At 38.2% G+C, this 48,535-nt stretch carries 45 protein-coding genes, 1 tRNA gene and 1 pseudogene; 23 read left to right on the top strand and 24 right to left on the bottom strand.

Annotated features, from left to right (window positions below; translation table 11 throughout):
- Positions 1-22 precede the first annotated feature (22 nt).
- Positions 23-99, bottom strand: a tRNA-Val gene (locus OOA_RS07145).
- Positions 100-257: 158 nt separating this feature from the next.
- Positions 258-1,631 (bottom strand): MATE family efflux transporter, encoded by a 1,374-nt coding sequence (locus OOA_RS07140; protein WP_008911472.1) that lies wholly within the window; start codon positions 1,629-1,631, stop codon positions 258-260.
- A gap of 282 nt (positions 1,632-1,913) precedes the next feature.
- Between OOA_RS07140 and OOA_RS07135 the strand changes: the two genes are divergently transcribed.
- Positions 1,914-2,570 carry a riboflavin synthase gene (locus OOA_RS07135; RefSeq protein ID WP_008911471.1) on the top strand — a complete coding sequence of 219 codons (657 nt, stop codon included), beginning with the start codon at positions 1,914-1,916 and terminating at the stop codon, positions 2,568-2,570.
- A gap of 170 nt (positions 2,571-2,740) precedes the next feature.
- Here OOA_RS07135 and OOA_RS07130 read toward each other — a convergent pair whose 3' ends face one another.
- From OOA_RS07130 to punC, 4 genes are all read right to left on the bottom strand, one after another.
- On the bottom strand, positions 2,741-3,013 hold the full coding sequence (locus tag OOA_RS07130) for a putative quinol monooxygenase (protein WP_008911470.1): 273 nt from the start codon (positions 3,011-3,013) through the stop codon (positions 2,741-2,743).
- A 29-nt stretch (positions 3,014-3,042) separates the two neighbouring features.
- A complete protein-coding gene (locus OOA_RS07125; protein WP_008911469.1) occupies positions 3,043-3,795 on the bottom strand; it encodes a helix-turn-helix transcriptional regulator in 753 nt (250 codons plus the stop codon).
- A 453-nt stretch (positions 3,796-4,248) separates the two neighbouring features.
- On the bottom strand, positions 4,249-5,391 hold the full coding sequence (gene cfa, locus OOA_RS07120; protein WP_008911468.1) for a cyclopropane fatty acyl phospholipid synthase: 1,143 nt from the start codon (positions 5,389-5,391) through the stop codon (positions 4,249-4,251).
- Positions 5,392-5,755: 364 nt separating this feature from the next.
- Complete coding sequence (gene punC / locus OOA_RS07115; RefSeq protein WP_008911467.1) at positions 5,756-6,979, bottom strand: purine nucleoside transporter PunC; 1,224 nt, start codon at positions 6,977-6,979, stop codon at positions 5,756-5,758.
- A 123-nt stretch (positions 6,980-7,102) separates the two neighbouring features.
- On the opposite strand from punC, the gene punR reads away from it, so the two are divergent.
- Entirely contained in the window at positions 7,103-8,008 is a 906-nt protein-coding gene (punR, locus tag OOA_RS07110; RefSeq protein WP_008911466.1) for a DNA-binding transcriptional activator PunR, read from the top strand.
- 1 nt (position 8,009) lies between these two features.
- Here punR and purR read toward each other — a convergent pair whose 3' ends face one another.
- Positions 8,010-9,035 (bottom strand): HTH-type transcriptional repressor PurR, encoded by a 1,026-nt coding sequence (gene purR / locus OOA_RS07105; protein WP_008911465.1) that lies wholly within the window; start codon positions 9,033-9,035, stop codon positions 8,010-8,012.
- A 1,117-nt stretch (positions 9,036-10,152) separates the two neighbouring features.
- On the opposite strand from purR, the gene OOA_RS07100 reads away from it, so the two are divergent.
- Positions 10,153-10,500 carry a Grx4 family monothiol glutaredoxin gene (locus OOA_RS07100; protein ID WP_008911464.1) on the top strand — a complete coding sequence of 116 codons (348 nt, stop codon included), beginning with the start codon at positions 10,153-10,155 and terminating at the stop codon, positions 10,498-10,500.
- Between the two features lie 113 nt (positions 10,501-10,613).
- On the opposite strand, the gene rnt is transcribed toward OOA_RS07100, so the two are convergent.
- Together rnt and gloA are read right to left on the bottom strand one after the other, a co-directional pair.
- The gene (gene rnt, locus OOA_RS07095; protein WP_008911463.1) at positions 10,614-11,255 is read right to left on the bottom strand and encodes a ribonuclease T; all 642 of its coding nucleotides are present in this window, start codon (positions 11,253-11,255) and stop codon (positions 10,614-10,616) included.
- A gap of 247 nt (positions 11,256-11,502) precedes the next feature.
- On the bottom strand, positions 11,503-11,910 hold the full coding sequence (gene gloA / locus OOA_RS07090) for a lactoylglutathione lyase (protein WP_008911462.1): 408 nt from the start codon (positions 11,908-11,910) through the stop codon (positions 11,503-11,505).
- Between the two features lie 172 nt (positions 11,911-12,082).
- On the opposite strand from gloA, the gene OOA_RS07085 reads away from it, so the two are divergent.
- A complete protein-coding gene (locus OOA_RS07085) occupies positions 12,083-12,322 on the top strand; it encodes a DUF1289 domain-containing protein (protein WP_008911461.1) in 240 nt (79 codons plus the stop codon).
- Positions 12,323-12,977: 655 nt separating this feature from the next.
- Positions 12,978-13,412 carry a transcriptional regulator SlyA gene (slyA, locus tag OOA_RS07080; protein ID WP_008911460.1) on the top strand — a complete coding sequence of 145 codons (435 nt, stop codon included), beginning with the start codon at positions 12,978-12,980 and terminating at the stop codon, positions 13,410-13,412.
- A gap of 484 nt (positions 13,413-13,896) precedes the next feature.
- Here slyA and OOA_RS07075 read toward each other — a convergent pair whose 3' ends face one another.
- A complete protein-coding gene (locus tag OOA_RS07075; protein ID WP_008911459.1) occupies positions 13,897-14,364 on the bottom strand; it encodes an outer membrane lipoprotein in 468 nt (155 codons plus the stop codon).
- A gap of 535 nt (positions 14,365-14,899) precedes the next feature.
- On the opposite strand from OOA_RS07075, the gene anmK reads away from it, so the two are divergent.
- From anmK to pdxY, 4 genes are all read left to right on the top strand, one after another.
- Complete coding sequence (gene anmK, locus OOA_RS07070; RefSeq protein WP_201764588.1) at positions 14,900-16,045, top strand: anhydro-N-acetylmuramic acid kinase; 1,146 nt, start codon at positions 14,900-14,902, stop codon at positions 16,043-16,045.
- 7 nt (positions 16,046-16,052) lie between these two features.
- Positions 16,053-16,706 carry a pyridoxamine 5'-phosphate oxidase gene (pdxH, locus tag OOA_RS07065; protein ID WP_040691192.1) on the top strand — a complete coding sequence of 218 codons (654 nt, stop codon included), beginning with the start codon at positions 16,053-16,055 and terminating at the stop codon, positions 16,704-16,706.
- A gap of 158 nt (positions 16,707-16,864) precedes the next feature.
- Positions 16,865-18,139, top strand: a complete 1,275-nt coding sequence (gene tyrS, locus OOA_RS07060) for a tyrosine--tRNA ligase (protein WP_008911456.1) — start codon at positions 16,865-16,867, stop codon at positions 18,137-18,139.
- Between the two features lie 111 nt (positions 18,140-18,250).
- A complete protein-coding gene (gene pdxY, locus OOA_RS07055; RefSeq protein WP_008911455.1) occupies positions 18,251-19,114 on the top strand; it encodes a pyridoxal kinase PdxY in 864 nt (287 codons plus the stop codon).
- Positions 19,115-19,384: 270 nt separating this feature from the next.
- On the opposite strand, the gene OOA_RS07050 is transcribed toward pdxY, so the two are convergent.
- The 3 genes from OOA_RS07050 to gstA all read right to left on the bottom strand — a co-directional run bounded on the left by OOA_RS07050 (position 19,385) and on the right by gstA (position 21,911).
- Positions 19,385-19,897: a lipocalin family protein gene (locus tag OOA_RS07050; protein WP_008911454.1), complete on the bottom strand. Its 513-nt coding sequence runs from the start codon at positions 19,895-19,897 to the stop codon at positions 19,385-19,387.
- A gap of 40 nt (positions 19,898-19,937) precedes the next feature.
- Complete coding sequence (locus OOA_RS07045) at positions 19,938-20,927, bottom strand: YbgA family protein (RefSeq protein ID WP_008911453.1); 990 nt, start codon at positions 20,925-20,927, stop codon at positions 19,938-19,940.
- A gap of 378 nt (positions 20,928-21,305) precedes the next feature.
- Positions 21,306-21,911 (bottom strand): glutathione transferase GstA, encoded by a 606-nt coding sequence (gstA, locus tag OOA_RS07040; RefSeq protein WP_008911452.1) that lies wholly within the window; start codon positions 21,909-21,911, stop codon positions 21,306-21,308.
- Between the two features lie 459 nt (positions 21,912-22,370).
- On the opposite strand from gstA, the gene OOA_RS07035 reads away from it, so the two are divergent.
- Positions 22,371-23,183, top strand: coding sequence for an IS982 family transposase (locus OOA_RS07035; protein ID WP_008911451.1), 813 nt, complete (start codon positions 22,371-22,373; stop codon positions 23,181-23,183).
- 144 nt (positions 23,184-23,327) lie between these two features.
- Entirely contained in the window at positions 23,328-24,194 is an 867-nt protein-coding gene (locus tag OOA_RS07030) for a DUF817 domain-containing protein (RefSeq protein WP_008911450.1), read from the top strand.
- Positions 24,195-24,264: 70 nt separating this feature from the next.
- Here the strand turns inward: OOA_RS07030 and fabI are convergent, their stop codons facing one another.
- From fabI to pspF, 7 genes are all read right to left on the bottom strand, one after another.
- Positions 24,265-25,053, bottom strand: a complete 789-nt coding sequence (gene fabI / locus OOA_RS07025) for an enoyl-ACP reductase FabI (RefSeq protein WP_008911449.1) — start codon at positions 25,051-25,053, stop codon at positions 24,265-24,267.
- A gap of 150 nt (positions 25,054-25,203) precedes the next feature.
- A complete protein-coding gene (gene sapF / locus OOA_RS07020) occupies positions 25,204-26,007 on the bottom strand; it encodes a putrescine export ABC transporter ATP-binding protein SapF (RefSeq protein ID WP_008911448.1) in 804 nt (267 codons plus the stop codon).
- Positions 26,007-27,002 carry a putrescine export ABC transporter ATP-binding protein SapD gene (gene sapD / locus OOA_RS07015; protein WP_008911447.1) on the bottom strand — a complete coding sequence of 332 codons (996 nt, stop codon included), beginning with the start codon at positions 27,000-27,002 and terminating at the stop codon, positions 26,007-26,009. The genes sapF and sapD overlap by 1 nt, the downstream gene beginning before the upstream one ends.
- The gene (gene sapC / locus OOA_RS07010) at positions 27,002-27,892 is read right to left on the bottom strand and encodes a putrescine export ABC transporter permease SapC (RefSeq protein ID WP_008911446.1); all 891 of its coding nucleotides are present in this window, start codon (positions 27,890-27,892) and stop codon (positions 27,002-27,004) included. The genes sapD and sapC overlap by 1 nt, the downstream gene beginning before the upstream one ends.
- A complete protein-coding gene (sapB, locus tag OOA_RS07005) occupies positions 27,879-28,844 on the bottom strand; it encodes a putrescine export ABC transporter permease SapB (RefSeq protein ID WP_008911445.1) in 966 nt (321 codons plus the stop codon). Before sapB ends, sapC begins: the two co-directional genes overlap by 14 nt.
- Positions 28,841-30,526 carry an ABC transporter substrate-binding protein SapA gene (gene sapA / locus OOA_RS07000; RefSeq protein WP_008911444.1) on the bottom strand — a complete coding sequence of 562 codons (1,686 nt, stop codon included), beginning with the start codon at positions 30,524-30,526 and terminating at the stop codon, positions 28,841-28,843. The genes sapB and sapA overlap by 4 nt, the downstream gene beginning before the upstream one ends.
- Positions 30,527-31,025: 499 nt before the next feature.
- Complete coding sequence (pspF, locus tag OOA_RS06995) at positions 31,026-32,021, bottom strand: phage shock protein operon transcriptional activator (protein WP_008911443.1); 996 nt, start codon at positions 32,019-32,021, stop codon at positions 31,026-31,028.
- A 252-nt stretch (positions 32,022-32,273) separates the two neighbouring features.
- On the opposite strand from pspF, the gene pspA reads away from it, so the two are divergent.
- From pspA to OOA_RS06955, 8 genes are all read left to right on the top strand, one after another.
- Entirely contained in the window at positions 32,274-32,945 is a 672-nt protein-coding gene (pspA, locus tag OOA_RS06990; RefSeq protein ID WP_008911442.1) for a phage shock protein PspA, read from the top strand.
- 88 nt (positions 32,946-33,033) lie between these two features.
- Entirely contained in the window at positions 33,034-33,264 is a 231-nt protein-coding gene (pspB, locus tag OOA_RS06985) for an envelope stress response membrane protein PspB (RefSeq protein WP_008911441.1), read from the top strand.
- Positions 33,264-33,620: an envelope stress response membrane protein PspC gene (pspC, locus tag OOA_RS06980; RefSeq protein ID WP_008911440.1), complete on the top strand. Its 357-nt coding sequence runs from the start codon at positions 33,264-33,266 to the stop codon at positions 33,618-33,620. The genes pspB and pspC overlap by 1 nt, the downstream gene beginning before the upstream one ends.
- Positions 33,621-33,728: 108 nt before the next feature.
- A complete protein-coding gene (locus OOA_RS06975; RefSeq protein WP_008911439.1) occupies positions 33,729-33,911 on the top strand; it encodes a hypothetical protein in 183 nt (60 codons plus the stop codon).
- Between the two features lie 129 nt (positions 33,912-34,040).
- Entirely contained in the window at positions 34,041-35,438 is a 1,398-nt protein-coding gene (locus OOA_RS06970; protein ID WP_008911438.1) for a YcjX family GTP-binding protein, read from the top strand.
- Positions 35,435-36,493, top strand: a complete 1,059-nt coding sequence (locus tag OOA_RS06965) for a YcjF family protein (RefSeq protein WP_008911437.1) — start codon at positions 35,435-35,437, stop codon at positions 36,491-36,493. Before OOA_RS06970 ends, OOA_RS06965 begins: the two co-directional genes overlap by 4 nt.
- Before the next feature lie 238 nt (positions 36,494-36,731).
- Positions 36,732-38,291: a transcriptional regulator TyrR gene (gene tyrR, locus OOA_RS06960; RefSeq protein ID WP_008911436.1), complete on the top strand. Its 1,560-nt coding sequence runs from the start codon at positions 36,732-36,734 to the stop codon at positions 38,289-38,291.
- A 437-nt stretch (positions 38,292-38,728) separates the two neighbouring features.
- Positions 38,729-39,103 carry a hypothetical protein gene (locus tag OOA_RS06955; RefSeq protein WP_008911435.1) on the top strand — a complete coding sequence of 125 codons (375 nt, stop codon included), beginning with the start codon at positions 38,729-38,731 and terminating at the stop codon, positions 39,101-39,103.
- Positions 39,104-39,153: 50 nt separating this feature from the next.
- Here OOA_RS06955 and tpx read toward each other — a convergent pair whose 3' ends face one another.
- Positions 39,154-39,657: a thiol peroxidase gene (gene tpx, locus OOA_RS06950; protein WP_008911434.1), complete on the bottom strand. Its 504-nt coding sequence runs from the start codon at positions 39,655-39,657 to the stop codon at positions 39,154-39,156.
- 614 nt (positions 39,658-40,271) lie between these two features.
- Between tpx and OOA_RS06945 the strand changes: the two genes are divergently transcribed.
- Positions 40,272-41,894, top strand: coding sequence for a peptide ABC transporter substrate-binding protein (locus OOA_RS06945; RefSeq protein WP_008911433.1), 1,623 nt, complete (start codon positions 40,272-40,274; stop codon positions 41,892-41,894).
- 480 nt (positions 41,895-42,374) lie between these two features.
- Positions 42,375-43,358 (top strand): zinc transporter ZntB, encoded by a 984-nt coding sequence (gene zntB, locus OOA_RS06940; RefSeq protein WP_008911432.1) that lies wholly within the window; start codon positions 42,375-42,377, stop codon positions 43,356-43,358.
- Positions 43,359-43,917: 559 nt separating this feature from the next.
- Here zntB and ttcA read toward each other — a convergent pair.
- The 3 genes and pseudogenes from ttcA to OOA_RS06925 form a co-directional block, all read right to left on the bottom strand.
- Positions 43,918-44,832, bottom strand: a complete 915-nt coding sequence (gene ttcA, locus OOA_RS06935) for a tRNA 2-thiocytidine(32) synthetase TtcA (RefSeq protein ID WP_008911431.1) — start codon at positions 44,830-44,832, stop codon at positions 43,918-43,920.
- Positions 44,833-45,300: 468 nt separating this feature from the next.
- A complete protein-coding gene (locus OOA_RS06930) occupies positions 45,301-45,510 on the bottom strand; it encodes a hypothetical protein (RefSeq protein ID WP_008911430.1) in 210 nt (69 codons plus the stop codon).
- 138 nt (positions 45,511-45,648) lie between these two features.
- Positions 45,649-46,289: pseudogene (locus OOA_RS06925) on the bottom strand (HD domain-containing protein).
- 80 nt (positions 46,290-46,369) lie between these two features.
- Between OOA_RS06925 and OOA_RS06920 the strand changes: the two are divergent.
- Positions 46,370-47,365 carry a GlxA family transcriptional regulator gene (locus tag OOA_RS06920; RefSeq protein WP_008911428.1) on the top strand — a complete coding sequence of 332 codons (996 nt, stop codon included), beginning with the start codon at positions 46,370-46,372 and terminating at the stop codon, positions 47,363-47,365.
- A gap of 117 nt (positions 47,366-47,482) precedes the next feature.
- Positions 47,483-48,220, top strand: coding sequence for an SDR family oxidoreductase (locus OOA_RS06915; protein WP_008911427.1), 738 nt, complete (start codon positions 47,483-47,485; stop codon positions 48,218-48,220).
- Positions 48,221-48,535 lie beyond the last annotated feature (315 nt).

Below are 48,535 nucleotides of genomic sequence, written 5' to 3'. Positions count from 1 at the left end.
ATAATTTCGTTAACGTTTTAAATGGTGCGTCCGAGTAGACTCGAACTACCGACCCCCACCATGTCAAGGTGGTGCTCTAACCAACTGAGCTACGGACGCGTTTTAAAACGGTCTGGCTAACAACGGGGCGAATATTAACTTTCTGTTGCCGTTCTGGCAAGGGGAAAAATGTATTTTCGTGCGAGTTTGCTCGTATTTAAAGCGACTTGAACAAAGATACATTCCCCAAGAGAATAAATTGCCTATATTATCGTCAGTTATCGTGTTGATCGTAATAACACAACGCTATCAGGTTGCTTATGGATCCACCAGATACGAGCAGCCATTCCAATTGCGGCTGCACTGAGGCCAATAATAAAACCAATCCAAAATCCTTTAGGTCCCATTGCAGGGAATAGGATATCAGTTAAGGCGAGGATATAGCCAGCAGGTAATCCTAAAAGCCAATAAGCAACGAAGGTGATAAAGAAGATAGAGCGTGTATCTTTATAACCCCGTAGAATTCCAGCACCAATAACTTGCACAGAATCTGAAAGCTGATAAATTGCAGCAAATAACATTAAGCTTGATGCAAGCACAACCACTTCAGGGTTCTTGTTATACATCAAAGCGATAGGCTCGCGGAAAGTTGCGGTGAGGATCGCGGTAAAGCTAGCAATCAATAATCCGACCACTAAACTGGTATAAGATGAGACTTTGGCTGCTTCAGTTGATTGTTGCCCAAGGTTATAACCTACGCGAATAGTTGCTGCAATTCCTAATGATAACGGGAACATAAACATCACAGAGCTAAAGTTAAGTGCAACTTGGTGACCTGCAACGGCCACAACACCTAATGGCGCAACTAGCAATGCGACAATTGCAAACAACGTAACTTCAAAGAACAATGCCAAGCCAATAGGTGCACCCAAAACAAAAATACGCTTCATAATAAGAGGGTTAGGGGGAGCAAACCGCTTAGTTGCGCTAATATCACGTTGTGATGCAGCTTTTCTTACGTACCAGCGCATCATTAGGCACATTACCCAGTAAACCGATGCTGTAGCAACACCACAACCGACACCACCCAACGCAGGCGCACCGAAATGACCATAAATAAAGATGTAGTTAATCGGGATATTCACCATTAGCCCAAGGAAACCAATGACCATACCCGGCTTGGTTTTGGATAAGCCTTCACATTGCCCTCGATAGACCTGGTAGAATAAATAACCTGGCGCCCCCCACATAATTGCATGCAAGAAACGAACTGATTTATCAGCTAATTCTTCATTAATATGCGGCATATTACTAATGATCAACTTGCTATTATAAAGCAAGAAAATAACGCCAAGTGAGAGGAAGAACGCTAACCAAAGTCCCTGTTGAATTTGATTACCAATTAAATTTCGGCGACCAGAACCGTTCATTTGAGCAACAATTGGCGTTAATGCCATTAGAAGTCCTTGGCCAAAAAGAATAGCTGGCAGCCAGATTGAAAAACCGACTGCAACTGCTGACATTTCAGTTTCACTGACACTTCCTGCCATTACTGTATCCACAAAACCCATCGCAGTTTGTGAAAATTGAGCAAGAATAATCGGGATCCCGAGAGCTAGCAAGCTACGCGCTTCTGTAAAATATTTCTGCACGCATACACCTTTAAAGTTATAAAAACTGAATAAAATAATAATGGAAAGAAATGTTAATGATTTTTGATAAATCAAATAGTTAATGCTAATTTTTTATTTTAACTCTTTTAGTAACTTTAGCCAATGACCCTTAGATATGAATGACAAATAAAATCAATTATCGATAACTATAGTTACCGCAAATAAATTAGTTGGCGAGAAAATGAAACCACTCAAATTAGATAGATCTCTGAAAAATGTCAGGTAAACTGAGCCTATCAATCCACCGCGCTGAGAGTCATTATGTTTACAGGCATCGTTCAGGGGACTGCCCCAATTATTGAGGTTACGGAAAGAGCTAACTTTCGTACCCATGTGATGAAATTTACACCGGAGCTACTCGTTGGTTTAGAAACAGGTGCTTCCGTGGCACATAATGGTTGCTGTTTAACGGTAACAGAAATAGATGGTGACAAAGTCAGTTTTGATTTAATTAAAGAAACTCTGAGGTTAACTAACCTCGGTGAGCTTCAAGTTGGTGATGTCGTCAATATTGAAAGAGCTGCGAAGTATGGTGATGAAATTGGTGGGCATGTTGTTTCTGGGCATATTATAACTACCGCTGAAATCAGCAAGATATTCACGTCAGAAGATAATCATCAAGTGTGGTTATCCATCTATGATAAATCCTTAATGAAGTATATTTTACATAAAGGATTTGTTGCAATTGATGGCATTAGTCTAACGGTGGGGGATGTGATTAATAATCGTTTTTGTGTTCATTTAATCCCGGAAACGTTATCAAGAACAACTCTAGGTAAAAAAAGCCTAGGACACAAAGTTAATATTGAAATTGACCCACAAACTCAAGCAATAGTCGATACAGTAGAGCGAGTATTGCTACAAAAAGAGCAGGAGAAAAAATCACATAAAGCAGCGGTGCAGGGCGAAGAAAATTAGAACCCAAGGTTAGCATTAATATTTTGACATGAAGTGATATAGGATGCAGATAATAAATCTGCATCTAAACAGCCTAGCACTGTGAATGCTACAACATCAAGAAAAGAGTAATATCTATTTCTGAAAGCTAATATGCTTATTATGTCTTGAATTCGTGAGCGTTATGAAACTTAGCTCTCACTGAAGTTTATCGAAATAGTCGCATTGTCACGTTCAATGGCGTCTACTAATTGTTTAAAATGCTCTGTTTTTTTATGCATTTCTAGAGCGTCACTACTTTCCCATTCCTCAAAAACGATGTACCCATCTTCTTTAGTGAAAAGGTCATATTTAATGCATCCTTGCTCACGTCGACTTAGCTTAGCTAAATTTTTGATAATATCTTTAGTTAAAAATCCGTTTTTATTTTCCGTCGTGATTTGTGCATACACAATAATACTCATTCCATTCTCCTTATGCATATTACGAACTATCATAAAGAGTGCTTGGCTTTTGTATTGTAAAAAAACGAATAAGTTGATTTAACAAAAGCAGAGGGAGTCATCGTAAAATAACGTTTAAAATCGCGATTGAAATGAGACTGATCGTAATAGCCTGTTTCGAGCCAACTATAGGTATCCTGTTCTTTCAGCATGGTTTTGAGTAAATACTCTAACCGGCAATTAATCTGATACCTTTTTGGGGTAATACCGTATTCTTTTAAAAATTCTTTTTGTATAAAACGTGCGCTATATCCCGTTTCTTCGACGATATCGTTAATTTTTTTAGTTGGGTTGCGATAAAGGATAGACAGTATCTCATCAATTAACTGAGGTTGTTTTAATGCTTTTGTCGCTATAAAGCAATCAAGCAAACCTTTAAAAGAAGAGTTAGACAAGCTTTCATACCAAGGATCTTGCCATATATCTGAAAGAGAGGTTGGCTTATCGGTATAAGTTAAGGTTCTCTCTGGAAGCAAAAAACGCACAGCATCATGCCTAACTCGTAGTACCATCAGCTTTTCGTTATTAGGCTCAGCGGTAAATGTATGAACGCGAGGGATAACCAATAGGTATTTACTTATCTGCTGGTGATGCTCAGTAGACAGGGACAGCTCTTTGGATGAAACCCAAATTTCCGCACCGGTACCAGGGAAAATTTTAATCGGTGATGTCCATTTCTTGATAATCAAAACTGAACTAATAAAGCTATTTAATTCAGCCGGCGGATAGTACTGTTTGAGCATGAGTTACACACGTTAAGTTATTTGGCTCGCTAATGATAACATTTTAGTCGAAAGACTAACAAAAATAATACTAATGTACTATTTAATACTATTTTGATATCTAACTTGATTAAAGTAAGGCAATTTCTATTGGGTTGATCTATGAGTAACAATTGTACTGATGAGTTAATAACCTCAACTCTTCATGAGCTTAGGAAATTAATCGGTTCATGAAATATCTAAATATCATTAAATTTTCAAAGTTGAAAGTCGGAGGGCGCATTTAAAATTAATGAGTGACATTAATTTTAATATCTTTTCGGGGCATTATATAAAATAAAATGTCCTCATTAAGTTAGGTATCTAACTCAATAGAAGACATTTCAGATACACAGTTTTATGGCTCAAAAATTAAGAAATATGCTTTAGCGATAGTCCCTGTAAATTGGCTGGCAACGCCCAATTGTTTTACGATTATCGTGGCACTCGGATCCCTCGATTGACGCCATTTGGGCTCCATAGTATCTGCCATAACTGAATATCTCTTGCACGAAAAGCACCTGCGCATGAGTTCAAATAATAACTAAACATACGTTTAAAGCGAGGTGTGTAATTTTCGCTGAGTTCAGGCCAATTATCTAAGAAGCGCTCATACCATGCCATTAATGTCGTATCATAATCAGCGCCGAAGTTATGCCAGTCTTCCATAATGAATTTTCCCTCACTAGCTTCGCCGATATTTTGAATTGAGGGTAACACTCCATTAGGAAAAATATATTTACCGATCCATGAGTCGACATTGACTTTATTTGTATTCGAGCCAATGCTATGTAGCAAGAATAAGCCATCTTCTTTGATATTCCTGCGTGCTACGTCAAAATAAGTCGCGTAATTTTTAGGACCTACATGTTCAAACATGCCGACAGAAACTATGCGATCAAATTTATCATCTAATTCACGGTAGTCTTGCAAAATGATATTAACATCTAGGCTCTTGCAACGTTCTTGGGCAAATCTTTGTTGTTCTTTAGAGATTGTAACCCCTGTCACTGATGCTCCATAATGCTTAGCAGCGTATGCACTAAATCCACCCCATCCGCAGCCTATATCTAATAAACGCATGCCCGGCTCAATATGTAATTTTCGACAAATCAAATCTAGTTTATTAATTTGTGCTTGTTCAAGCGTTGTCGCTTCATGCCAATAACCACATGAATATTGCATGTAAGGGTCTAGCATTAGAGTAAAAAGGTCATTGCCCAAATCATAATGTTCCTCTCCAACGATCCAAGAACGTTTTTGAGTTTGCAAATTACGCAGACGCGCAATAGCAATTTTCATTATATCAGTGAAATTATTCGGTAATTTTGTATCGAGCTTGGCAAGCAGTACTTTATGGAAGAACATATCTAAACGTTCACAGTCCCACCAGCCGTCCATATAACTTTCTCCAAGGCCAAGGGAACCTTTTTGCAAAACTCTCTTAAAGAAGTCTTGATTGTGCACCTGAATATCAAACGGCCGGGAGCCATTAATTTCTATTCCTGCCTGATTTAATAAAGATTCTGCAATTCTTTGCCAATTTGAAATTTTGTTTTCATCTACACACGTGCTCATATGCTCTCCAACTTGAGATGAAGGTTTTTGAGATAGTCTTTTTTAGCCTAGTGTAAGTGCCGCAACAGTGAAGAATAGCTTCACAAAAAATAGGAACGCGCCAATATCGGCACATGCCACATTAAAGTAACCAGATAGCAATCAAACAAAAGATTACTTTTGAACAAGTATAATTGGAGTATAGAAGTGATATTTTTATTTAACAATAGCGAAAAATGTCACTTTGGGAAGAAATTCGATGAATTGTAGTCAAGACGTATAATTGAAGTATCAGATAAAGAGCTAATGATTTTAGAATGTTACACTAATGAGTTGTTTGAGTGAAAATCAGCCACTACTGAGTAGTGGCTGATAGTAGGTTTAGTTATTCAGTCTGATATTCTTGCTCTTCACTATTCAATTTAGTTGAAAGTTTTGTATATTGCATGAAATATCCAATAATCATTGGGATAGAGGTCACGGCCATCACACCCGTTGTTGCTAATAATGGTTCAAATGGTAATGCTGAAACTAATAAACTGGCGAGAAAACATAACCCAAGTTGTAATGAATTCTGCAATGCTGCGGCTTTACCACTAGCTTGTGGAAATGTGCTGAGCGCTTTTGAAACAGCAATTGGGTAAGAGGCTCCATTCATTGCTGCCATAAAACAAAATGGTATTAAGATCATTGTCAGCGTAGGTGTGGTATAAATCGCCATCAAAAACAGAATGGACATGCTAACTGCATAACCAATTAATAATAAAGGAAATAAAACTTCAGCACGCATTTTTATTAATATAAAACGGCAGCCATAGCCCCCAACAATAAATGCAAGAGTTTGTGGAATATAACTTAAGCCAATATCTGCTGGATTAAAACCCATGTTACGGAGAATAAAAGGTGACCCAGTTAACCAAGCAAAGAAGCCTGCACTACAAGCTGCATAAATTAAAACGTTACCACTAAAAACGCGTGAACTTAGTAATTTAAGGAATGAAACAGATTCTTTAGCTGTTAGATCGCCATTAAAATTGTTTACGGTGATTTTTTTCAATAACAGTGTCGGAAGTAACAATACGATACCAACAGCCATTAGAATGACAAAAATAATTTCCCAATCATAATGTTCTAACACCCATGCACCAAGTAACGGAGCTAAAGCAGGAGAAAGAGCAACTAGAGGCATGATCGAAGCAAACACTTTTTGTGCTCTTTCAGCATCATAGCGGTCGATGACTAATGCCTGCCAGAGAACTGCTGCACTACAGACACCAACAGCTTGTAAAAAGCGCAAAATGAGTAGCTGTGTTGCATCAGTAACCCAAAGTATGCCTAAGCAGCTAAGGATGAATATGGATAAACCTACAATCAATATTGGCTTGCGACCAAGTTTATCTGATAGTGGACCCCATAAAAGTTGAGCGAAAGCAAATCCAGCTAAAAAGATACTAAGTGAAGCACTGATTGCCCCTTCAGAGGTATTTAATGCGGTTTGCATAGGCCCAAAAGCAGGCAGGTACATGTCGATGGCTAGAAACCCTAACATGCTCAAACCAGCTAGGTAGAGCATAAAGCCTGGGGAATTTTTCGTCGCAGTATTTGTCATAGTGGCTTACTTATTTAGAATTTACAAAAATGTTAACAGATACCCTATTGTATAGGCTGTTTTTTTACTATGTGAAACGGTAATATTTGGATCTTGCTATCAAATTTTTTGAAAGGAAAAATTATGTGGTCAGCTCATGCACTCGAAGTCATTGATGCAGTGGCAAGAACGGGTAGTTTTAGTGGTGCAGCAGAGGAGTTACATCGTGTTCCTTCTGCAATTAGCTATACTGTCAAGCAAGTAGAAGGATGGTTAGCCGTGCCAATATTTGAACGACGTCACCGAGATGTTATTTTAACCGAAGCTGGCGAAATCTTTGTTAAGCAGGGTCGGTCTGTTATCAAAAAAATGATACAGACACGTCACCAGTGCCAACAAGCAGCAAATGGTTGGCGAGGTCAATTCAGTATTGCGGTCGATTGCATTGTGAAACCTCAACGAACACAGCAGCTCATTCTTGATTTTTATCGACATTTTCCAGATATTGAATTGTATATTCATCCAGAAGTCTTTAACGGTGTCTGGGATGCGCTTGCGGATGGACGAGTTGATGTCGCAATCGGTGCTACCCGTGCATCACCTATTGGTGAGCGTTATAGTTTTCGCGATATGGGATTTATGTCATGGCTATGTGTTGCAAGTCCAAATCACCCTTTAGCTCAGCTAGATGAAAGATTAACGGATGATCAAATGCGTGCTTATCCAAGTTTATGTCTGGAAGATACGTCGAAGAACTTACCTAAGCGAGATACATGGGCGTTGGATAATCAACGTCGATTAGTTGTACCATTTTGGGAAAATGGTATAGCGTGTTTGGTGAATGAACTCTGCGTTGGTATGGTACCTGAACATCGTGCAGCACCTTTGTGCAAGGAAGATAAACTCGTACAACTTCAATTGGCTCAACCTTTTCCTCCGAGCCCTTGTTGTCTTACATGGGTAGAAAAAAATACTTCACCAGCGTTGAGTTGGTTGCTTGATTATCTTGGAGATAGTGAAACACTCAACGCTGAATGGTTAGCGCCTTAAGTTAGCGACGATAATCGATGAATGGCCCATCAGCGACTGAGCGCCGTTCAACTAAACGTGGATGTACTTCAATTGTTTGTGCATCTTCACGCTTGTTAACAATTCGGTCAAGTAGCATAGTGAATGCCATCTGGCCTAAGCGTTCTTTAGGCTGATGAATCGTTGTTAAAGCCGGTGTGAAGTAACGTGCATTACGAACATTATCATAACCAATGATCGAAATATCTTGGGGAACACGCAGGCCCATTTCATCGGCGGCACAAATAGCGCCCATGGCCATAATATCTCCACCACAGAATACAGCTGTAGGCTTTTGTTTATTATTCAAAATTTGCATCATGGCTTTATAGCCAGACTCAGGTTCAAAATCGCCTTGAACAATCCATTCTTTGGGTAATGTGATTTTTGCTTCTTCCATGGCTTTTTGAAAGCCAGTCAATCGGCCAATCCCTGTATTTCGTTCTAGTGACCCCGGAATGATACCGATATCTCGATGGCCGCGATCAATTAAGTAACGGCCTGCAAGGTAACCACCATGGAAGGAGTTATCAATAATGCTATCGGTAAAATCACCACGTGAAGTTCCCCAATCCATAACAACCATTGGAATATTACGGTAGTCTTCTAACATACTAATCAATTTTTCTGGGTATTCAGAGCACATGACTAGCAGACCATCAACCCGTTTTTGGGCAAGCATCTGTAAATAAGCTTGTTGTTTACCTATGTTATTATGAGAATTACATAAAATTAGTGTATAGCCTTTCTCATAACAGCTATTTTCTACGGACTCAATGACTTCGGCAAAATAAGGCGCTTCACTTGATGTCGCTAGTAAACCAATCGATTTGGTATGATTGACTTTCAAACTACGTGCAACTGCACTTGGTGAATAATTGAGTTCTTTTATCGCAGCCCAAACAGCAGCCTTAGTATCATCGGCTACGAAGCGCGTTTTGTTAATTACATGGGATACGGTTGTGGTTGAAACGCCAGCGCGCTTTGCCACATCTTTAATCGTTGCCATGGGGGAAAAAAACTCCTGACCAATAACCGGTCTTGTTATGAATTCTTGTTAAAAATTACCAACATATTGAGGCATTGAGCCTTAGCTGGCAATAATTTAGCGATTTGTTATGAATTTTGTCTGATCTAGCGCAAAAACAAAAGAAATAATTGATGTTATAACCTGTGATATAGGCACTGGTTTTTGTTGATTGTCATGTCATACTGATATAACTATATACAAATTATGGTTATTTTGCTGGCAAATTGTTCTTTCTTGTATGGGTGAGAAACTTATGGATACAGATTTAAAATTTGGATTATTAGCTGCGTGTGGTTCTTTAGCTTTAATCGTTACTCTAGTTGTACATATTTTTTAATTTTATTTGTTTAATTTAAGATAAAGAAGATGAGGGTGAGCAGAAGCTCGCTCTTATCATTAATGTGGTTTTTCTTCAGCAAATTAAATCAGCTCCCTTTGCCTCGTTAGTAAACCAAGCTCTATGATAAATGCATGCTATCGACCGAAAGATTTAATTTTATTTTTAAAGATCACATTACTCTTATAATAAGTCGTTGAGTAAATTAGTTTGAATAACTAAACTTAACCGAAATATATATGAAATCTAATATCTCCTGTTAGGTTCTTGTCAAATTAGCAACTAATGTGTCATTACTTCGTATTTACTTGCCAAGAGTAAACGCACATAGTCGTTTGTTTTTAGTGTTACCCACTACCAGCTGTTGTCTGGCGATTCAAACCCGATTTACCAAGATATCGATCAGCCCTAGAAATCGCAGGGAGCTGTAAAACATGCAAATACAATTTTCCAGCTGTACTATTATGCTATGCAATTTGAGAGTTGTTTTGTGCGCGAGCGATGATGTCTAAACTGTAACGTAAAAATAGAAAAATGAAGTCAGTAGATTCATTTGACTTGAATCATAAATTAGTCACAATAGTAACAAATCAAAAGGAGGGGGTTGCCCCCTCTTTTTTCATTCGAAATCACCACCTAACTTATTAATGTATTTAGAGTGGAATGTAGTATTATGTAGTATATTTTTTGGGCTAAATTATATCTAACCAATTGATATATAATAAATATGCTAATCATATTAATGTTAAGGAAGTAAAAATGACGACAATTGAAAGAATCGAACGCCAAATTAAAGAAAACCCAATTCTGCTCTATATGAAAGGTTCTCCAAAGCTTCCAAGCTGTGGCTTTTCTGCTCAGGCAGTACAGGCTCTATCTGGTTGCGGTGAACGCTTCGCTTATGTCGATATTCTGCAAAATCCTGATATCCGTGCCGAGTTACCAAAATATGCTAACTGGCCAACATTCCCACAGCTATGGGTTGACGGGGAATTGGTTGGCGGATGCGATATCATCATGGAAATGTATCAACGTGGTGAACTGCAATCGCTAATTAAAGAAACAGCAGACAAGCATCGTCCAGCTGATGAGACTAATGCGGAGTAGGTTAGTTTCGTAATAAATTCTTATTAAAAAGACCCCCAGTAATTGGTTGTCCAACTACTGGGGGTCGATTTATTTTTAGACTAATATGTTATTTAGATCAAAAATACTAACGATTATTCTTGTTCAGCTAATGGCCAACCACCTAATTTTTTCCACTTATTAACCAGCTCACAAAAAAGAAGAGCTGTGCGGTTAGTATCATATAGGGCGCCATGTGCTTGCTTCCCATCGAATGGAATTCCAGCTGAAGCACAGGCTTTGGCTAAAATCGTTTGCCCGAAAACAAGTCCGCTTAAAGCTGCAGTATCAAAAGTAGCAAAAGGATGAAAGGGGTTTCTTTTTAAGCCAGATCGTTCCGCAGCATTCATAACGAAGCTATGATCGAATGTCGCATTATGTGCAACAATAATAGCACGATTGCAATCGGTCTTTTTCATACCTTTACGCACCATTTTAAAAATAGCATGAAGTGCTTCATATTCACTAACTGCACCACGTAAAGGATTTGTTGGGTCAATGCCCGTAAAAGCTAAGGCAGTGGGTTCTAAATTTGCGCCTTCGAACGGCTCAACATGAAAATGGAGAGTTTCATCAGAAGATAACCAACCATCTTTATCCATCTTCAGCGTGATGGCAGCAATCTCAAGTAGGCCATCTGTTTTGGCGTTAAATCCGCCTGTTTCAACATCAATGACAACAGGGTAATAGCCCCTGAAGCGGTTAACCAGAGAGTTAGGATTATTTTTATCAGACATTAGACTTTCATATTAAAGTTGCTGGTTGGTATCTATTATGCCAAAACCAGTAAAATTTTGTAGGTAAACGCAATGTATTATTTAGGCAATCTGAAAATTGCCTAAATAATAAAATAATATACCCGCTATACTTCGAGTTGTATGTTTGTAGGCGTTATCTTAGTTGCCTGAATTACATAGTGATCACATTCCGACGATATCTGCTTTGCCACCACACTCATCTCGAATTATATTGGATATGGCTCGATTAATGACCTAAGCCTTTGCTCGCACTTTTGTTTTCAATCAACTCAATTTTGTAGCCATCAGGATCTTCGACAAAAGCGATAACAGTTGTTCCACCTTTAACTGGACCTGCTTCACGAGTGACATTACCTCCTGCATTACGGATATCATCACAAGTTTGAGCGACATTGTCGACACCCAGAGCAATATGTCCATAAGCGGTACCTAACTCGTAACTATCTACTCCCCAGTTATAGGTCAGCTCAATAACTGCACCTTCACTTTCGTCACTGTAACCTACGAATGCTAATGAATATTTATACTCTGGGTTTTCGCTAGTACGCAAAAGACGCATTCCCAATATTTTAGTATAAAAGTCAATCGAACGCTGCATGTCTGTTACTCGTAACATGGTATGTAGTAAGCGCATATAAACTCCCTTAAAAGTAACTGAGTGAAACTGAATCGTTTTAACGTTATTAATATAACGCGCTTAATGCATTTAACACAATGAAAGAGGTTTATTTTTTAGGCAAATGATAGATATAATTATGTTAGTGGAGTATATCATCAATTCCAGATCCTAGTTAGAGGGCATGAATATGATAGAACAGCTTGAGTTTTTTGAAATTCAAAGCCCATGTCGTGCAATTTGTCAAACGAATGAGCAAGGTTACTGCCGCGGATGTTTTCGTTCTCGTGACGAGCGCTTTGAATGGCTAAAATATACGGACGCACAAAAGCGCAATGTTTTACGGTTATGCCGCCAGCGTTATATTAGAGCAACGATAGTAAGGGATGTAGAAGACGACATTTCCTCAACTCAGCAAGAACTCTTTTAAATAATCATCATACGTCAAAATACCCAGTTGTTGATGTTGTTTAACTAAATAGTATCATTACATTATTATTCTAGTGACCTACAGAATTTTCAAAATATTTTAGTATAAATGAATAATAGCTTAGTTTTTTGTTTTATTGATAAGTTATCTAATTTACATATAATAAAATCATAAATTAGTTAAAGTCAAATTATTTTGCTATAGTCAATCCTATTATTTGATTTTGGTATTAATTTTCCGTTGGAATTATTGATTCAATAAAGATAACATGACTAAAAAGAATATAATTTTAAGAATAACTATATTTTATTGTTTTTAAAGGGTTAATCTGGCATTGGATTTTTAATTGTTAATTGTAATTACTATAAGGGTTAAAATAGATAGATTCGAGAGGAGAGTGAGGCTATTCTTATTAACAAGATAATTAATCGTTTATCTTAGTGAATAAAGTCAATTTTAATATATAAATTGCATCTGTATTACTTGTGATTGAAATCACAAATAAAATGATTGGCGATGACTAGAAATAGGTATTTATTATGGTTTATTTTAATAATTAGTTGTCACAGCAAGAGGAAGTGAATATATAATTTACAAAATAATTTAAAGTTTGTTTATTTATTGGGCAAGATAATTTTATAATAAGGAGGGAACATTGGAGTCACAAATAGGAACCGATTTATCACGAGTTGTGCGGATGTGGAGGTCATTGATTGATCATCGTCTGAAACCACTTAAGTTAACTCAAACACATTGGATAACGTTACATAATATAAGTCAATTACCGCCGGAGCAGTCTCAGATTCAGCTTGCAAAGGCTATTGGTATTGAACAGCCATCGTTAGTAAGAACACTAGATCAGTTAGAAGAAAAAAAACTGATCTCACGTCATACTTGTGTAAATGATAGGCGAGCTAAAAGAATAAAGCTGACTGATGAATCTGAGCCTTTTATCAAAACTGTTGATGCAGTTATTGATAATACTCGCCAAGAAATATTGGAAAATATAACACAAGATGAACTTAGCCAACTTTCATTGATACTATTAAAATTAGAGAAAAACATTTTTCGTTTGCAAGGAGATTTATAATTAATTTATCAATAATCTTAGTTTATTATTCAAACTTTAATTATTTATATAACAAATGATTTTTTCTGATTGTTATGGATGAATCAATTAAGTTGAAATTCAATTATCAACTGAGTTTATTATTAGTGTTAAATTTACTTAAGTTTAACTGGTTTATTAGTGATAATAGTTAATCATAATATTATAGCTTTGAAATCAAATGAAAACATGACATCATTAAATTAACTGTTTTTTAATAAGTGGAAAAAATACAGTTCGAAATAATAATCAAAATAGGGCAATGGTTGATATTCGCCTAGTTTCCCACGGATTTTCAATTATTCATTAATATTGAAGTTAGTATAAAGTTTGTAAAATAGATGGAAATATTTGAGTCATATGAGGTATTGATAAATAAATTGATATAATTCATAACTGGCATTATTTAGCCTAAATTAAAAAAGATATGTTCACCGGGGATACCACCGGTGAACATACTCTAATACTATCGTGGGGAAACAGTTACTGTGCCACCACTATTCGCAATCATTACGCGCTGACCTGAACGGAAAGCACTTGGATCTTGTTTTTGAACGACGACAATATTTTTGCCGCTATCAAGACGAATTTCTAGTTGTACACCTTGGCTCTTATTCAGCGCACTTTGAGCTTCTTGCCCCGCCAAACCACCGGCAATAGCACCAGCAGCCGTTGCAAGAGTTTTACCAGTACCACCGCCGACAGTGTTACCTAGTAGACCCCCTAATACTGCACCACCGATTGCACCGATAACATTTTCATCGTTACCAGCTTGGATAGTAACAGGGCGAGCATTCAGTATAGTACCGTAAGTAACGGTTTGTACTTGTTTCGCATCGCTAGCTGAAATAGTATCACCAGAAAGTGTACTGGTATTGACACAGCCAGATAATAAAACGACTGCTACAACACCGACAAAAACTTTCTTAAGCATAATTACTCCTCTGAGACTTGCAGTCTGTGGCACTAACATAGCATTGGATAATTGTTTTAACCATAATCACAAAATGATTTTTAAACTATGCACAGTTTAAAACGGGTATTAGACTACTGATTCTGATTTAAACATAGCGTAAACACTAGGTAAAATATCTCAAAGTAAGAAATATTCCATATAGTAAAGCACACTTTGTTAAACTCTAACCTTAAGTAAATTTACGAGATAATCATCAATTGATACAGATCGCACAAAAGTATTTTTTGATTTCCGAATCCCTTCTTAATTTTAAATAACCTAACGTGGTAATTATACTATAAATTATAATTACCACGTTAGGTTTTGATTCGTGTCAAAAATGTTGTTTGTCTATATTTTAGACTGAAAATTCTATTGTTTTGAGATCTATTTTTATTTCCTGCGAGTTAGCCCGAGAAATCATAATACGAAGTTGACAAAATTCGAGATGAAAGCACAATCTTCTGATGCTCAAAATCACAAAATCGTTATGTAATCTGAAGGAACAATAATGATGATAAAGTCGGGTCGTTATATAGGGGTTATGTCAGGAACCAGTTTAGACGGAGTCGATGTTGTTCTCGCTGCGATTAGCAATAAATTTGTTGCTGAGCAATTTAGTATTAGTGTTGCTTTTCCTAATGAATTAAAAAAAAGGATTCTCAATATTTGCCAAGGGCAAGAAACCACATTGTCCGAAATTGGTAAAATTGATCGTGAATTAGGAACGCTTTACGCACAAGCAATTAATCGATTGCTTGCTGATACTGGTATACCAGTGAAAGATATCATTGCGATTGGTTGTCATGGGCAGACTGTTTGGCATGAACCTGATGGTGAACAACCGTTTACGATTCAACTTGGTGACAACAACCGAGTTGCAGCATTGACAGGAATTACAACTGTTGGTGATTTCAGGCGCAGAGATATGGCTTATGGAGGACAAGGCGCACCACTTGTACCTGCATTTCATTTAGCAGTTCTTGGGCACGCTACTGAAAAAAGAATTATATTAAACATCGGTGGAATCGCAAATATAACAGCTTTACTTCCTGGCGCTTATGTTAAAGGTTATGACACTGGGCCAGGGAATATGTTGATGGATACATGGATATGGCGACATAAACAATGTGCTTATGATGAAGATGGTAATTGGGCGAGCACAGGCACAGTAAATCAGGCATTGTTAAAAGCGATGTTATGCGATCCTTATTTTAGGCGTTCAGCGCCAAAAAGCACAGGTCGTGAATATTTTAATATGCAATGGTTAGACAGGTACTTGTCTGACTTTAAAAATCTTCCCGCACAAGATATTCAAGCAACATTATGTGAATTAACGGCAGCTTCGATAGTAGAACAAATCTTGCTTTGTGGCGGTTGTGAACGTTTAATTGTTTGTGGTGGTGGTGCAAGAAATATATTTCTGATGCAACGATTGGCTGCTTTACTTCCTGGAACAGAAGTCGGGTCTAGTGATAAATATGGTTTAAGTGGTGATGATATGGAAGCACTTGCTTTCGCATGGCTTGCTGCACGTACAATAGCTAATTTATCCGGTAATCTTGCATCTGTAACTGGCGCGACTCGTGAGACTGTGCTTGGTGCCATTTATCCTGCGAATACTGATGAAAATAATTGCGTTAAGGCGTTAAGGGAATAGGAAAATGATGAACGACGCACAAAAAGTAGATTTAGCGGCTCTACGCCGTGAATATACGAAGGGTGGTTTAAGGCGTACTGACTTAACGTCTGATCCATTACAGTTATTTGAGTTATGGATGAAGCAAGCTTGCGAAGCAAATTTAAGTGACCCGACGGCAATGTGTGTGGCAACAGTGGATGAAACTGGTCAACCCTATCAACGAATCGTATTGTTAAAACATTTCGATGAAAAAGGTTTGATTTTTTACACTAATATGGGTAGTCGTAAGGCTCAGCATTTGGGGCAAAATAATAAAATTAGCCTGCATTTCCCATGGTATCCATTAGAACGTCAAGTTAATTTCCTTGGTGTCGCTGAACGATTAAATCCTATTGAAGTGATAAAATATTTTCACAGTCGCCCAAAAGATAGTCAAATTGCGGCATGGGCATCTCAACAATCATCTAAAATATCAGCTCGCAGTATTTTGGAAGGTAAATTCTTGGAGTTAAAACAAAAATTCCAAAACGGAGAGGTTCCACTACCAAGTTTCTGGGGTGGTTTTCGTGTGGTATTTAATAGTGTGGAATTTTGGCAAGGGGGCGCGAATCGATTACATGACCGGTTCCTCTACCAACGGGAAGAAAATGGTTGGAAAATTGATAGATTAGCACCGTAATAATGTATTTTTTAGCTGGCACTTAAAAGCTATGGGCTTTATGCTATAGCTTCGTTTACGAAAACTGACAAGCTACACTTACACGGTTTGAGTCAAGATTTAAACCGTGGGGTATTTAATTAAAATAGATAGACAAAATTCAACCGATGGAGTCATTGATGTCTAGCAATAACCTGATTAAACAATTGCAAGAGCGGGGCCTCGTTGCCCAGGTAACGGACGAGGATGCGTTAGCAGAGAGACTGGCGCAGGGCCCAATCTCTCTCTATTGTGGCTTCGACCCTACCGCCGATAGCTTGCATTTGGGCCATCTGGTTCCCTTGCTGTGTTTAAAACGATTCCAACTAGCCGGGCATAAGCCCGTGGCGTTGGTCGGTGGCGCAACGGGTCTAATTGGTGACCCGAGTTTTAAAGCCTCTGAGCGTAAATTAAATACCGCAGAGACCGTCCAAGAGTGGGTAGATAAAATCCGTAACCAAGTTTCTCCTTTCTTAAGTTTTGATTGTGGCAATAATAGCGCAGCACTTGCCAATAACTATGATTGGTTTGGAAAAATGGATGTGCTAACTTTCTTACGTGATATTGGTAAGCATTTTTCTGTTAACCAGATGATCAATAAAGAAGCAGTCAAACAGCGTCTGAATCGTGATGATGTTGGTATCTCTTTTACTGAATTTGCTTACAACCTACTGCAAGGCTACGACTTTGCGAATCTGAATAAAGAGTATGGTGTTGCATTACAAATTGGTGGTTCAGACCAATGGGGTAACATTACATCAGGTATTGACCTTACTCGTCGTTTACATCAAAACCAAGTTTTTGGTCTGACAGTTCCTCTAATCACTAAATCAGATGGAACTAAATTTGGTAAAACAGAAGGTGGTGCTGTATGGCTTGATCCTAAGAAAACCAGCCCATATAAATTCTATCAATTCTGGATCAATACTGCGGATGCGGATGTCTATCGCTTCTTAAAATTCTTTACTTTCATGGAATTAAGTGAGATTGATGCACTTGAAGAAGAAGATAAAAATAGTGGTAAAGCGCCACGTGCCCAATATGTATTAGCAGAAAATGTCACTCGATTAGTCCATGGCGATGTAGGTTTGGCTGCAGCGCGCCGTATAACTGAGAGTTTATTTTCAGGAGCTGTGGGTGATTTAACAGCAGAAGATTTCGAGCAATTGGCACAAGATGGCATGCCATCTATCACACTTGAAGATGGTGCTGATTTGCAACAAGCACTCGTTGATTCAGAATTAACGCCTTCTCGTGGTCAAGCTAGAACAGCGATTAGCTCCAATGCTGTCTCAGTTAATGGCCAAAAACAAACTGAGCCAATGTATATATTTAATGATGCAGACCGCTTATTTGGTCGTTTCACCTTGATTCGTCGTGGTAAGAAAAACGACTGTTTGATCAACTGGAAATAGCTCTGACTAACTATTGTTAGAATAGCCCGAGATTTTCTCGGGCTATTCATCTATCACAATGGATAATCACTAGTTTTTCTTCATTCGATATAACGATTCCTTGGGTTCTCCATGAAAAGTGTTCTTTCAATACAATCCCATGTTGTTTTCGGCCATGCAGGAAACAGCGCTGCGGCATTCCCTATGTGTCGGATGGGGGTCGATGTTTGGCCGCTTAATACGGTTCAATTTTCAAATCACACACAATATCCTCAATGGACTGGTACTGTTTTTTCAGGACAGCATTTGACGGATATTGTTAGCGGCTTAGCCAAAATTAATAAACTTCAAATTTGTGATGCTGTATTGAGTGGTTATATTGGCTCTGCTGAACAAGGCAATGATATTCTTGCAATTGTTAAGCAAGTTAAAGCTGCAAACCCTCAAGCACTCTATTTTTGCGATCCGGTGATGGGGCATCCTGAAAAAGGCTGTATTGTCGCTCCAGGCGTTGCTGAATTTTTTTGTCAACAGGCTTTGCAAACAAGTGATGTGATCGCGCCTAACTTACTCGAATTGGAGACTTTATCGGGTAAAACAATCTTAACGGTCGAGCAAGCCGTACAAGCAGCGCGTCAATTGTGTTGTAAAGGCCCTAAAATTGTATTAGTGAAGCATTTGAGTCGAGCTGGCTTCAGAGCTGATCGTTTTGAAATGATCTTAGTCACCGAAGATCATAGCTGGCATATTAGTCGCCCGTTGGTGGATTTTGGTGTAAAACAACCTGTCGGTGTTGGTGATTTAACCAGTGGTTTAATGTTGGTGCACCTATTAAAAGGCGAAAGCTTACCAAAAGCGTTAGAGCATGTTGCAGCTGCTGTATACGAAGTAATGATACAAACCAAAGAGATGGGCGAGTATGAGCTTCAGTTGGTCGCTGCACAGGACAAAATGGTTAATCCAGAACATAAATTCTATGCAACAGAGTTAGATTAAGTATTTTATAAGTTAGTACCTCCCTTCATATCTTCGAAGGGGGATACTGAAAATATAGGTTAAGTGTTAAAAATTAATATACTTTTTATATCTTAGGTTACATAGCCTTGGAGTATAGTCAGTTATCTTAATTAAGTTGTTTATCTATCATTCCCAGTGTTTAATCATCCAAATAGCATCATCTAGCGACAATAAACGCGAATTATTTTATCAAAAAAATGATAAAGGTAAGTTGAGAATATTACATATTAGTTTATTTGTTATGATTTTTTATTGTAATATCATTATTTTACTTCGTTCAAATCCATATTGTGTCGCAAACTGAATGTATTCCTCTAATAATTCAGATGGCATCGTTGGTGTTCTAGATAAAACCCACAAATAATCTTTATTCGGACCAACAACAAGTGAATACTGATAATTATTATCTAACTTAATAATATTGTATCCACCATAAAAAGGACCAAAAAATGAGACCTTTAGCGCACCTTTTTCGGGTGACTCAACAAAATAGGCTTTACCTATACTTTCTTTCCAACGTCCTTGATTTTCCTCCCAACCACGATTAACCACCTTAACTCCACCATCGTCACGGAGTGAGTAATCTGCGGTGACTTGTACTAATCCCTTCTCAAAACGATTATCAATCCGAGCAATTTCATGCCATTGACCTAGATAACGTGATAACTCAAATCCTGTAATAGGGTGAATATCATTTGGAGGTTTTACGCTGCATCCAGACAGTATAAAGGAAGTAAATAACGCAAAAAATGAACGCATCATACAATTCTGACTCTCATCTAGTAATAAATAATATAACTAACTATAGTCCATATCGTAATCTTAGTGCATAGGGATAGGGCTGGAAATAGCGTTGTTGTTGTAAATAATCGTTAGGATATTCTGATAGATAGTGATTAAGCAGTGTGATAGGTGCTAAAAGAGGTTGCATGCCCTGACGATAATCTAGAATTAATAGGCTCAATGCCTGACGCTGTTTGGATGTTAAATTATGTTTAAAGTATCCCTGAATATGCATCAAAACATTGGTATGGCTACGTCGAGTTGCCTGATGCTGTAATAAGGACATAAACTGATTACGATACTCCAGTATAAACGATGACATTGATGTCCATTCTTTAATAGTGGCAACAAAACGGCCCAGCTCGCGATAAAGAGGCTGTGAATGGGCTAACAACAGTAATTTATAGCGAGAATGGAAATCAATCAGTGCTTGTCGTGTCGGATTATTTTCTTTTAGCGTATTTAATTCATTTAACGCAAATACTCGCGTTATAAAATTTTCTCTAATATAGGGATCGTTTAGCCGGCCATCTTCCTCAATGGGAAGCCATGGCATATGTTTTTGTAATTGTGCAGTGAAAATCCCAGTTCCTGCTTTTCGATTACCATTACCTACTGCATCGTAAACACGCACTCGCTCTAGTCCGCAACTAGGTGACTTCGCACAAACAATGTAGCCACTAAAAGGCCAATTTTGGCTTAAATAATCAGTTGAGAAGGAACTCATTTTTTCTGTTAAATTACCGTCACGTCCATCGCTGAAGCGTAAATCAATTTCGCCTTCATTTGATTTGACTAATCTTAAAGCGGGTCGAGGTGTCGGTAAGTTAATGGCCATTTCAGGGCAAACGGATTGATATTCGAAATAATTAGAAAGTTCATCAACAGCAAGTTGAAAGCGTTTATGCCCACCATCAAATCTAACGTTTTTACCGAGTAAGCATGTGCTGATACCTACTAATGCTTTTTTACTTAGCTCTGTGGCAGGGGATGTTTTAATATTAGACATTAGTCACTCTCTATGCTCAGGCTATTGTTATTTTAGGAATCGCTTTGCTTACCACTTAAATATACGTTGATCTATTTCGGATATCTAGTTGATTGACTTCATCATATCAAAACACAAAGAGTTATCTATAAGTAGAGTTAGCTAGGAATTTTAGACAAAATAATCATATGTCACATCAATCACCAATATATCGAGAATTCACGATTTTGATGATTCAGACATACTTTAGTAAATTATTTATTATTAGGAGCGGTAACTCGTAACTTAGTGGAGTTGCTATTATTTAATGAATTTGTTTAGTAAGAGAGGGTATAGTTAGAGGTTTTTCAGTTTCGAATAAAAATATAGCGCCCCAAATGGCAGAGCGCTAAACTACAATTAAATTAGACCTTCCGCTGTTAGAGCTTCTTGAACTTTAGGGCGTTTGGCAATTTTTGCGCAATACTCGCTCAAATGATTGAGATGAGTAATATCGACACCAACCAACTTAGCCCAGTTAGTGACGGTGAATAGATAAGCATCTGCAACGGTAAAGTTATCACCCGCAAAAAAATCTTTTTTTGCCAGTACATCATCGACATATTGGAATTTTTTCACAAGCGTTGCTTTGACCAATGTTTTATATTCTTCAGGGGCACCTGGAGAGAATAGAGGGCCAAAACTCTTATGTAATTCTGTAGAGATAAAATTAAGAGCTTCTAGTTGATGATAGCGTTTCATCGTACCTGCTGGTGCGATTAAGTTTCGATCAATTTTTTGATCTGCAAGATATTGAACAATGACTGCTCCTTCAGTCAATAGTTCACCACTATCTAAAACCAAGGTAGGAACTTGACCTTTAGGGTTGATTGCTAAAAAATCCTTGCCATTTTCTGTTTTTTTGTCTTTTAAATTAACGCGTTCAATGCTGAAATCCAGCCCTGTTTCGCGCAAAATAATATGTGGAGAAAGCGAGCAAGCACCGGGAGCATAATACAATTTCATCATAAAACTCCTAAATAATTATGTGGCAATCAGTAGATTGATATCTATATCAGTATAACACGGTTAATTTTAAACTATTTGCATTAGGTGTCAGTTTTGTTTGAACCCATAAATATTCCCTCATATTTCAAAAAGTAGTGTTTGTGTATACTTTAAGATTGATACCTAATCTTTGTATCAATCATTCCTGTTAAAATCCTCGCTTTGCATTGTCCTACACAAAAAATGTCTAGTTAAAAATTTATACCGAGAATTTTTCAAGCGATATGTGTGTTGATAGCTCGCCACAGTAATGCTAGTTAACCTGAACACAGGATAAGAGAAATAAAAAAGAAAGGAACTAAACGTGGGTTCCGTGATCAGAGCTTTCGACCAAAAAAGAGACTTCTCACAAAGGAACTCACTAGGCTCAATTTAGTTGACTTATTCTGTCATGTCGATGATCGTTGCAAACATTTTATGCCTCAATGGCAAAAATACTTGATTGAAAGTGGTGAACGCCAGCGTTTACGTCAAGGTCGCATGAGTTCAAGTGAAATAATGACTATTATCATCGCCTTTTATTTATCTTATCAGCGTAATTTTAAACATTTTTACATTGGATTCATTGGGATATACCACAAAAAAGATTTTCCAAATTTACTGAGTTATCCCCGTTTTCTTGAAGTCATGCCTACGATTTTAGTTCCATTGAGCTCTTTTTTTACACACGTAAAAGGCCAGCCAACGGGCATTGAATTTATTGATTCAACGAGCCTAAAAGTATGTCATAAATTGCGGATACCTAGGCATAAAATTTTTAAAGGTACAGCAGCGAGAGGAAAAGGGACAATGGGTTGGTTTTATGGATTTAAATTGCATTTAATCGTGAACCATCTGGGTGAAATTGTCGCGGCTAAGCTAACGCCCGCAAATATTGATGATAGAACGCTAGTTCGAGACTGTTCAAAAGGACTTTTCAATAAATCGTATGCAGATAAAGGCTATATTAGTAGAGCATTGACCGAAAATTTAAAGCTGGATGGAATAACATTAATTCAAGGTCAGCGTAGAAATATGATGCCAAAATTGTTAGCGGCTTGGGATAGGGAAATGTTATCTAAACGATTTATTATCAAAACAATTAATGACCAGTTAAAAAATATCACCCAAATTGAGCATTCGCGTCATAGAAGTTTACACGGCTTTATGCTGAATTTACTGGGTGATTTAGTCGCTTATTGCCTGAAACCAAATAAGTTATCACTGAAGCTATCAAATACCGAAAAATAGGACTTCGAGTTATGGCTTAAACCGATCTCAGGTTAGTTACGTAATTATCTATGCATCCATCCCATGGGCTTTTTTATCGAAATCGCGTTGTTTGAATTTGAAGTTTAATTCAATTTATTTAGCGATATAACAAAGGTTGATTGAATGAAAAGAGCGTGTCGAAAAATCAATATTCTTCATAAATTCGACAATTTATTGCTGGCTCACAGGCAAAATAATAGTAAAGGATTTAAACGTTTTATTTTAGAGTTTTTATTTTTCGGATTGATTAATGCGCGCTCATGCTTATTCGCAGGATTCTTTTTTTTAGCACTATTTATTGTTCCGGTAAAAGGAATATTAAATCTACCTCGTTACGATGTGTTACTAGTTTTTGCGGTAGGATTTCAAATATTATTGGTTTGGTCAAAACTAGAAACGCGGGATGAACTAAAAGCAATCTGCGTATTCCATTTAGTGGGGTTTGTAATGGAATTGTTTAAAACATCAGCATCGATTGCATCATGGCAATATCCAGATGAAGCTTATACCAAACTATGGGGGGTTCCTTTATTCACGGGGTTTATGTATGCCGCCGTTGGTAGTTATATCATTCAATCATGGCGTTTTTTCAATGTTCGTATTGAGCATTATCCGCCGTATTGGATGGCAACACTGGTCGCTTTAGCTATTTATATTAATTTTTTTAGTCATCACTATATTGATGATTATCGCTGGTATTTAACGGCTTTTATTTTTGGATTATACGCACGCAGTACCGTGTTTTTTACACCATTAGATAAAGAGCGAAGAATGCCCTTGTTACTTGCTTTTATGTTAATTGGTTTTTTTATTTGGCTCGCGGAAAATTTCGGTACCTTTTTTGGTGTTTGGCAATATCCAGATCAAATTGGTGCATGGTCAGCGGTTCATGCGGGGAAATGGGGGGCATGGTCTTTATTGGTGATTGTAACGTTTACTATTGTCGTTCATCTCAAACATATTAAAACAAATGTTACGATAGCGCGTTAGCAACCGATATGTCGGCTTATCAACGAAAAACGCCACCCGAAGATGGCGTTTTTGATGAAGTAAATAAAACTTATTTCAGTTCTAATTCATTCATTGCTGCGATACTGAAACCACCATCAACATGAACTACTTCACCAGTGATACCAGCTGCAAGATTTGAGCATAGGAATGCAGAAGTATTACCCACATCTTCGATAGTGACTGTGCGGCGAATTGGCGTTACAGCTTCACAGTGAGCGAGCATTTTGCGGAAATCTTTGATACCAGATGCCGCTAGCGTACGGATAGGGCCTGCAGAAACAGCATTCACACGAATACCTTGAGGACCCATTGCGTTAGCCATGTAGCGAACGTTAGCTTCTAAAGATGCTTTAGCTAGGCCCATAACGTTATAGTTAGGAATAGCGCGCTCTGCACCTAAATAAGTCAGCGTCAGTAATGATGCTTGTGGGTTAAGCATTTCACGGCATGCTTTTGCCATTGCAACAAAACTATATGCACTGATGTCATGAGCAATGCGGAAGCCATCACGTGTCACTGCATCAACATAATCACCATCAAGCTGATCTGCCGGAGCAAAGCCGATTGAATGGACAAAGCCATCAAACTTAGGCCAGGATTTTCCTAATTCAGCAAACAGAGTTGTAATACTAGCATCGTCAGCAACATCACATTCGATAACGATGTTAGAGTCTAAAGATGCAGCAAACTCTTGAACGCGAGGTTTCAATTTTTCGTTCTGATAAGTGAACGCGAGTTCTGCACCTTGTTCACGCATTGCTTTTGCAATACCGTATGCAATTGATAATTTACTGGCAACGCCAGTGATTAAAATGCGTTTGCCGGTTAAAAAACCCATAGCATTATCCTTGTTTATTTTCTATTGAAAACGCGAATATAACAGAAGACACAGTGTCTTGGGTAGCTTTCGCATTTCTTATTGACGATTTATCGATATATTACCATGTATTTTGAGAAGAAGGATATTTTGCCGTTCACCTCGGAGCAGTCAAATATCCTGCCGCCATGCATCAATTGATAATGGTTCACCAAAGTGACTTTCAATTAACCGGCGAGTAACATCATGTAATGGTGCCGCCAGTACTTCCGCAGTATTACCACGTTCAACTACAACGCCTTTATCCATAACCAGCATTTTGTCGCTGATATGTTTCATCATTCCTAAATGCTGCGTCACATAGATGTAGGCAATGTCTTGTTTAGCTTGCAGCTCAAGCATCAGGTTGATGATTTGAGAGCGCATAGACATATCTAAAGATGCAAGCGCTTCATCTGCTATGATAATTTCAGGTTGTAAAATTAAAGCTCTGGCTAACGCTACACGTTGTTTTTGGCCTGATGCTAGCATATGCGGATAATATTCCGCGTGATCAGCTAATAAGCCAACTTGGCGCAGTGTCTGAATGATACGGCGTTCCCGTTCAATTCCAGTAAGCTCTGTATTTAGTTTCAACGGTAATTCAAGCGTTTGCCCAATACGTTGGCGTGGATTAAGCGATGTACTTGGATCTTGGAATATCATGCGAACACGCTGACTACGGTAACCATAATCACCGTAATTGAGGCGATGGCCGCGGATCATTATCTCGCCTGATGTGGGTTCAGTGACGCCAGATAACATGCGTGCAAGTGTCGATTTACCCGAACCATTTGCACCGATAATTGCCAGTGTTTGCCCAGCTTGTAAATTAAAGCTAAGTGGCTTTACCGCCTGTAATTCGTAGCGACGAAATAGCCCTTCACGAAAGCGAAATGTTTTTGTTAGATTACGAACCTCAAGTAAGGCTTCCATTAAGATGATTCCTCCGTATTTAGCGGATAATGGCAAGCAAATAGATGATTTTTAACATTACGCAGAGGTGGTGCAACAATACATGTCCGTTGAGCATAAGGGCACCGAGGCCCAAGACGGCATCCAATAGGTAAATGTTCTAATGATGGAATAGCACCGGGCAAGGTATTTAAGCGCCCTTTATGTGGAATAGGGCTTTCTAAATCCGGTATTGAACGAATAAGTGCTTGGGTATAGGGATGGTGAGGACGCTGCAAAATATCAGCAGGCGTTGCACTTTCAACTGTTTGGCCACAATAGAGCACATTAATTCTATCGACTAGCTTTGACATCATTTCCATATCATGACTGATCAGCAAAATAGACATATTATTATTTTGGTTGAGTTTATCGAGTAGACGAAAAATTTGTGCTTGTGTGGTAGATTCCATTGCGTTAGTTGGCTCATCGGCGATTAATAAACGTGGCTGATTAGCAATTGCAATCGCAATCATTACTTTTTGGCATTCACCATCTGTAAGCTCATAAGGGTAGCTACGCATAATATCTTTATGATCTTTGATTCCAACGCGATGTAATAGCTCAATTGCGCGGCGCTTTCGCCAATTAAATCGTTTCCACCAGCGACCTTTATAGGTCCAACTAGGAATGGCTTGAATCAGCTGTTTACCAATGCCTGCCGCAGGGTCAAGACATGACTGAGGTTCTTGAAAGATCATTGAGATATTGTGACCAATCAATTTTCGTCTTTTACGTGGACTAAGCTTAAGCAAATCGATGTCTTGAAAACGAAAACGGTCAGCAGTGACGCGGATGTTATCTTTAGTGACACCACAAATCGCCTTTGCTATTAAGCTTTTACCTGAACCAGACTCGCCCACTAAGCCGCGAATTTCGCCCTCAGACAATGTCATTGATATACGATCGACCGCTTTGACTGGACCGTTTGCTGTCATAAATTCAATGGTTAAATTGCGGATGTCTAACAGAGGCATTATTCAACTCCCGCATTAATGGCTCGATGTAGTCCATCACCTAACAAGTTGACGAACAGAACACTTATCATAATTGCTGCGCCGGGTAAGATAACTGACCAAGGAGCAACATAAATTAGCTCCAAGGTGTCACCCAACATAGCTCCCCATTCAGAAGAAGGCAGTTGCGCACCAAGATCAAGAAAGCCGAGCGCCGCAATATCTAAAATAGCGATAGAAAATGCCCGAGTTAACTCAGTGACGAGGATCGGCGTGATATTAGGTAATACGGTATACCATAAAATAAAAATATTTGATGCACCATCAAGCCTTGCTGCCACAATATATTCTTTATCTAATTCGTCGTGAACAGCGACATAAGTCGTTCTAACCACACGAGGGATCAGTGCTAGACAGATAGCGAGCATCGCATTTTCTAAACTTGCGCCCATAAATGCCACAACAATAATTGCCAGCAGCAAAGAAGGTATGGACAACAGGGTATCAAGAATATGATTAAAAATAGCGGATTTAAGCCCGCGTGTCATTCCCGCAAGACAACCTAAGACTAGACCTATTATGGCAGCAATAAATGTGATTAATAAAGCTGCGCCAAAAGTCGATTTGGTACCAACAATCAGGCGACTAAGGATATCTCTTCCAAGGTCATCAGTTCCAAGGAAAAATGCTACATTACCATAATGTGACCAAGAGGGCGGTAGTAACTGGTAACCCAAAAACTGTTGGTCAATGGTATAAGGTGCGATGTAGGGACCTATAAATGACATCAACAACAAAAATAACACACCATAGAACCCAATCATCGAAAGAATATCTGATGAAAATATATTCCAGACTACCCGAGCTGGCGAAGGCATTTTCTGTTCACGATAAAAGTTATCTGAGGACATACCAATCCTTATGTTTTAACGGGTCCATCATTGCCCCTAAAATATCAGACAGTACGTTGACAGCAATAACTAAAGTCCCAATTACCATCACGCCAGCTGAAATGGCTGAATAATCTTGTTGGCGTATGGCTGTGACTAACCAACGCCCAAGTCCAGGCCAGTTAAACACCACTTCTGTAACCATCGTTAGCGTTAGCATGGTCGAAAACTGTAAACCTAATTTTGGAATAATAGGGGGGATTGCATTGTGAAAAATATGTCGACGAATAATAGTGATCCGAGATAGGCCTCGTGTTGCAGCTGCTTTGATGTAGTTTGCACTAGCAATTTCTTCGGTACTGTTTCGTACCAAACGAATGACTTCTGTAGTGGGCGCTAGGGCTAGTGTTACTACGGGTAAGATCATATGTTCAAGTATATTGATAATCATTTGCTGGCGATAAGGAGAGTCTGAAAGCCAAGCATCAATTAAAGCAAACCCAGTCACAGGGTCTAAATTATAGAGTAAGTCTATGCGACCTGAAACGGGTAGCCAGCCTAGTCGCAAAGAGAAAAAGAGTGTAAGAACGATTGCTAATACAAACACAGGCACAGAAAAACCAAGTAATGCAAAGGTACTAATTGCAATATCGACAGGTTTATTACGCCAAAAAGCGGCAATCATACCAAGCGGAATACCGATAATTAATGCAAACATGAATGCTAAAATGCATAATTCCATAGTTGCAGGAAAGGTATCTTGGAGTTGATCTGTAATGGGTTCGCCGTTGATACTTGATACGCCAAAATCAAAATGTAACAAGCCATCAAAATAGAAAAAATAAGCATCAATCACAGATGCGCCACCTAAAGGGGCATTGGGGGTGAAATAACTGAGGCTAAAGCTTACCAACGAGAGAAAAAACACGGTAACAAGTAGTAATAGGATGCGGCGCAACGAATAGATAATCATGGTTGCAGCTCCTGTTTATTATCAGTTTGGTGATTATTGTCTCCCATATCTCGGTAAACCCCCGCAAATGAAGTATTACCGAATGCGCTAATAACAAGACCTTTCATATCAAAGCGATAGGCTTGCAGTCGTAAAGAGTAAGCGAGTGGTAAAACGGGTAAATCCTCACTTAATATTTGTTGAGCTTGATGATAGTAATCAATACGAGCAGCAAGTTGCTCAGTCAGTAGGGCTTTATGGAGTATTTCATCGAAAGAAGGTTTGCACCAATGACTTAAGTTAGTTTGAGATGCTATCGCAGCACAACTTAAAAGTGGACGAAAGAAGCTATCAGGATCGTTACTGTCTGTCGTCCAACCGGCAAGCGTCATATCATGAGAGCGATCCATTAATTGATTTTCCTGAAAACGACCTTCAACAGAGCGAATATTCATGATAATACCGACCTGTGCTAAGTCGGCTTGAATAAGTTCGGCCATTTTTAAAGGACTAGGATTATAGGATTGTGAAGCAACAGGCACCCAAAGTTCTAGTCGGAGGTTTTCAAGACCCAATTCTTTTAATATTTTTTTAGATAGCTCAGGATTGTAATCGGTCACTTTTGCTTGGTTATCATAAGCCCAAGATGCTCTAGGCAGAATAGAGGCAGCAGTTTCTGCCGTACCATAATAGATTGATTGAATCAGCCGCTCATTATTAATTGCATAAGAGATAGCTTGACGCACCTTGAGTTGATTAAGTGGGGGCTTACTGGTATTAAAGGCCAAATAAGCAATATTCATTCCTGAGCGCATTGAAATACGTAAACGAGGATCATCGCGTAAAACAGATAGTTGACTGGCTGCTGGGTAAGCTAATACATCACATTCCCCAGTTAATAATTTGGAAATACGGCCTGTCCCTCCAGCTCCTACATCAATAACGACTTCTTCCATGCGTGGTTCACCTTTCCAATAGTTATTATTGCGCATCAAACGAACAAATTGACCTGCCTGATAATCATCTAAACGAAATGGACCTGTACCGACAGGGCGCCAATCGATCATTTCTTGGCGATTAATACTGGAAAGGTAGTCAGCATATTCAGCCGATAATATTGGTGCATAGTGTGTGGCTAAATGCCATAAAAACGAAGCATCAGGTGCATTGAGTCGAAATTCAACAGTATAATCATTAAGTTTACGAATACTTTGTACACTATTGGCAAATTGTAAACTATCAAAATAGGGATAACGACCACCATTGATGTAATGATAAGGGTGGTGAGTCTCGAACATACGAGAAAAACTAAACACCACATCATCTGCGTTCATATTACGGGTTGGCGTAAACCATGGTGTTTTTTGAAATTTAACGTCTTTACGTAACGTTAAGCGATACGTTGCGCCATTATCAAGCACTTCCCAGCGAGAGGCTACTTCAGGGGTTAACCGGTAAGTAAATGGGTCAACATCTAATAGGCGATCATAAAGTTGAGCAGCTAGAGGGTCAATTATCAGACCACTACTGACCAACTGAGGGTTAAATGTGGTTACAATGCCATTCACACAATAAATAAAACCATTTTGGCGTATGTCTTTTGGAACATCATTCGCCACGGTGTCTTTATATGACATATTGCCACTAAGAGCTTGAGCTGATAGTGAAAGAGTAAACAAAAGCCAAAAAGTTATTAGGCGCATAGCACTGATATCGTTAACCTGAAATGCTGTATTGTAGCGTAAAAATGGCCTGAGAGGGTATAAGCAAAATATTGTTAATATTTAAGGCTATTATAGCGAGCGATAACAAGAAAAATCGCAATAAAATATAATGAATGAAAAATCAGCTAATTAACTGTTAATGAGAAAATATCGCATTAAATGATTTGCAAATAATAGTGATAACTATTATCATTCGCTTTGTCTCATAGAGAATCGCTCTCAAATGAGGCATGACATTGCTCACATTGCTTCCAGTGTTTTTTATAGCCAGCTTGGGTGCTGGCTTTTTTTTGATTAAAATCTAGTGAGTGGGGATAGAGCAAATAATATCGTCATGAATAACTATTTTCTGTGATTTACCGTTATCACGCCAATGATTTTAAAATCATTTTGCTAAAAGTTACCAAGTACTCTTGCTCTTTGAGAGGCAATTTTTATTCGAATTGAAAATTATTACTTAAGGCAATATAAGCAGGCTTTAGTTATCAAGGCTAATTTGATGCTTTTTAATTAAACCTCTTAATTGGTCGTAACTTAAAGACAATATTTTTGCGGCTTTACGTTGATTTGAGTTACTGTATTTCAACGATTTTTCAACCAATTTCTTTTCACTTTGTTGTTGCCAAAAGCGCAAATCACAAGGTAAAGAAGGTATCATCGTATCGATAGTTATTTCGCTAGAAGTTGAGAGTTCAGCAAGTTTTTCGCCGAATGGGTCAATGATAATTGACTCGACAGGTTCTTCACTATCACCGTGGCGATAAACAGAGCGTTCAACGACGTTTTTTAACTCGCGAATGTTACCTGGCCATTGATATTGCTCTAGTGTTTGCTGTGCTTTTGGGCTAAATCCACTGAAATAAGGGCGTTTTAATTCACCACTCATTGCGATAGCAAAGTGCTCTGCGAGCAACATAATATCGGACAATCGCTCACGTAAAGGTGGGATTCGAATAACTTCAAATGCCAGCCTATCGAGTAAATCAGCTCTAAAACGACCTTGCTTAGCTAACTCAGGTAGGTTCGCATTAGTTGCACAAACAAGCCGCACATCAACTTTAAGTGATTGGCTACCACCGACCCGCTCTAATTCACCGTATTCAATGACACGTAATAATTTCTCTTGTACTGACATCGGTGCAGTAGCGAGCTCATCAAGAAAAAGAGTTCCTTTATCAGCTCGTTCAAAACGACCTTGATGGCGTTTTTGCGCTCCCGTAAAAGAGCCAGCCTCATGTCCAAATAGCTCAGAATCCAGTAAATTCTCATTGAGGCCACTGCAATTAAGAGAGATAAAAGGCTCTTGCCAACGAGTGGAAAGGTAATGTAAACGATCGGCAATCAGTTCTTTACCGGTACCTCGCTCACCAATTACGAGGATAGGCTTGCTGAGCTTAGCGAGTTCAGATGTTCGTTCAAGGACATCTAAAAAATTAGATGAATTACCTAAAATAGAATCGTTAGTGTTTTTCATGGTTATTTTTACCAATAGTTGGTTTTATTGACCTGTATAAACTATAGGTTAGAATATCAATAATGAATACTAAAATAATTTATAGTTTATAAATCATTAGGTTATCATGTGATTTAAAAGTTGGCACGATGCTTGCTATATTTACATCGTAAATGAATACAATGATATAAACGGAGCATCACGTATTGGTTGGAAGCCAAAATCGGGTTGAGGCTCTACTGAATGATAAAATCCATCAAGAGGAAATAAATAATGGGTATTTTTTCACGTTTTGCCGACATCATTAATGCAAATATCGCATCTTTACTGGATAAAGCAGAAGATCCGCAAAAAATGATCCGCCTGATGATTCAGGAAATGGAAGATATGTTAGTCGAAATTCGTTCAACATCTGCTCGTACTTTGGCAGAAAAGAAAGGTTTAGAACGTCGTATCGCGATGGGCGAAAAACAGGTTGCTGACTGGCAAGAGAAAGCAGAGCTTGCATTGGTCAAGGATAAAGAAGACCTAGCCCGTGCAGCGCTGATTGAAAAGCAAAAAGTCAATTCAATGGTTGATACATTAAAGCATGAGTTAATTATCGTTGAAGAAACCCTGACTCGCTTAAAAAGTGAAATTACTGAGCTTGAGAATAAATTGCAAGAAACTCGAGCAAAACAACAGTCAATGACAGTGCGTTTAGAGGCTGCGCAGTCTAGCCGTAATGTTCGCCGTCAGCTGGATAGTGGTAAATTGGATGAGGCTATGGCGCGTTTTGAACAATTCGAACGTCGTATTGATCACATGGAAGGTGAAGCACAAAGTTATGGTATTGGTAAACAAAAATCGTTGGATCAGCAATTTGCTGAGCTTAAAGCTGATGATGAAATTAGCGCGCAGTTAGCTGCACTTAAAGCTAAAATGAATACGAATAAAGATCAGTAATTTTGTATCATTCCCAACGTACCAAGCGCAGCTAATTTGCTGCGCTATGGCAAAGGGTAAATATAACCATTTGATATAAGGAAATGTGATGGGCTATGTTTTTCTGTTTCTCGTATTGATTGTTTTTATAGTCTTTATTCTGCCGTTTTGGTTGTGGTTACACTACAGTAAAAAAAATAACGGGCAGGGGAGTCAGCTAACAGAAAATGAAATTCAGCGTTTAGTGCAGCTTGCAGAGCAATCACAACGTATGCAGCAACGAATCAAAACGTTAGAAGACATTCTAGATGCAGAACATCCTAATTGGAGGCAAAAATAATGACTGATTTTCGCAACCGTAAATTATACCGCTTAACTGATCGTAAAGTATTTGGTGGTGTCTGTTCTGGTCTTGCGCAATATTTAGACTTACCGGTTGCTTTGGTCAGAGCGCTTGCAGTAATTGCACTGTTTATGAGTTTTGGGATAACACTGATTCTGTATATTGTGATGTGTTTCATTGTACAACCAGCGCCTAGTGGTTATCGCGGTGAACAAGATATTGGTCCTGAAGTGACAAATTTATTTAATGAGGTCGATGCGCAACTAAAATCTGGTGAGTTACGATTACGCCAAATAGAACGCTATGTAACGTCAGATACCTATACTGTTAACAGTAAGTTTCGTAATTTATAATAATTATCTTGCCATCGTGTTTCTGGGAATAAGGTAAATACTTTATTCCCTAAAGTATTTACCTAAATAACATAAAACTGATGCGGAAGTACTAAGTAAGGTAATCTTATGCAAACTGATATTAAACGTAAACTAAAACAGCTAGCGAAAAAGCAAGCTATCAGTAAAGGGTTAACAATAGCTGCTACATTAGCATTAACCTATGGGCCTGGTGGTATTATTGGCAAGTTATTAAAAATAGCCGGTAGCAAGTGGGTTATTGGTTATTTTATAAAACGAAGAGTAAAATAACCGAGGAGATTTAAACTAAAATAACGTGGTAATCGATAAAATATCATAAGGCAATTCGCTATCTATAAAATGGCGATGTCGAATTTATGCTAAATTAAGCATTAATAATATCGATTGAGTGGGAGAAATATGAAACGGCTGCAAAATGAATTGACGGATTTGGTGAATCGAGGTGTAGATCGCCATGTCAGGCTCGCAGTAACGGGACTAAGCCGTAGTGGAAAAACGGCATTTATTACTTCTCTTGTGAATCAGTTATTGAATGCCAATAGCGGGGCACGCTTACCACTCTTTTCAGCAGCGCGTGATAAACGTTTGCTTGGCGTCAAGCGCATCCCACAGCGTGATTTTTCAATTCAACGCTTTACTTATGATGAGGGAATTGCCCAGTTATATGGCAATTCGCCTCAATGGCCAACCCCCACGCGTGGTGTCAGTGAAATACGATTGAAACTGCATTATCGGTCGAATGATTCCTTTTTGCGCCATTTTGTTGATAATTCTTCTTTGTATCTCGAAATAGTCGATTATCCAGGGGAGTGGTTACTCGATCTTCCAATGTTAGATCAAAGCTACTTGGAATGGTCGCAGCAAATGAAAACTGTGCAAAAAGGGGAGCGTGATAAATTAGCTAAAAAGTGGCTTGCATTATGCCAAACATGTGACCCATTGGCACCAGCAGACGAAAATTTATTGGCGGCTATTTCTGTTGCCTACACTAATTATCTACAACAATGTAAAGATAAAGGGCAACATTTTATTCAGCCGGGTCGTTTTGTTCTTCCTGGTGAACTCGCTGGAGCACCTGCATTACAATTTTTCCCTTGGCCAGATATCGAAAAAATAGGTGAGAAAAAACTAGCTCAAGCGGATAAAAATACCAACATAGGGATGTTACAACGCCGATATCAGTATTATTGTGAAAATGTCGTAAAAGGATTTTATAAAGATCATTTCCAGCGTTTTGATCGGCAAATTGTGCTGGTGGATTGCCTTCAACCGTTGAATAGTGGTCCCGATGCTTTTAATGATATGCGGATGGCGCTGACACAATTGATGCGTAGTTTTCACTATGGTAAGCGAACTCTGCTCAGACGCATGTTTTCACCTTGTATTGATAAACTCTTGTTTGCGGCGAGTAAATCAGACCATGTTACGCCTGAACAGCATGCTAATTTAGTCTCGTTATTACAACAGCTAGTACAAGAAGCTTGGCAAAATGCAGCATTTGAAGGGATAAGCATGGATTGTATTGGGCTTGCTTCAATTCAAGCAACTGAAAGTGGCATAGTCGACTATAAAGGAGAAAAGCTTCCGGCTTTAAAGGGGCAACGCTTAACGGATGGTCAATCAATGACTTTCTATCCAGGGGAAGTGCCAAGGCGCCTACCTAACGAAGATTTTTGGCAAAAACAACGATTTGAATTTGAAAATTTCCGTCCTCGTCAAATACCACTCGACCAGCCATTGCCACATATTCGTATGGATAGTGCACTTGAGTTTTTGTTGGGAGATAAATTGAAATGAATGAACCAATAAAACAACGGATTGATTTTACACAAAAAAATACTACTGCTGATGCTGAAGAACTTAAAAAGGCACATTATTTTGATACACAAGAGCTACACAGCTTTGTTCCTGTTGATATTGAAATTGAGCAAGATGCTCAAGATGGTGAAGTTGAAAGTTTAATCAATGAAGCATTAAAGCCTAAACGCAGCTTTTGGCGTCGATTAGTTGGTGCGGCTGTTGGTTTATTTGGTGTCAGTGTTATCGCTCAATTAGGTATTTGGATCCACACATCGTGGGTAACACAGGATTGGACTGCTTTAGGTACAGCCGCCGCAGGAGGGTTAATCGTTGTTGCGGGTATTGGCTCTATTTTTACTGAGTGGCGTCGTCTTTATCGTTTAAGGGAACGTGCTGAGGAGCGAGATGTTGCTAGAGAGCTTCTGAATAGCCATGGGATGGGGCAAGGGAAAGTATTTTGTGAAAAACTAGCAAAACAATCGGCACTTTCATCGCAACATCCCGCGGTACAGAGTTGGCAAGCCACTGTTCATGAAACGCATAATGATCGTGAAGTTGTGGAGCTATATAGCAAACTAGTTCAGCCAATTCTCGATGAGCAGGCTCGAAAAGAAATTAGCCGTTCATCCGCTGAATCAGCGCTAATGATAGCGGTGAGTCCTTTAGCCATTGTTGATATGGCATTTATCGCGTGGCGTAATATTCGATTAATTAACCGGATTGCAGCCATTTATGGCATTGAATTAGGCTATTATAGTCGAATTCGTCTATTTCGTATGGTATTGATTAATATTGCATTTGCTGGGGCCTCTGAGTTGATCCGTGAGGTAGGTATGGATTGGTTATCACAGGATATTACCGCACGTCTATCTACTCGAGCAGCTCAGGGGATTGGTGCGGGCTTGTTGACTGCTAGACTTGGTATAAAAGCAATGGAGCTATGCCGACCACTGCCATGGATTGATGATAAACCGCGTTTAGCGGATTTTCGAGGTCAGTTGCTCAGTCAATTAAAAAATGCAGTCCCGAGCAAAAAGGAGCCAAAAAAATAAATATAAAATAATGCTGGCAGGCCGTATTAAATAGTAAAGTAGGCTTGCCAGTAAGAAACCTTGTAATAGCAATAAGCCTTCCTCATTCCTTTATTATTTATTGCTATGATAGTGATTTTTAGATTGTTCTTCATGTAAATTCTAGCTGTCAACAATATGTGACACAGCTACTGTATTCCTTCAACAAATCACGTTAAGATATCCTACCCACAATTATTTCTGCTGAAGGTTTCTATCCATGCGCCTCGAAGTTACTTGCCAAGACCGTATTGGTCTAACACGTGAATTACTTGATTTATTGGTTTTACAAAATATTGATCTTAAAGGCATTGAAATATCAGCGCAAAGGCGAATATACCTTAATTTTACACCTGTTGATTTTCAGGTATTTAGTACATTAATGGCAGAAATACGGCGTATAAATGGCGTAATTGATGTTCGCCGAGTCTTTTTTATGCCATCAGAACGTGTGCATAAGGCGGTGTGGGCCTTATTAAATTCATTTCCAGAGCCGGTTCTCTCTATTGATAACAAATTAAATATCGAATTAGTTAATCCGATGTCGCTTCAGATATTTGGTGTCGATGAAACGAAAATAAAACAAAAAACATTTTCGCAACTCGTTAGTAGTAATGGGTTACAACGTTGGTTTGAACGTGAAGAACCTGAGCCTTATACTGAAAAAATTACAGTGAAAGGTAATGATTACCTTATGCAAGTGACACCTATTATTTTAGCGGATGAAAATGGGAAATCGCATTGCACTGGTGCGGTTTTGCTTCTGAAGTCAGCTGTAATTTTGGATAATCAGCGCAAACAGATAGTTAACGCTGATAATGCAGGATTTGACTTGATCGTCGCCAAAAGTCCAGCTATGGCACATGTTGTTGAGCGAGCAAAGCGCATTGCTATGTTAGATGAACCACTATTATTAGTTGGTGAAACCGGTACAGGCAAAGATATACTCGCTAAAGCATGTCATTTACACAGCGCTCGCGGTAACGCACCGTTCTTGGGATTAAACTGTGCATCACTGCCTGATAATGTAGTTGAAAGTGAGTTATTTGGTTATGCGGCGGGAGCTTATCCTAACGCAATTGAAGGTAAAAAAGGTTTCTTCGAACAAGCGAATGGTGGAACGGTTTTATTAGATGAAATTGCAGAAATGTCTTCACAAATGCAAATCAAATTACTGCGTTTTCTCAATGATGGAACATTTAGGCGTGTTGGTGAAGAACGAGAAGTTAACGTTAATGTGCGTGTCATTTGTGCAACACAAAAAAATCTTCCTGAACTTGTTGCGCAGAAAAAATTTAGAGAAGACCTCTATTATCGCCTTAATGTTTTAACGTTAACAGTTCCGCCCTTACGTGATAGACAAGAAGATATTTTGCCTCTGACAGAAGTATTCGTCACCAATTTTTCAAAAGAGCTGAATATATCTAAACCTCGTATAGCTCCCTCTCTAATTGATTATTTAAGTCGTTATTATTGGCCTGGTAATGTTAGGCAATTGCGTAATGCGCTTTATCAAGGATTAAGCCAATTGGAAGGTGATGTGTTGAACTCACAAGATATCGATCTGCCTGATACGGATAATTTGCAAGCAATTCCAGTTGATTCATTAAATGGTTCATTAGATGAAATTACTAAGCGTTATGAATCATCAGTATTATCACGCTTATATCGTGATTATCCGAGCACAAGGAAATTAGCTAAGCGTCTTGATGTTTCTCATACAGCTATTGCAAATAAGTTACGCGAATATGGGCTCAGCCAGAAAAAAGAACAAGAATAATAGTGAGTAGGGGATTAAGCTTGCTTTTTGATTACTATTATTTTGATTTATATTTGCCAAATTCAACTATAAGAATTGCTTAGCCTAATGAGGTAACTAAAGAATATGACCGCTAATATCAGCGAATTAGTCAAGCTAACAAAAATGGTTATTTAATTAAATATTACGTTGATAATGCAGATATTTTGTCTGCTTATCGATGTTTTAGATAGCTTTGCTTGTTGATTATCAGCATCTTGGCGTTTTGAGTATGTAAAGCACGAAGAGCAAATTTTTATAATTGTGATCACTGGCAATTATTTCACCATTACTAACATTCATTTGTATAAAAAACGAACTATACTTAGATTGGCTAAATGCTGATTTAAAGGTGTATGTAAAGTTTCAGTGGTGATAATTGATATCGCAATGCCATTCGCGCGCTGCAAGGAGCTGCTATGGATCAATTCGTTCTTAACTTTATTGTAAATAAAAAACTTCGTGAGTATTTAAATCAACGTCATTATAAGAATGATATGTTTGAGTCAGCAGCATCTGCTGCTGAGCTATACCTAATGAATAGAGCAGCAGCTCGTTATCTAGAAAAGCGTAATCGTTTTACGTGGGAAGCATTAGTTAAAAATGGGAATAAGCCGCGAGATTTAATTATTGATATATTGACCTCTTTTTGCCCTGCAACAAAAGATCAGGCCATGAGAGTTCTGAGTTGTTGTTCCCATTCGCTAGTGAATATAATGAGTGAAAACAAATTATTTACGAATGTGGTAAAGGCCAAACATCATAAAAAGTTGAATTGGTTATATGTGGAATAATGGGTTAAAAAAATTAGCAGCCAGTATAAAAGCTGGCTGCTGAGGACGTACTACTTCAGCACAGCAAGTGCTTTATCATAGTCTGGCTCTTCAGTAATCTCTGGAACCAGTTGGCTATAAATAACCTTGTCATTCTCATCAAGTACAACAACAGAACGAGCTGTTAAGCCTTTGAGTGGGCCGCTTGCAATTGCTACACCGTAATCTTGTGCAAATTCAGGGGTGCGGAATGTAGAAAGTGTCACGACATTTTCTAAATCTTCTGCGCCACAAAAACGCGCTTGAGCGAAAGGTAAGTCTGCTGAAATACATAAAACGACAGTGTTGTTTAGGTCGCTTGCTAATTGGTTAAATTTACGGACAGATGCCGCACAAACACCAGTATCAACACTTGGGAAAATATTTAGAACTTTGCGTTTACCCTTATAAGTTTCTAATGTTGCTTCTGAAAGATCTTTAGCAACTAAGGTAAAAGCTTTAGCCTGATGACCAGCTTGTAAGAATTCACCGTCAACGGCGATGTCGTTACCTTTCAATTTTACTGACTGTGACATATTTTTCTCCCGTTAATGAGTAAGTGTGTAAGATTGGTAGATCATCTATTTAAGTAGGGTTGACTGGCGATTAAGTTAACCTCACATGAACCTACAATATCACATACTAAGTTTCATTCCATCATTGACCACGTGGTATATTAAACCACATAATTCAGATAGCTATCCTGCTAATAAGTGCCATCTAAAACCATATTTTCTTGTTATTCGTTATTCTAAAACATAATCATTAGTGTAACAAATTGAGGCTAACTTAGCGCTAACTCATTAGTGTTTTCTGATAATAAATGTACTAAAGGTTTATAGGAAAAAATAGAAAGCAACGGGGGAATTTGCTGAAATACCCATTCATAATAACGAATATGTTTATATAAGGGATTGGTTTTGTCTCAAAAAGTGATAGTTGCTAGCAGATTAAAGTATAGCGTATAGATTTTTGAACAATGAAAGAATAAGATGCCGTAAGGGGCATTGGTTGTAACCTAAGGCCATAAACCTCAAGCCGAGATATTATATTGATTAATATATGCTCACTATTTGTTAGCTAGTTTTTCATTATTTGAATGATGATGTATCTAGCTAACTTTCTTGCTCATACGACAGAATCTTAAAAAATGCATAAACGCTCCCTTTCATCTTTAACGCTAATTTTTACAGCGATGTTTATAGCTGCTCCTGCCGTATCTGCAGTCATCCCCACAGGTACAGTGCTTGCAGAGAATCAAGAAGTCACTCGTCATCTTAAAGATGAACCCGCATCACTAGATCCAATAAAGTCAGTCGGGCTAACCGAAGCGCAAGTTATGCGTGATTTATTTGAAGGGTTGGTTAATCAAGATAAATTTGGAGCTCCTATTCCTGGCGTCGCGCAGAGTTGGAGTACGACGGACAATAAGACATGGATATTCAAATTGCGCCCTAATGCACAATGGTCGAATGGTGAACCGGTTACAGCAGAAGACTTTGTCTATAGTTGGCGTCGGCTCGTGATGCCAGAAAATACGTCACCATTTGCATGGTTTGGGGCTCTTGCCGGAATTAATAATGCACAACAAATTATCGATGGTGAACTATCTGCGGAAAATCTTGGTGTTGAAGCAATTGACTTGCATACCCTTAAAGTCGTTTTGAATAAGCCAGTTCCTTATTTCCCATCGCTAACCGCTAATTTTAGTTTATTTCCAGTTCATGCTGAGACAATTGCAAAATTTGGTGCAGACTGGATTAAAGTTGGTAATTTAGTGGGGAATGGTGCGTTTAAGTTATCTGAGAGAGTCGTTAATGAAAAGATTGTTTTAACGCCAAATCCGTTTTATTGGGATAATGCCAATACTGTGATTACAAAAGTGACATTTGTCCCTATTAATCAAGAATCAAGTGCGACTAACCGTTATTTAGCTGGTGATTTGGATATTACTGAATCATTTCCCAAACAGCGTTACCAGAAATTATTAACTGATATTCCGAATGAGGTTTTTACGCCAGATCAACTAGGCACTTATTATTATGCTTTCAATACACAGAGAGCGCCTACTAATGATGTTCGAGTACGTCAGGCATTATCTATGGCGATTGACCGCCAATTAATAGTAAGTAAAGTCCTAGCTACGGGTGAAAAACCTGCTAATTATTTTACGCCTGATGTGACAGTAGGATTTAAACCACATAAAGGGCTTTATGAAAATTATTCTCAACAAGAATTAGATGCACAAGCTAAAGAATTATTACAGGCTGCGGGCTATGGGGGATATCATCCATTAAAATTAACGCTTTTATATAATAGTTCTGAAAATCACCAAAAAATAGCCATTGCTGTCGCCTCAATGTGGAAAAAGAAATTAGGTGTTGAAGTTAAATTAGTAAATCAAGAATGGAAAACGTATATCGATAGCCGTAACACAGGTAATTTCGATGTTATTAGAGCATCGTGGATTGGTGATTTTAATGAACCATCCACTTTCTTGTCATTATTAACCTCACAGCATACGGGTAATATTTCTAAATTTACCAGTAAACATTATGATGAGGTTATCGCTGCTGCGAGTTTAGAAACGAATACAGACTTACGCAATCGTTATTATAATCAAGCAGAAACTATTATTACGCAGGAAGCACCAATTGCACCGATCTATCAGTACACCAATGCTCGACTCATTAAGCCGTGGTTAAAAGGTTATCCAATAGAAAACCCAGAAGACGTGGCCTATAGCCATAGCTTCTATATTACGGCGCATTAGCAATAAAACACAGCAGTGTATGTATGGGAGTAGATATATACGCTGTGCCTAGTTTATTAAGTAGCGAATTCTTTTTACTTTACGTAACTACTTTTAATTCGGCTAAAAATAGCCTTTCAAAGTTCAACAGCCCCTAGCATAAAAAAATTCCTCCTGCTGAAGACATCAGAAGGAGGATCAAAAAGGAATAAACATTACTAGTAAAATAGTCGTCGAGCTCGTTATTAATTTATTGTTTATTTGTGGGAAAAACGTCATTCTTTTAGCCAAAATAGCGGTTATGAACAGTCGCGGTAAATTTTTAATATTTAGAACTATGATACTTAGAGGGTTTTGAATAAGATTACTTGGTGTTTTTTATACAGTTATTCTGATACATATTCTTAATATGCCCTCGTTTTATAAGCTTTTCTTGATATTTCTGCCGTATTCCCTCTATGCTATACCTAATAAATGATTTTAAGGCAAGGAGATGGCTGCATGGCACTGATTTATGGTTCATTATTTCAAGGTTCAAATCCGGTACATGCATTTCAATTAACAGGGGATGGTGGGTTCCTGCCAATTGATCCGAATGCTAATGCGACCCAACAGTCCCCTTTTTGGTTTCACTATGATTATAAAAACCCTGAGAGCGAAAAGTGGCTTCAAGAATCGGATCTATTTAATGAACAAGTTAAATCTGCTTTATGCGGATGTGAAGGGCGCTGGCGAATTCTAAGGGTTGGCGATGGCGTGTTATTAACCTTACAAACACTCAACACTAATGCAGGGCAGCGGCCTGAACAGCTAGTAGCTTTTCGGGTTTTCATTAATAGTCGTATCATTATTTCAAGTCGCCACAGGAAAGTAAATGCACTAGACTCTGTGATAACTGATTTAAAACAAGGGGTTGGGGCTGAAAGTACAGGCGATTGGTTGGTTGAAATGACTGATGCCATCACTGATGAGATTAGTGATTTCACCGATACTTTGCATGAACGTTTGATTGATCTGGAAGATTCCATTTTAAATGGGGAAATTCCTGAACGAGGTGAGTTGGCATTATTACGTAAGCAAATTATTGTGATACGACGTTATATGGCTCCTCAGCGCGATATGTTTGCGCGTGTCGCAACAGAAAAACTATTATGGATTGATGAGACAGATAGACGGCGGTTACAGGATATTTCAGATCGTTTAGGCCGTTGTATAGAAGATTTAGATGGGTTTGTTGCACGAACAGCTATTATGTCAGATGAAATTACCAATATGATGACTGAAATGATGAATCGTCGTATTTATACTATGTCGTTATTGGCTATGATTTTTTTACCAACAACCTTTTTAACTGGACTATTTGGTGTCAACTTAGGTGGTATCCCCGGAAATGAGTTTCGTTTTGCTTTCAGCGTATTTTGTGTGTTATTAGCACTACTCATTGGAGTTGTTTTTTGGTGGCTAAGAAGAAGTCGTTGGCTCTAAAAAGTAAGTTATTGTTGCTAACGAGTTTTAGTTTGAGGTAAATCAATAAAATGCATACAATTTTGGGGCATTATTAGTCTCGCAGGTGAATGCAACGTTGAGCGATGAACGTTGTGCTCCATAATTGTAGTTTTTCTCATATTGAGTTCTTATACAGAATAATTGACCACTGTAATGCCGATGTATCTTACATCGGCTTTTTTTATACCTAAAATAGGCTAATTTGCCAGTACACACATGTTGATGGACTATTAGACAGAGCCATTATTTACAGATTAAAAGCAATGGGTTGTAAATTTTCTAGGGTCAATTTTCATTCAAATTAAAGAGGTTTTAGGTAAAGTAAAAGGCTTGCTGCTGAGCTAAGCAAAATTTTCTCAGCGTAGAAGAAAATGAGTGGAACGCTCTTTGACCGAACCCGAATGCAGTTTTTGAGCATTTTTTTATTTTTGAAAATAAGCAGCAAAGATCAATAGTCCCTAGTCGCCATAGGTACCTTATCTCAAAGAGGGGGGGCCACCTTTAACCTGAGCTGACCCCATAAAGGTGGCTTAGTGGATTAGTTTACTTCAATAATATTAAGACGTTCTGCAACTAATTCAGGTCTATCATCATCGTCTATTGGTAATTGAGTGGGTAAATCTTCACGATCAAATGCGAGATCACCACCGTTAATGACTTCATCACCATGTGAGACATTTTTAAAGTCAAATAACTCAGTATCACATAAATGTGATGGGACAACATTTTGAGTTGCTCTGAACATCGTTTCAATTCGGCCAGGATAACGTTTATCCCAATCACGAAGAAGGTCTTTAATCACTTGGCGTTGTAAATTAGGTTGTGAACCGCAAAGATTACAAGGAATGATTGGAAATTCTTTTGCTTCAGAATAGCGTTCAATATCTTTTTCACGGCAATACGCAAGGGGACGAATAACAATATGCTTACCATCATCACTCATTAATTTTGGTGGCATACCTTTTAATTTTCCACCGAAAAACATATTCAGGAAAAGTGTTTGCAATATATCATCACGATGATGCCCAAGAGCTATTTTGGTTGCACCTAATTCTGTTGCTGTGCGATATAAGATACCTCTACGTAAACGAGAACATAAGGAACAGGTTGTTTTACCTTCAGGAACCTTATCTTTAACAATCGCATACGTATTTTCTTCAACAATTTTATATTCAACACCGAGATTGCTTAGGTATTCAGGCAGAATGTGTTCAGGAAACCCAGGCTGTTTTTGGTCTAAATTGACAGCAATCAGAGAAAAAGAGATTGGTGCACTTTTTTGCAGGCTTTGCAGAATAGAAAGTAAGGTATAGCTGTCTTTACCACCTGACAGACATACCATAATGCGATCACCATCTTCAATCATGTTGAAATCGGCAATGGCTTGCCCCACATCACGGCGTAATCTTTTTTGTAACTTATTAAAGTTATATTGTTCTTTCTGTGCGTTCATTTTCTACTGTTCTGTATTGTTGCGGATTGTAAGTTAATTTGCTGAAAATTTTTTATTTTTTGCTTTTTGCTGTTCTCATTATTTCTGATTGAATGCGACTCTATACTCGTTAAGGTATGAGATATTGCATCAGAATTTGGGACGATATATTTGAGATTAACAAGCTAACTGACAAAAAATTAAAGACCATCTACGGCAAAGAAATCGCTAAGTTAATTATGATAGCAGATGGTCGGGGGTCTTTCGATACTGGCAAGTAAAAAGGAGGTAATTCGTAGCTATTCTTTTAGGCACATGGAAAACTAACCTTGAGATATTGTAAGCAATTTTCCACTGCTCATGTCTATTTATACTTAAAAATAGACTATAATCCATTCGTTACTTTCGGCAACGCTGCTCTGTCTATGAGTTTTATCATTGATATGAAGATATCAGCTCAAGCAAAGCTACCATAATAGGTGGTGGGAATTAAATCGCTTTATCAATCGCTTTTTCAATTGCTTGGCACTCGGTTGAATTTCCTGCTGCGTGTTCTATTTTTCCAGGCATGGAACCTTCCGGCGTATCTATTTTAATTGTGCATCCACTTGCATCAGTTGGATGTTTGATTTTTGTAGAGCAACCAACTAGGAGTATTAGCATAGATAATAACAGCGATATTTGGGTTTTCTTGTTCACAAACGTTTTCCTATTGGTGATTTACTAAAGTTTATGTATTAGTGCAGTATATTGATAAAATAGAGTAAACATAGCAAAGTTTTTAAAAAAAAAGCCAGAATTTTCTGGCTTTACAAGATGATTTAATTTAAGTAAATATCAGTTTTCCCATAATGATGAACGAATGATCGAACAGAAATTCAATGGTTCAAAGTTAGGAATTTTATCAGCTAAAACATCAGCTTTGACATTACCAAATGTTGTTTGTGGCTTATTTTGATACCGTCATAAAATGTTTGAATGATGTTTTCTTTAAAATTATCACCACGAGGATGATGTTCAATTACTTTTTGGCGTATATGCTCATCATAGCCTGCATAATTAATGCCTAGAACATCCATCTCAACACCAGCTGTGACTAATGCAATAACAGGATCCATAAATTCAGGTATACCAGGAGTTGTATGTAATGCAATTGCTGTCCAGACATTGTTAATATCTTCAGTGCTTATACCATACTGTTGAAGAAAATCTTTGGCGGCATTGGCTCCATCGACTTCAAAACGCTTATCACAACTACAATGTTTATGGGTTAATCCCATATCATGAAACATACAGCCAATATAAAGAAGCTCTGAATCTACATTCAAATTTCGTTGTTGTCCTGTTAATGCCGCCCAATAATAAACTCGGCTAGAGTGATGAAATAATAATTCAGACTCGGTGTCTCTAACCAACTCTGTTGCTGCTTTCGCCATTGCGGTATCTGGAATACAGATGCCATTGATTGATAATGTCATATATGCCTCTTCTTGTGGGTTACGTTGTTTATTCGTGATTAAAATAACATCGACAAGTTATGTCTTAAATTGCATAATTAATGCCATTTGAGACATGTGGTGATATTGAGACACAAAAAATGAAAGAAATAATTGTTTTAGCGCTGCCTGGCGTACAACTTCTAGATCTTTCTGGCCCACTAGATGTTTTCGCTGAAGCTAATAGGATTATGGGGAGAGCGGTTTACAGAACTCAAGTTATGGGCTTAAGCTTAGAGCATATTACGTCTTCATCTGGCGTGAAAATTATCCCTGATCTGACGATACATGAGGATATAGCTCATATAGATAGTTTCTTAGTCGCTGGTGCCCCGAATATTTGTGATTATATTAAGGATGAAAAATTGCTATGCGCAATAGCAAATCTAGCAAAGCAATCTTGCCGATATGGATCTGTATGTTGTGGCGCAATATTATTGGCACATGCTGGTATTTTGGATGGACATAAAGTCACCACTCATTGGGCGGTAGCAACTCAATTAGCGATAGATTTTCCTAAAGTCAAAGTGGAGCCTGATGCAATCTGTATTTCTGATGGCTCATTAAGGACTGCCGCGGGCGTTACTTCAGGTTTAGATTTAGCACTTATGATGGTTGAAGAGGATATAGGTCGGGAAGTGGCCCTTGAAGTATCAGCTCAGCTTGTGATGTTTTTTAAACGCCCTGGCGGGCAACTACAATTCAGTCGTCATGGGGGGGCAAGTATACAAGGTCGAACGACATTACAAGAACTACAGAGATGGGTAATATCGACATTAGACCGGCCTCATAATGCGAATACTCTTGCAGAGCATATTGGGTTAAGTACACGGCATCTTAGCCGTTTATTTAAACAAGAAATTAAGGTCACTCCGTCACAATGGTTAATTCAACAAAAAATTAGTCATGCTCGGCATTTATTAGAATCAACAAAATTTTCGCTTAAACAAATTTCAGCACTATGTGGTTTTACAAGTGTTGATATATTTAGACGGGCATTTGTTCGAAGCTTGAAAGTCAGCCCAGCACAATATCGAAAAAATAATTGGAATAAATAGAATGTAATATCGCAGAAGTTATTGATGGTGTTTTTTTGCTATAGTCTAAAAGTTAATATCAATTTTTGAATAAAATCCGATATCTAATCAGTCGTTACATTGAAATATGAGGACAACATGAATACTACAAACAAAACAGCTCTAGTCACTGGCGCATCTCGTGGTATTGGTCGTGCAATTGCAGAACGATTAGCAAAGGATGGGTTTAATATTATTGTGAATTACTCTGGTAATCTAGCCAGCGCAGAAGAAACGGTAAATGCGATTATTTCAAACGGCGGTACAGCGGTCGCTATTCAAGCCGATGTTGCGAATGAAACAGAGGTTAACGAGTTATTTAAAAAAGCGAAAGCCTTAAATGGCAAAATTGATGTTGTTGTACATAGCGCGGGTATTATGCCATTGGCTAAAATTAGCACTGAGGGTTTGGCTGATTTCGATAAAGTTATCAATACAAATCTACGGGGTGCTTTTCTTGTGCTTGCTCATGCGGCTGAAAATATGAGTGATGGTGGGCGAATTGTTGCCCTCTCAACTAGTGTAATTGCAAAATCTTTCCCAACTTATGGACCTTATATTGCATCGAAAGCTGGAGTTGAAGAATTAGTCCACGTTTTAGCGAATGAACTAGGCGGCCGTAATATTACTGTAAATGCAGTTGCACCGGGGCCAACAGGTACAGATTTATTTTTTAATGGTAAAAGTGAAGAGCAAATAAATGCAATTGCTAAATTATGTCCTCTTGAGCGTATTGGAACACCAGAAGAGATAGCTAATGTTGTTTCAACATTAGTGGGCGCGGATGGTAGTTGGATTAACTCACAAGTTATTCGCGTCAACGGTGGCTTTGCATAAAGAGGAATTTGATAAGTGTTAAGACTCAAATAATAAACTGACTCAAATTATTTGTTTGAAATTTAACGCAGACGACTATCAATTTGATTAACAGGATTGGTTGAAAAATTAAAAGCCCATCATAATCAATATGGAGGGCTTTTAATGGTAATCACATAACATACATATATCCTATTTGCTTATCTTTGATATCAAAACAGACCTATTCGCTATCTGATGGGCCTTTTGATGTTAACGATAAAAAGAAAGCAATAACAATAATGGTATATACGAGATACATACAAACCTCCCGCAATCTAAAAATAAAACTTCTGT

Origin of the sequence: Providencia burhodogranariea DSM 19968 (genome assembly GCF_000314855.2) — a bacterium.
Lineage (GTDB): Bacteria > Pseudomonadota > Gammaproteobacteria > Enterobacterales > Enterobacteriaceae > Providencia > Providencia burhodogranariea.
Note: the sequence above shows the minus strand (reverse complement) of the source record. Positions and strands in the feature narration are given on the sequence as shown.

Bases quoted from the DNA above. Each gene is read 5' to 3' on its own strand.
- OOA_RS07035 (WP_008911451.1), top strand. From the start codon at position 22,371: ATGCCTCAATGGCAAAAATACTTGATTGAAAGTGGTGAACGCCAGCGT.
- gloA (WP_008911462.1), bottom strand. From the start codon at position 11,910: ATGCGCTTACTACATACCATGTTACGAGTAACAGACATGCAGCGTTCG.
- tyrR (WP_008911436.1), top strand. From the start codon at position 36,732: ATGCGCCTCGAAGTTACTTGCCAAGACCGTATTGGTCTAACACGTGAA.
- anmK (WP_201764588.1), top strand. From the start codon at position 14,900: ATGATAAAGTCGGGTCGTTATATAGGGGTTATGTCAGGAACCAGTTTA.
- OOA_RS07030 (WP_008911450.1), top strand. From the start codon at position 23,328: ATGAAAAGAGCGTGTCGAAAAATCAATATTCTTCATAAATTCGACAAT.
- OOA_RS07045 (WP_008911453.1), bottom strand. From the start codon at position 20,927: ATGTCTAATATTAAAACATCCCCTGCCACAGAGCTAAGTAAAAAAGCA.
- pspB (WP_008911441.1), top strand. From the start codon at position 33,034: ATGGGCTATGTTTTTCTGTTTCTCGTATTGATTGTTTTTATAGTCTTT.
- OOA_RS07135 (WP_008911471.1), top strand. From the start codon at position 1,914: ATGTTTACAGGCATCGTTCAGGGGACTGCCCCAATTATTGAGGTTACG.
- tyrS (WP_008911456.1), top strand. From the start codon at position 16,865: ATGTCTAGCAATAACCTGATTAAACAATTGCAAGAGCGGGGCCTCGTT.
- pspF (WP_008911443.1), bottom strand. From the start codon at position 32,021: ATGAAAAACACTAACGATTCTATTTTAGGTAATTCATCTAATTTTTTA.
- pspC (WP_008911440.1), top strand. From the start codon at position 33,264: ATGACTGATTTTCGCAACCGTAAATTATACCGCTTAACTGATCGTAAA.
- purR (WP_008911465.1), bottom strand. From the start codon at position 9,035: ATGGCAACGATTAAAGATGTGGCAAAGCGCGCTGGCGTTTCAACCACA.
- gstA (WP_008911452.1), bottom strand. From the start codon at position 21,911: ATGAAATTGTATTATGCTCCCGGTGCTTGCTCGCTTTCTCCACATATT.
- sapD (WP_008911447.1), bottom strand. From the start codon at position 27,002: ATGCCTCTGTTAGACATCCGCAATTTAACCATTGAATTTATGACAGCA.
- OOA_RS06965 (WP_008911437.1), top strand. From the start codon at position 35,435: ATGAATGAACCAATAAAACAACGGATTGATTTTACACAAAAAAATACT.
- OOA_RS07085 (WP_008911461.1), top strand. From the start codon at position 12,083: ATGATAGAACAGCTTGAGTTTTTTGAAATTCAAAGCCCATGTCGTGCA.
- OOA_RS06915 (WP_008911427.1), top strand. From the start codon at position 47,483: ATGAATACTACAAACAAAACAGCTCTAGTCACTGGCGCATCTCGTGGT.
- punC (WP_008911467.1), bottom strand. From the start codon at position 6,979: ATGACAAATACTGCGACGAAAAATTCCCCAGGCTTTATGCTCTACCTA.
- OOA_RS07125 (WP_008911469.1), bottom strand. From the start codon at position 3,795: ATGCTCAAACAGTACTATCCGCCGGCTGAATTAAATAGCTTTATTAGT.
- OOA_RS06920 (WP_008911428.1), top strand. From the start codon at position 46,370: ATGCCATTTGAGACATGTGGTGATATTGAGACACAAAAAATGAAAGAA.
- zntB (WP_008911432.1), top strand. From the start codon at position 42,375: ATGGCACTGATTTATGGTTCATTATTTCAAGGTTCAAATCCGGTACAT.
- OOA_RS06945 (WP_008911433.1), top strand. From the start codon at position 40,272: ATGCATAAACGCTCCCTTTCATCTTTAACGCTAATTTTTACAGCGATG.
- sapA (WP_008911444.1), bottom strand. From the start codon at position 30,526: ATGCGCCTAATAACTTTTTGGCTTTTGTTTACTCTTTCACTATCAGCT.
- rnt (WP_008911463.1), bottom strand. From the start codon at position 11,255: ATGTCTGATAAAAATAATCCTAACTCTCTGGTTAACCGCTTCAGGGGC.
- OOA_RS06955 (WP_008911435.1), top strand. From the start codon at position 38,729: ATGGATCAATTCGTTCTTAACTTTATTGTAAATAAAAAACTTCGTGAG.
- pdxY (WP_008911455.1), top strand. From the start codon at position 18,251: ATGAAAAGTGTTCTTTCAATACAATCCCATGTTGTTTTCGGCCATGCA.
- sapB (WP_008911445.1), bottom strand. From the start codon at position 28,844: ATGATTATCTATTCGTTGCGCCGCATCCTATTACTACTTGTTACCGTG.
- OOA_RS06975 (WP_008911439.1), top strand. From the start codon at position 33,729: ATGCAAACTGATATTAAACGTAAACTAAAACAGCTAGCGAAAAAGCAA.
- tpx (WP_008911434.1), bottom strand. From the start codon at position 39,657: ATGTCACAGTCAGTAAAATTGAAAGGTAACGACATCGCCGTTGACGGT.
- pdxH (WP_040691192.1), top strand. From the start codon at position 16,053: ATGAACGACGCACAAAAAGTAGATTTAGCGGCTCTACGCCGTGAATAT.
- ttcA (WP_008911431.1), bottom strand. From the start codon at position 44,832: ATGAACGCACAGAAAGAACAATATAACTTTAATAAGTTACAAAAAAGA.
- fabI (WP_008911449.1), bottom strand. From the start codon at position 25,053: ATGGGTTTTTTAACCGGCAAACGCATTTTAATCACTGGCGTTGCCAGT.
- OOA_RS06970 (WP_008911438.1), top strand. From the start codon at position 34,041: ATGAAACGGCTGCAAAATGAATTGACGGATTTGGTGAATCGAGGTGTA.
- OOA_RS07100 (WP_008911464.1), top strand. From the start codon at position 10,153: ATGACGACAATTGAAAGAATCGAACGCCAAATTAAAGAAAACCCAATT.
- OOA_RS07075 (WP_008911459.1), bottom strand. From the start codon at position 14,364: ATGCTTAAGAAAGTTTTTGTCGGTGTTGTAGCAGTCGTTTTATTATCT.
- OOA_RS07130 (WP_008911470.1), bottom strand. From the start codon at position 3,013: ATGAGTATTATTGTGTATGCACAAATCACGACGGAAAATAAAAACGGA.
- OOA_RS07050 (WP_008911454.1), bottom strand. From the start codon at position 19,897: ATGATGCGTTCATTTTTTGCGTTATTTACTTCCTTTATACTGTCTGGA.
- pspA (WP_008911442.1), top strand. From the start codon at position 32,274: ATGGGTATTTTTTCACGTTTTGCCGACATCATTAATGCAAATATCGCA.
- sapF (WP_008911448.1), bottom strand. From the start codon at position 26,007: ATGGAAGCCTTACTTGAGGTTCGTAATCTAACAAAAACATTTCGCTTT.
- punR (WP_008911466.1), top strand. From the start codon at position 7,103: ATGTGGTCAGCTCATGCACTCGAAGTCATTGATGCAGTGGCAAGAACG.
- sapC (WP_008911446.1), bottom strand. From the start codon at position 27,892: ATGTCCTCAGATAACTTTTATCGTGAACAGAAAATGCCTTCGCCAGCT.
- cfa (WP_008911468.1), bottom strand. From the start codon at position 5,391: ATGAGCACGTGTGTAGATGAAAACAAAATTTCAAATTGGCAAAGAATT.